The sequence below is a fragment of the Methylococcus sp. S1M genome (assembly GCF_051295855.1).
In the GTDB taxonomy this organism is placed as follows: domain Bacteria; phylum Pseudomonadota; class Gammaproteobacteria; order Methylococcales; family Methylococcaceae; genus Methylococcus; species Methylococcus capsulatus.
In genome coordinates this window covers 57,393-113,951 of record NZ_JBPDXO010000004.1, presented here as the reverse complement: position 1 = coordinate 113,951, position 56,559 = coordinate 57,393, and the positions used below count along the sequence as shown (strand labels likewise).

Sequence of the window (56,559 nt, the reverse complement as noted above, 5' to 3'; positions counted from 1 at the left end):
CGATCAGCTTCAATTTCGACCAGTCGCTGCCGTTCGACATCGACCTGGAATACAACCTGGGTGTGACGCGCACCCAGCAAACGCCGGGTCAGGACGAATGGGAATTCGTGTTCCAGTGGGCCTTGCAACGCGACCTCTTCGACAAGGATTTCGCCGTCTTCATCCATGGCTACTACAATGCCATGACCCTGCCGCGGCTCCCCAGCTCACAGGCCGCCGTGACCGACGACCAGACCCAGGATGCCGTGGGCGCCGGCCTGATCTGGACGGTCGACAGCCGTTTCGCGATGTGGGCACAGAGCGCCGCCGGCACCACCCGGAACTCCCCCTCCCTGATCAGCTCGGTGGGACTCGCCCTCGCCTTCTGACTCCTGAAGCCAGGCCGGGCAGCGCGGCCAGCTTCGACCGGACCCTGCCGGCCTGCCCAGCACGGTCGGTGTCGAAGTCGCATTCTGATGGCGGTCTGACATGCCCAGGGAGAACGGGGAAAACCTCGGTGATGGCGCAGGCTGGCTTTGATCGTCCCCCTCAGGCGACCTGACCCCTGAGCTGGTAGCCAAAGTCCCGGCCAACCGTGCCGCCCTTGCGCACCCGCACCGCGCAGTATTTGAGCTCGGCGATCTTGGCGTAAGGGTCCAGGGCCTGATTGGTGAGACGGTTGGCGGCGGCTTCGTAGTAACAGAAGGGAATGAACACGCTGCCCCGGGGGATGCCGTCGTCGGCCCGGGCGAACAGGGCGATCCGGCCGCGCCGCGATTCCACGGTCAGCACATCGCCGGCCTCGGCGCCGATACCCTCCAAGTCGAGCGGATGGACACTGACGGTGGGCACCGGCTCGATGGCATCCAACACCGAAGCGCGCCGCGTCATCGAGCCGGTATGCCAGTGTTCCAGCTGGCGGCCGGTGATGAGCACCAGAGGGTAGTCTGCGTCCGGCCGCTCATCGGCCGGGATGATGTCGGCCGGCACGATCCTGGCGCGTCCGGAAGGAGTGGGGAACCGTTCGGTGAAGATCACCGGCTGGCCCGGGTCCGTCTCGCTGGCACAGGGATAGGTGACATGGCCTTCCCGCTCCAGACGCTCCCAGCTGATGCCCGCAATCGACGGCATGGCCGAGCGCATCTCCTCGAACACCTCCCGGGGCCCCTGATAGTTCCAGTCCAGCCCCAGACGGCGGGCGATTTCCTGGATGATCCACAGATCCTGGCGGGCCTCGCCCGGCGGCGTCACGGCCTGACGGCCGATCTGCACGATGCGGTCGGTGTTGGTGAAGGTGCCGGTCTTTTCCGCATAGGCCGAGGCCGGCAGGATGACGTCGGCAAAATAGGCCGTCTCGGTCATGAACAGGTCCTGGACGATGAGGTGCTCGAGGCTCGCCAGACCCTCCCGGGCATGATTGCTGTTGGGATCGGACATCGCCGGATTCTCGCCCTCGATGTACATGCCCTTGATCCGGCCGGCGCAGGCCGCGTCGATGATCTCCACCACCGTCAGGCCGGGCTGGCCGTCCAGGGGCACGCCCCACAGTCTTTCGAACTTGGCCCGCGCCGCCTCGTCGTCCACCCGCAAATAATCCGGGAAGCACATGGGGATGAGGCCGACGTCGGAAGCGCCCTGGACGTTGTTCTGGCCGCGCAGCGGATGCAGTCCGGTGCCACGCCGGCCGATCTGGCCGGTGACCATGGCCAGGGCAATCAGGCAGCGCACGTTGTCGGTGCCATGGACATGCTGGGAAACCCCCATGCCCCAGAGGATCATGGAGGCCCTGGATCGGGCGTAGAGACGGGCCACCTCGCGCAGGGTCCGGGCATCGATGCCGCAGATGGGCGCCATGGCCTCCGGCGAATAGGCGAGGACGTTCTGCTTGAGCGCCTCATAGTTCTCGGTGCGCAATCGGACGAAGTCCTCGTCCACCAGACCTTCCGTGACGATGACGTGCAGCAGGGCATTGAGCATGGCCACGTCGCTGTCCGGCCGGAACGGCAGGTGATAGGCCGCATGGCGCGCCAGTTCGGTGCGGCGCGGGTCCATGAGGATCAGCTGGGTGGTGCCTTTCTTCACCGCGTTCTTGATGAAGGTCGCGGCCACCGGATGGTTGACGATGGGATTGGAGCCGATGACGACCACCACTTCGGCGTGCTGCACGTCCGCTACCGGATTGGACACCGCCCCCGATCCGACCCCTTCCAGCAGGGCGACCACCGAGGAGGCATGGCACAGCCGGGTGCAGTGATCGACGTTGTTGGTGCCGAAGCCGGTGCGGACCAGCTTCTGGAACAGATAGGCCTCCTCGTTGCTCCCCTTGGCCGAGCCGAAACCGGCCAGGGCATGTTTGCCGTGTTCGGCGATGATGCGCTTGAGGCCGTCGGCGGCGAAGTCCAGCGCCTCCTCCCAGCTCGCGGGACGGAATGCGGCCAGCGGGTCGGCCGGGTCCAGTTCGCCCCGGGGGTCCTTGGCGACACCCGGTTTGCGGATCAGGGGCTGGGTCAGGCGCTGGCGGTGGGCCGGATAATCGAAGCCGTAGCGCCCCTTGACGCACAGCCTTCCGTGATTGGCGGGGCCGTCGCGGCCGGTCACCTTGACGATCTTGCCGTCCTTGACGTGGTAGGTGAGCTGACAGCCGACGCCGCAGTAGGGACAGCCGGAATCCACCCGGCGGTCGGCCTCCAGCAGGGCGGCACCGTTGCCGGGGGCAAGCGCGCCGGTGGGGCACACCTGGACGCATTCGCCGCAGGAGACGCAGCTGGACAACCCCATGGGATCGCCCTGATCGAACACGATGCGGGCATGGCTGCCGCGGTAGGCGTAGCCGATGACGTCGTTGACCTGGGTCTCCCGGCAGGCGCGGACGCAGCGCGTGCACTGGATGCAGGCATCGAGCTGGACGGAGATGGCGGGATTGGAGCGGTCCGGCGGCGGCGCCTCCCGGCCGGGAAAGCGTGAGCCGGACACCCCCAGCCGCTCCGCCCACTGGCGCAATTCGTCGTCGCGGCTGCGGGAGATCTCGGGCTGGTCGGCGAGCAGCAGTTCCACCACCATTCTCTGCGCGGAACGGGCCCTGGGACTGTCGGACCGGACCTCCATGCCCTCGCCCGGCGTCCGGCAGCAGGAGGCGGCGAGCACCCGCTCGCCCTCGATCTCCACCACGCAGGCGCGGCAATTGCCGTCGGGGCGCAAACCGTCCCGGTGGCACAGGTGCGGGATCTCGACCCCATGACGACGCGCCGCCTGGAGGATAGCCTCTCCCGGCCGGGCGCCGATCGGCCGTCCATCGAGCTTGAAGACGATCTCGTCGCTGGGGTTCATCGAAATTCCTCCGGAAAATACTTCATGGCGCAGCGCAGCGGATTGGCCGCGGCCTGGCCCAGTCCACAGATGGACGCATCGCTCATGGCGCCGGCCAGCTCCTCCAGCAATGGCCGATCCCACTGGGGCTGGGCCATGAGCGCGGCGGCCTTGGCGGTGCCGACCCGGCAAGGGGTGCACTGGCCGCAGGATTCCTCGGCGAAGAACCGCATGGCATTGAGCGCCAGGTCGCGGGCCTTGTCCTGCGTGGAGAACACCACGACGGCGGCGGAACCGATGAAGCAGCCGTAAGCGTTGAGGGTATCGAAGTCGAGGGGCAGATCGCCCAGGCTGGCGGGCAGGATGCCCCCGGAGGCGCCGCCCGGAAAGTAGCCGTAGAATTCATGCCCCTCCGCCATGCCGCCGCAATACTCGGCGATCAGTTCGCGCACGCTGATGCCGGCCGGGGCCAGGTGTACGCCGGGTTTCCGCACCCGGCCGCTCACCGAGAACGAGCGCAAGCCCTTGCGATCGCGCCGGCCATGGCCGGTGAACCAGTCCGGCCCGCGTTCGACGATGTCCCGCACCCAGTACAGCGACTCCATGTTGTGTTCCAGGGTCGGCCGGCCGAACAGGCCGACCTGCGCCACGAAAGGGGGACGCAGCCGGGGCATGCCGCGCTTGCCTTCGATGGACTCGATCATGGCCGACTCCTCGCCGCAGATATAGGCTCCGGCGCCCCGCCGCAGCTGGATTTCCGGCAACGGCCCGGGCAAGGCCTCCCGCAGTTGCCGCAGTTCCTGCAGCAATATCTGCCGGCAGCCGGCGTATTCGTCCCGCAGATAGATGTAGATGGATTCGATGCCCACCGCCCAGGCGGCGATCAGCATGCCTTCCAGGAAGCGGTGGGGATCGCGTTCCAGATAGTGGCGATCCTTGAAGGTGCCGGGCTCGCCCTCGTCGATATTGACCGCCATGAGGCGCGGTGCGGGCTGGGCGCCGACGATGCGCCACTTGCGCCCCACCGGGAAACCGGCCCCGCCCAGACCGCGCAGGCCGGAGCTTTCCAGCAGGGCGATGACCTCTTCGGGACTGCGGTGACCGGAACGGCAGTCCTGGTACAGCCGGTAACCGCCATCGGCCCGATAGGCGGCGTAGCTGCGGTAGGCGGCGGGCGCGGGCAGGGTTTGCCCCTGCTCCACCGCGGCGCTCACCGCCGCAGGCGTGGCCCGGTCCACGGGGTTCTGGCCCACCACCGCCACCGGCGCGTGCTGGCAGCGCCCGACGCAGGGCACCGGCTGTATCCTCACGCCCTCCCCCAAGGCGTCTTTCAGCGCCGGCATCAGGGCGTGGGCGCCGGCCATGGCGCAACTCAGGGACTCGCACACCCGGACGGTGAACGGCGGGGGCGGCGATTCGCCTTCCGCGACCACATCGAAGTGATGGTAGAAGGTGGCGACCTCGTAGACCTCCGCCTGGGAGAGCTTCATCTCGAAGGCCAAGGCGGCGATGTGGCGGGCGGACACATGGCCGTAGTGGTCCTGGATCTTGTGCAGGTGTTCGATCAGCAGGTCGGCGCGGCGCGGTTCCGCCCCCAGCAATCGTTGTATCTCCTCAAGCACATGGGCGTCGACGGGACGCCCCTTCGGCTTTCCCAGCCTGCGCCTCTGCTCATCCGAGGAAACGGCCTGGTATTCGGGCATAGTTCTGTCTCCCAACAATGGTTCCTGGCGACCCCTGCCAGACGAGAACGCTCGATGAGCGTGACGGAGGGATCGAATTCATGAAGAGTCCTGCTGCCGGCCCGTGGCCCGATTCCGGCCAATCCGGATGGCAGCCTCGGCGCCAACGGCCGTTCCTTCAGCGCCGCTGGCTTGACCTGGCTCGCGGCACTTTGCCTCCGCCGTGTCGAGCGCACCCTCCCGCAGCCGCACAATGCAATCGCCAAAGATCGCCGCGTCAGCCGGATCGTGAGTGATCATCACCATCGGAATCCGAAGGCGCCGCTGCAGCCCGTCGAGTTCGTTCCGCATCGTGACCCGCAGATCGGGATCCAAAGCCGAAAAGGGTTCATCGAGCAGCAGCAGCCGCGGCCCGGCGATCAGCGCCCGCGCCAGGGCGACGCGCTGTCGCTGCCCGCCGGAGAGTTCGTTCGGATACTGGTGCGCCAGATGGCCGAGCTGGAAGGTCTCGAGCCAGTAGTCGACGGCTTCGCGGCGAAATGCCACGGCTGGGTTGAACCAGCCTCTCACCAGCGCGAAGCCGACGTTCTGGCGCACCGTCAAATGGGGAAACAGGGCGTAGTCTTGAAACACATAGGCTGCTTCGCGCCGCTGCGGCGGGCAATCGATGCCGGCGCTGGCATCGAACACGGTCCGGCCATCGAGGCGGATATACCCGGCGTCGGGACGCACCAATCCGGCCATCGCCTTCAAGGTGAGGCTCTTGCCGGAGCCCGATGGCCCGAGAATCACCGTTCGTTGGCAATTCGATTGCAGACGCACATCGAGATGGAACGCCCGCTTACCGGCACGCAATGTCTTTCTGATATCGCAATCGAAGTACATGAGGCAGATTTCCGAGGGAACCGGCTAATATCCCGATCGGCCGGCACCCAGACGGCCAGCCGACAACAGGACGGCGATGCTGACCGCCGAGATGACGAGTACCAAGCTGTCTGCGACGTGATCCTGGCCGGCCTGGACGGCCTCGTAGACTGCGACCGACAGGGTCTGGGTCTTGCCGGGAATGCTGCCGGCCACCATCAGCGTGGCGCCGAATTCGCCAAGCGCACGCGCGAAGGCCAGCAGCAGGCCAGCGAGGATGCCACGCCACGCCAGTGGCAACGTGACCCGGAAGAAGATGGCCGGCTCGCTGATACCCAGCACCCGGGCCGCCTGTTCCAACTGGGGGTCGACGGCTTCGAACGCGGCCCGCGCCGGTTTGAACACCAGGGGAAAGGCCACGATCGAGGCCGCGATCACCGCCGCCTGCCAGGTGAAGATCAGATCGATACCGAACTGGCCGTGCAGCCAGGCCCCGAATTCACTCCGCCGTCCGATCATGACCAGGAGGTAGTAGCCCAGGACCGTAGGCGGCAACACCATCGGCAAGGCAAGGGTGGTTTCGATGAGATCCCGGCCGGGAAAACGCCCGCGCGCCAGCAGAAAACCGACGGCGACACCGAATACGAGATCGATGGCCGTGGCCCAGCCGGCAACCTTCAGGGAGAGTGCGAGTGCCGCCCACATGGCCTCCATGAGAGACGTTCCCCGTCTTAAGGTTTCGGAAAACCATGACTGGCCAGGATGGCCTGCCCGTCCGCGGACAGCACGAAGCCGGTGAAGCGCCGTGCTTCCTCGGCATGCGCCGCATCGGCCAGCGGAGCGATGGGATAACGTATGGCCACATCCAGCGGCACCTCGAAGGCGATCCGGACCCTGTCTGCCGCCTCGCCGGCATCGGTGGCGTACACGAAGCCGGCATCCACCTCGCCGCGCGACACGTAATCCAGCGACTGGCGGACGTTCTGGGTAGTGATCGCCTTGGTCGCGACCGCTTCCCACAAACCGGCCTTTTCCAGTGCACGGCGGGCGTAGCGGCCCACCGGGACGCTGTCCGGGTTGCCGATGGCGATCCGGCGCACGGCGGCCTGCGTCAACTCGGACAGATGCCCGAGTGACACGGACTGCCCCTTCGGCACCACCAAGACGAGGGTGTTGGCAGCAAAGTCACGGCGTTCATTGGCGTGTGCCAGGCCAATTTTGACCGCTTCGTCCATCGTTTCCTGATCTGCGCAAGCGAACACGTCGACAGGCGCGCCTTTGGCGATCTGTTGCAACAGAACGCCAGAGGCGCCGAAATTCACAAACACCTTGGCGTCGGGATGCATCTCCTCATAGCGCCGGGCCATGTCCTTGAAAGCCTGGGTCAGGCTGGAGGCGGCAGAAACGGTCAATTCGACCGCACCCGGCTGGCCGGCCATGACCAAGCCGGCGACGGCAACGAGCAGCCGAATGATGTTGCGGTGTTCCATGTCGGGTCTCTCGATGTGAGGGTGACAGGAAATGGTTACGTAATATTTGACAGTATATATCGATGTCCGCACAATGACACCCCCTGCAGGCGGCCGGGCAGCTGGGCTGGCTCCGTCCGGATCAGCCGCCGTGCGCCCGGCCCCCGGGGGGGGCGATCAAGGCATTGGCCACCCGGGTGGGAAAGCAGGCGCCGCCTTCCCAAAGCACGTCCACTTGAGCTGCACAGCGACCGGCCCTGTCGGGCCGCGCCTTCCGAAGGGGAAGCAAAGCTCGAATCCAAGAAATCCTATATTTCGGGCGCCATCTTCATCAACAGGAAATTTCCATTAACTCATTGGTACAGTGTGTGAATTTCGCCGGCGCAGGCAAAACGTGAAATTGCGCTTACCGCGCAAATTCTTCCACCTGTACCTGGGGGAAGTTTGCTTTCGGTTCAACCACCGCCACGAAGACCTCAAACCCTTGCTGGTCAAGCTTCTTAAGACCACCCGCATGAATCTCGTCAATCCAAAACCGGTCCGGATTCGTTAAGGAATGACCTTACAAAAACGGGTTGTGTCCCCCTGGACTCGGGACGCCGGGCTCCCATTTGACACGGTGACTCCCTGGCGCCGCTTGCCACGCCTTGCCCCGACTCGGGTCGAAATGACAGAATAGCCAGCCTGATCGCGGCAAAGCGATGAACACCTCGCGCAGACCGGGACCGCCCCACGCCCTGCGCTTCCGTTGAGTCCCAAGGAAAACCATAACCATGAACGAATTCTGGATCGCCCCCTCGATTCTCTCCGCCGACTTCGCCCGTCTCGGCGAGGAAGTGGACGACGTCCTCAAGTCGGGCGCCGACATCGTCCATTTCGACGTGATGGACAACCACTACGTCCCGAACCTGACCATCGGCCCGCTGGTGTGCGAGGCATTGCGCAAGCACGGCGTGACCGCGCCGATCGACGTGCACCTGATGGTCAAGCCGGTCGACCGCATCATTCCCGATTTCGCCAAGGCCGGGGCCAGCTACATCACCTTCCATCCGGAGGCCTCCGAGCACATCGACCGCAGCCTGCAACTCGTCAAGGACTCCGGCTGCAAGACCGGGCTGGTGTTCAATCCGGCCACACCGCTCAACTATCTGGATCACGTCATGGACAAGCTCGACATGATCCTGCTGATGTCGGTCAACCCCGGCTTCGGCGGCCAATCCTTCATTCCCTACGTGCTGGACAAGGTCCGCGAGTGCCGCCGCCGCATCGACGCCAGCGGCCGCAACATCCGCCTGGAGATCGACGGCGGCGTCAACGCCAGGAACATCCGCGAGATCGCCGCCGCGGGCTGCGACACCTTCGTCGCCGGCTCGGCGGTGTTCGGCGCGGGCAAGGCCGAAGATCCGAACCGCTACGACTCCATCATCCGCGCCCTGCGCGACGAACTGGCCCAGGCCCGCGCATGATCGGATTCCGGCCCGAGCTGATCGCCTTCGACCTCGACGGCACGCTGGTCGACAGCGCGCCCGACCTGGCTTGGGCGGTGGACGCCATGCTCGAGTCGCTGGGCCGCGCCCCGGTCGGACTGGAGCGGGCGCGCGGCTGGATCGGCAACGGTGCGGACATGCTGATCAAGCGGGCCATGACGGGAGAGATGTGGCCGGAATCGGAACCCGAGGAATTCCAGGAAGGCATGCGCCTGTTCCTGGAATTCCACGAGGCGCATCTGTGCGAACGGGGCGGCCTGTTTCCCGGCGTGCTGGCAGGGCTCCAGGGCCTGAAGGCCGCAGGCTATGCCACGGCGGTCATCACCAACAAACTGGCCCGCTTCACCGAACCGCTGCTGGAACGGCTCGGCATCGCGGGGTATCTGGACTTCATCGGCTCGGGCGACCAGTTCGAGCGCATCAAACCGGACCCGCTGCCGTTGCTGAAGACGGCGGAGCGGTTCGGCGCCCGGCCCGAACGCTGCCTGATGGTGGGCGATTCCGGCAATGACGTGCGGGCCGCCCGCGCCGCCGGTTATGCGATACTGTGCGTTCCTTACGGCTACCGGGGGGAAGTCGCCACGCCGGAACAACTGGGTGCGGACGGCATCCTGGACTCCATCGGCGAGCTCCCCGCCCTTTTGAAACAACCGACATGACGGCCTTATTCCGATTCGATCCGCAGAAACGATGGCGCAGCGCGGCCTGAAGCACTGAAACCCCGACCGCTACGGCCCCAGGCCGTGCATCGTTTCGCATCGAACCTCCCGAGCTCTCATGACCCCCGAACGATTCCAGGCCTTCGCCGCCCAAGGCTACAACCGCGTCCCGCTGGCGCGGCGCGTCCTCGCCGACCTCGACACCCCTTTGAGCGCCTATCTCAAGCTCGCCGATGGGCCGTATTCCTACCTGTTCGAATCCGTCCACGGCGGCGAGCAGTGGGGCCGCTATTCCATCATCGGCCTGCCCTGCCGGACCTGCATCGAAGTCCGCGGCCATGAGGTCATCGTGCTGAGGGATGGCGCCCGCGCCGAGACCCTGACGGTCGAAAACCCGCTGGCATGGATCAAGGCTTTCGGCAGCCGTTTCAAGGTCCCGGACCTCGAAGGTCTGCCGCGCTTCACCGGGGGCCTGGTCGGCTATTTCGGCTACGAGACCATGGGCTACATCGAGCCGCGCCTGGCCAAGACCAAACCGGACCCGATCGGCTCGCCCGATATCCTGTTGATGGTGTCGGAAGAAGTGCTGGTGTTCGACAAACTCACCGGCAAGCTGCTGGTCGTCGTCCACGCCGATCCCAACGAAGCCGGCGCCTACGCCAAGGCCCAGACCCGGCTGGACGAGCTGGTGCGTGAACTGCGCAGCCGCCAGCTCCCGCCCGCGCCGCCGCGCTCACCGCGCACGGTGGACGAGGCCGATTTCATCTCCGGCTTCACGCGGGAAGGCTTCGAGGACGCGGTGCGGCGGGTCAAGGAGTACATCGTCGAGGGCGACGTGATGCAGGTGGTGCTGTCGCAGCGGCTGAGCATTCCCTACGCCGCCTCGCCCCTGGACCTCTACCGCGCCCTGCGCTGCCTCAACCCCTCGCCTTACATGTACCAGCTCAACCTGGGGGATTTCCACGTGGTCGGCTCGTCGCCGGAAATCCTGGTGCGGCTGGAGGACGGCACCGTGACGGTCCGCCCCATCGCCGGCACCCGCCGCCGCGGCCGCAGCCCCGAAGAGGATCAGGCGCTGGAGCGGGAGCTCCTGGCCGACCCCAAGGAACTCGCCGAGCATCTGATGCTGATCGACCTGGGCCGCAACGACACCGGCCGGATTTCCGAGACCGGCAGCGTGCGGCTCACCGAGAAGATGGTGGTGGAGCGCTATTCCCACGTCATGCACATCGTCTCCAACGTGACCGGCAAACTCCAGGCCGGCAAGGACGCCTACGACGTACTGGCGGCGACCTTCCCCGCCGGCACCGTCAGCGGGGCACCGAAGATCCGGGCCATGGAGATCATCGCCGAGCTGGAGCCGGTGAAACGTGGGGTCTATTCCGGCGCGGTGGGCTACATCGGCTGGTCCGGCAACATGGACACGGCGATCGCCATCCGCACCGCCGTCATCAAGGACGGGCGGCTCCACATCCAGGCCGGCGCCGGCGTCGTCTACGACTCGGTACCGCGCAGCGAGTGGGAGGAAACGATGAACAAGGCACGGGCCATTTTCCGGGCGGTCGCCCTGGCCGAAGCCGGCGTCGAAGGAGGCGAGAACGCATGAGCACCCGCGTCCTGATGATCGACAACTACGATTCGTTCACCTACAACCTGGTGCAGTATCTGGCCGAACTGGGCGCGGACGTCCAGGTGGTGCGGAACGACCAGATCGCGGCGGAAGAAATCGAGCGTCTCCATCCCGACAAGATCGTGATTTCGCCCGGCCCCTGCACGCCGAAGGAGGCCGGCATCTCGGTGGAGACGATCCACCGCTACGCCGGACGCTATCCCATCCTCGGGGTCTGCCTCGGCCACCAGAGCATCGGCCATGCCTTCGGCGGCAACATCGTCCATGCCAAGCGCATCATGCACGGCAAGGTGTCGATGGTGCGCCACCGCGACGTCGGCGTGTTCCACGGCCTGAGCAACCCGTTCCAGGCCACCCGCTACCATTCGCTGGTGATCGAGCAATCCACCCTGCCCGAGTGCCTGGAAGTCACCGCCTGGACCGAGGACGACAACGGTGGTATGGAGGAAATCATGGGCGTGCGCCACAAGACCCTGGACGTCGAAGGCGTCCAGTTCCACCCCGAATCGATCATGACCGAGCAGGGCCACGACCTGCTCCGCAACTTCCTGCACCGGTAGGCGCCCATGGAAATCCCCGAAGTCCTGGAAACCCTGCTGGCCGGCAAGGACCTGAGCCCCAGCGCGATGCGCGAGACGATGCGCAAGATCATGAGCGGCGGTGCGACCCCGGCCCAGATCGGGGCTTTCCTGATCGCACTCCGTTGCAAGGGCGAGACCGTCGAGGAGGTGGCCGCCGCGGCCCAGGTGCTGCGGGAAATGGCGACCAAGGTTCCGGTATCGGGCCCCCATCTGCTCGACACCTGCGGCACCGGCGGCGACGCCAGCAAGACCTTCAACATCTCCACCACCGCGGCCTTCGTGGTCGCGGCGGCGGGCGGACGGGTCGCCAAGCACGGCAGCCGCTCGGTGTCCGGCCGCTCGGGCAGTGCCGACGTGCTGGAGGCCGCCGGCATCAACATCGAGCTCACCCCGGACCAGGTCAAGACCTGCATCGAAACGCTCGGCGTCGGCTTTCTGTTCGCCCAGCGCCACCACGGTGCGATGAAATACGCCATCGGGCCACGCCGGGAACTCGGCGTCCGCACCCTGTTCAACCTCTTGGGCCCCCTGACCAACCCTGCCGGCGCGCCGAACCAGCTGGTCGGCGTGTACACCGACCCATGGGTGGAAGGCCTCGCGCGGGTGCTGCAGCAATTGGGCAGCTCACACGTCCTGGTCGTGCATGCCGAGGACGGGCTGGACGAAATCAGCATCGCCGCGCCCACCCATGTCGCCGAGCTGAAGAACGGCCTGATCACCAACTATTACGTACGGCCGGAGCAGTTCGGCTTCAGGCGCGCCGCCTTGAGCGAACTCGCCATCGACACCGTCGCCGCCAGCCTGAAGATGATGCGGGGCGTGCTGGACAACGTGCCGGGCCCCGCCCGCGACATCGTCGCCCTGAACGCCGGCGCCGCCATCTATGCCGCCGACCTGACCGACTCGCTGGAAGCCGGCATCCGCCGTGCCGAGGCCGTCATCGCCGACGGCTCGGCCCGCGCCAAGCTCGAAGCGCTGGCCGCCCTTTCCCGCCAATTCGCCGCGAGCTGAACGCCATGAGCGACACCCCCGACATCCTGAAAAAGATCCTGGCGCGCAAGGTCGAGGAGATCGCAGACCGAACGAAGGTGCTGCCGCTGTCCGGAATGCGCGCGAAGGCCGAACAGGCCGATCCGGTGCGCGGCTTCGTCCGCTCCCTTCGGGCCAAGATCGAAGCCGGACAGGCCGGGGTGATCGCCGAAATCAAGAAGGCCTCGCCCAGCAAGGGGGTGATCCGGGAGGATTTCCAGCCCGAAGCGATCGCCCGCAGCTACGCCGCGGGCGGCGCAGCCTGTTTGTCGGTGCTGACCGACCGGGACTTCTTCCAGGGCAGCGAGGGCTATCTACAGCAGGCCCGCGCCGCCTGCGCCCTGCCGGTGCTGCGTAAGGACTTCATCATCGACCCTTACCAGGTCTACGAGGCGCGGGCGATCGGCGCAGACTGCATCCTGCTCATCGCCGCCGCGCTGGACGACGCGCGTATGCGCGATCTGGCCCGGCTCGCCACCTCGCTCGGCATGGATGTGCTGGTGGAAGTGCACGACCGGAGCGAACTGGAACGCTCGCTGCCGCTGGAGCTGCCGCTCATCGGCATCAACAACCGGAACCTGCGCACCTTCGACGTCAGCCTCCAGACCACGCTGGACCTGCTGCCGCTGATTCCGGAAGGCCGCACGGTGGTCACCGAAAGCGGCATCCTGGCGCCGCCGGACGTCGCCCTGATGCGCAGTCACGGGGTCCACGCCTTCCTGGTCGGCGAGGCCTTCATGCGCGCGTCCGAGCCCGGCGTCGAGCTACAACGGCTATTCGCTTAGCCCCCCTCACCCCGAACTTTCCGGCCATCGAAGAGGGCTCGCCATGCATGTCACCGTTTCGGAAATCCTCGAACGCTTCCAGCCGGAAGGGCTGATCACGGACCACATCGGCCCTGACGCCGTGATTACCCGGGTCGCGCCGATCGAAGACTGCGCCCCCGGCGACCTGGTGTTCATCGACAAGCCCAAATACGTCGGCGACGTACTCCAGCGCAAACCGGCCGCCGTCCTCACCACCCCGGCCATCGCCGCCGAATTCGGCGAATCGCCGGCACTGGCCGTCCTGATCGCGCCCAACGTCCGCCTCGCCATTGCGCTGATCAAGCAAGCCTACGCCGACCGCGACGTGCGCGACACCGAATGGCCACGCATTCATCCTTCCGCCGTGATCCACGCCAGCGTGGAAGTGCCCGCCGATGCCATCATCGGCCCCGGCGTGGTCATCGGCGCCGATGTCGTGCTGGGCCGCGGCGTGGTGTTGATGGCCAACGTGGTGATCGAGCGCGGCGCCCGGATCGGCGCGGAAACCGTGCTGCATCCCGGCGTAACCGTCTGCATCGACTGCGAAATCGGCGCCGGCTGCATCCTCAAACCCGGCTGCGTGATCGGCTCGGAAGGCTTCGGGTTCGCCCAGGACGCCCAGCGCCGCAACTACCGCATTCCGCACACCGGCAAGGTCATCATCGAAGACCGCGTGGTGATCGGCGCCAATACCACCATCGACCGCGCCACCTACGGCGCGACCGTCGTCCGCAGCGGCACCATCATCGACGCGCTGGTGCACCTGGGCCATAACGTCGAGATCGGCGAGGACTGCATCCTTTGCGCCCATACCGGGCTGTCCGGCTCCACCCGCTTCGGCAAGCGCGTCATCGCCACCGGCCAGACCGGCACCATCGACCATATCACCGTCGCCGACGACAGCGTGCTGCTGCACCGCGCCGGCCTCAACACCAGCATCAAACAGCCCGGCATGTATGCCGGCGGCCCCGCCCAGCCCTTGCAGCAATACCTCAAGAACATGGCGGTGATGCCGCGCCTGCACGAAATCTGGACCCGGTTGAAGAAGCTGGAAAAAACCGTCGCCCAACTCGGTTCCGCCGAATAAAAAAATCCCCGCCGCAGAGGACGGGGATTGGCTCCGGAAGTTTTCCCCGCGGAACGGTCGACTGGCCGCTCCGAAGGATCACGCACATCAAGCCGGATTTACGGCTTGGAGATCGTGATGTTGACCCAGCAGCCCTTGGCCGGCACTTCCCAGACTTCGCCGGTGGTGGTGAGCTTGCCGTCCGCGTCGACGCTCCAGTCGTCCACTTCCAGGACGTTGGCGACGTACAGCATGTAATAGCCCGTCTTCGGCAGGGTGATGGACTTGGTGAACGCCCCGGCGGTGCCGTCGTTCAGGGCCAGCCCTTTGAACGCCGTGGGGTGCATGATGAGCTTCTTCGATGCCACGTACTTGTCGGCATCGTAGCCGGAGTCGACGTAGTACATGGTGTAGCTGTCCGGCTTCATGGGATAGAGCTCGGTATCCACGCCCGCGGGTGCGGTATGGTCGGCCTTGGGCGGCAAGCCCTGCAGGGTCCAGTCGGCGTGCTGAACGATCACGTGGCCGATAACGGTGTCGGAGTCGGCGGGCAGCGCGGTCTGGCCCTCGTCGAGATCCTGGGTGCCGGCCCAGAACAGCGGACCGCCCTCGGGCCGCCAGAACAGGATGAAGCCCGGATGGGCGCCTTTCAGGCTGGCTTCCTGCGCATCACGCTGTACGCTGAGGGTGATCTTGTCGCCGGCCTTGCCGTTGAAGAACGACCACTTGCCGGTATGGGTCCAGCCGCGCCAGATGTCCTGACCATCACTGACCGGCGTGATGGTGTCGTCGTTCCACTTGGTGCCGGTGGTCGGATCGTAGTACGAGGTCTTGCCGATCGCCAGCGAGTAGCTCTTGTTGTAACCGGAGAAATCACGCGGCGGCCCGTAGATGGGCGTTCCCGGCCCCGGCGGCGAAGCGATCTTGAAGTTGATGACCGGGCTGGAGTAGGTGCCCGGATTCTTGAAGGTCTCGACGACTTCCGCCACGCCGGAGTCGCGCCCGTCGCAGTTGGAATCCACGCCGTCCAGCGTCGCTTCGGCGGCGCCCGGATGGATGGTGGGCGCGAAGTCGTTGCAATCGACGTCGGCCGTGGAGCCGTCGCCGTCCCGGTCCAGCGTGTCCAGGCCCGCGGAGTTCGCTGTGCCTTTCAAGGCGATCTTGGACAGCATGGTGCCGTTCTTGGTCGTGGCCTTCGCCTGGCCGGTGACCGGAACGTTGAAGTAGCCGTGCAGACTGCCGATCGCGATGTCGACCGGGAATTGCGGCAGATTGATGCTGGTGTTCTGGTCCTTGTACAGCCGGGCCAAGGCCGGCTCGCCGGTCCATTTCAGCTTGAGCATGATGGCCTTGGCGTTCCAGGTGAATTTGAGCGTACCGCCGCCGGGCACGTTGATCACCGCCCTGCCGCCCTTGGCGCCGAACTTCTTCTTGGTGGCGTCGCCCAGGGTACCCGTTGCCAGGGTCTGGCCCTGCACGACGGCCGACCAGGTCGTGTCCGGGGTGATGTCACCCATGCCGACGTGTTCGTTGAATTCGAAGCGTCCGTCCAGCACCAGCAGCTCGGTGCCCACTTCCTGACCCTTCTTGAGCTTTTCCGAATAGGCTTCCGAATAGCTCAGGTGGGCGACCGCGGTGACGTCGTGAGTGCCTCCGTGGGCGGCTGCGAGTTGCGGCACGACGGCGATGAGGCCGGCGGCCAGTAAGGAGTAGCAATGCTTTTCGTTCATGGTGTCTCTCATATGGTGTTGCAACGATCCTCAAGATATCAAGGCGTACCCTCGGATCCCTCGATGCTTCCCTGCAGGGCCTGAATCGGCCCCAGCCCCTGGGCGGTGCGGCCTTTCCTGCCCACCGCCGGGATTTCCAGAAATTCGTCGTCGGCCAAGCCGTCCCCGTCGGCATCGCTGACGGACCGATGGTCGCCGGCGTGGCCGTTCGGCACCCGGAGCGCCGGATGGTCGAAAGGCGCCGCCTCGTCCCGCACCCGCTCGTCGGTGAGCGACTTGAGGAAGGCGACGATGTCGTCCTTCGGACCTTGCTCGTTGCCGATGATGTCGCTCAACGTGGGCATCTCGACCGCCTTGTCGCGGCTGGCGTAGTTGCCGACCCTGATATAGAAGTCGATGACCTGATTCAGGGTGAGAACGGAACCGTTGTGGAAATACGGCGCCGTCAGCTCCACGTTGCGCAGCGTGGGAATCTTGAACGTACCCTGGACACCCGCCCGCAGCAGGCTGCTGCTCCCGGCCTCGGCCTTGGCCACTTCCGCGGCGGCCGCCGCCGGGGTCGGGATCATGGCCAGCTTGGACAGAACACAGCCCTCGCTGCCCAGCGGATCGGGCTGCAGCTGGTCATCCGGGAAGCCGTACGGATCGGACTTCGATTTCTTCACGAATGGCACGGTGAACAGGCACGGCCGGACCTTGAGTTCGTCGAAAACGCCGCCGCCGTTCCCCACCAGCTCCGCCAGATACTGCTGGGCAAACGACAGCGGCTGCGAGGGATTGCTTGCGCTGTTGTTCCCCAGCCCCGGATCGAACGAATAATGGGTGACGCCGGTGTTGACGAAACCCACGTCCATCAGCCGCGTATTGCCCAGCGGATCGTTGGTGCGGTCTACCAGGGTATAGCCGTTCGGGTTGACCTTGACTGCCTTGCCATTCACCAGCCTCACGATCTCCGGGCTGACCGCCGTCGATGCCAGCGGTCCAGTGTGGCAGATGATGCAGTGGGCATTGATGAAATGCTGTAGGCCCCGGAGCTGGGCCGCGGTCATGGCCTGCGGGGCATCGATCAGATAGTCGGAATTGGGACAGCCCGTCACTGGCTGCAGTTCATGGCCGTCGAAACAGACCCGGACCTTGTCGGAATCCACGGGCGCCTGGTCGGAGATCAAGGTGCGCATGTAGGCCTGCACCGCGACGCCGAAATACAGGGCGAAATTGGCTTCCATCTGGGTATACGGCTCGGAGGACCCGGCCGGCGTGCCGAAGATCGCCCGGTTCTTGCGGGGCGCCTTGCCCGCCCAGTATTTGCTGCGGAAAGCCTTCTTGATCAGCTCGGCGTAGGTCTGCGTCAGACCTTGGCCTTGCGCGGAGCGGAATCCGGCGAGCACGCCGTCTTCGGCATGGACCTCCTGCCGCTCCAGTGCCCGGCGCTGCAGGAGTTTGCGGCCGACGTCCGGGAAGGTACGGCCGTTGCAGGACATTTCCTGGTTGTTGACAGGCGGCCCCACGGCCTGGGAGGCGAGCGAGGAGTTCTCCAGCCGGAACGGCTTTTTCTTCGGCTTGCCGTTCACCACGACCCAGACGCCGGCACCGGTATCGCGGAGCCCGTCGCCGTTGACGCCGTTGAACACGCTGTTGGCCCGGCCGTCCCAGAACTGGCGGTGAAACAATGCCGCATTGATGACGGTCGGCGTATTGCGCGGCTCGACCTGCCGGGTGCGAATGCCACCGACGTGATAGACGCCGTCGTGCCCGGCCCGGTCGCAGTCGTCCAGCGCATCCCCGGTCCTGTGCACGGCTCGGAATTCGCCCGCATAAGTGCCGGAAGACGACATGACGTTGTCGGTTTCCGCCGTGAAGCCGGAATCGTTGTCGTTGGGATCGGCGAAGCGGACGAAGGGAAAATCGTCGGCGGTAAGGTCGTAGTTCGGCCCGCCGGCGCCGCCGGAAGCCATAGGCTTGAACCCCGCAGCCAGCGTCGGATACAGGGGATTGCCGCCGGCATCGGTCAAATGCCGCTTGCCGCCCGGATTCAGCGCGTTTTTCGTCCGTACGTCCGCGCCTGCGTGGAAATGGCAGCTCGCACAGGCCATGCCGTCGCTGCCGACGTTCATGTCCCAGAACAGCGCCTTGCCGAGCACCAGCAGCGCCTTTTCGTTCTTCACGACCTTGCCGAGGCCCGGAATGGGCGGCGGCTGGACGTTCTTCAGGGAAAAGGGGAAAACCAGCGCCCCGTGCGCGGACGCGGCCGGGGGGTAGATGGCGGCAGCCAGGAGGAGGGTGAGCAGGGTTGCCGACCCGATGGCCAGAAGCCTCGAGGAAACGGAGCGCATGGGACGATGGCGGAAAAGTTTGAACATGCCTCGCTCTAAGGCAAATTCGATACCATCTCAAAAAAATATTCATAAACAGCACGTTAAATTGGATCGGCTAGAAAACGGAGGGACCGATTGCGGAATTTCACACAATTACCGCGTCATCTTGCTCAGCAGGCACTTGCCCCCGTGCCGAGCCGCCCCAGGCGGACCGGAGAAGGCACAGGATTCTCGGCATTCAAGGAGTGAGTCTCCGTCGTCCGGATTCACCGGCCCGGACACCCGCGCGGCCGCGGGCACCGCGCCGATGATCTGGCCTGTCCAACAAGGGATGACGTCCTTGCCGCCGCAACGCCCGCGCATCCCAACCCCCAGCGCGACTCGGCGGGATCGTAGTGCCCCCCCGGGATGTGGCCGCCAGCGGTAGGGATCGAAAAGAAGGTCCCGATCAGTCCGGCCTCGCTAGAGTCGTCCAAAGGCGATCCAGTGCCGGTCACTGATGACCGAGACCCGGCAGGAACCCAGCCCCGCGTGCTCCAGCTGCGCCTTCACTTCGTCCGGGCGGTAGGCTGCGAGCAGGGAATTGCGGAAATCCCGCTGCAATACGGACGGAGCATCGGCCGCATGGCGCCGTACGAGCTCGTCGAGGCGTGCCGGCGTATCGGGCCGCAACAGGTCCATCACGAACAAGGCCGCGCCCGGCCGCCCGTGGCGTTTCGCGGTCTCCCACAGAACCGCCGGCACCGCCAGATGATGCAACAGTGAATTGGAGATGACGGCGTCGTAGTCCCGGCCGGGCAGCTCGGCGCCGGGGAGGTAACCGTGAATCAGCCGGACACGGTCTTGCAGGTGTGCGGCGCCCACCGCGCGCTCCGCCAGCGCCAGCATCGCCGGGGCTCCGTCCACGCCGTCGAGCCGGCAGGCGGGGTGGGCCCTGGCGAACCGCACCAGCACGTCGGCTGGCCCGCAGCCGAGGTCGAGGCAAACGCCGGAACCCGGCTCGCCGGGAAAGCATTCGGTGAACAGGGCGACGAAACGGTCGTGCGCTTCGGAAAAATCCGCTTGCGCATAAGCCAATGCCTGCGCTTCGTCGTCCATCAGTTCGGGTTCCGGCTTTCGATCCATGAGGGCTCCTGTGCGTCTGGCCGCAGTTTGGACGATGTCTTATTCTTGCGCTCCCTGCTGAAGATTTACCATGTTGACCGAAACCTTCAAGCGCTTGGTGCCGGAGACTCCGGCCTTCGTCTACGACCAGACCGCCATCGACCGGACCCTCTCGACCTTTGAAGAAGCGGCCGCAGGGTCCGGCCCCCGTCTGCTTTATTCGGTCAAGTCGTTCCCATTCCTGCCGCTGTTGCGGCGGATCGCGCCACGCGTCGACGGCCTCTCGGCCAGCTCGCTGTTCGAGGCGAGGCTCTGCGCCGAGGCACTGGCGGGGCGGGGCGGTCTGCACATCACGACGCCGGGATTTCGGCCCGGCGAGATCGATGAAATCGGCAGGCTCTGCGATTTCGTGAGTTTCAACTCGCTGGAACAGTTCGACCGCTGGTCGGCCCGAATGGAAGGCACGGCCAGCGTGGGACTGCGTGTGAATCCCCAGCTGTCCTTCGCCCCCGATCCCCGTTATGACCCCTGCCGCCCGCATTCGAAACTCGGAGTTCCCCTCGACCGGCTGGTACCGGCCGAAGTCGGGCGGCTGGAACGGCTGGAAGGCATTCATTTCCATACCGTCTTCGACTGCGCAAGTTTCGAGCCCCTCGCCGAAATCCTGGCCAAGCTGGAAAACAAGCTGGGGGAACGTCTGAAACGGCTGCGGTGGCTGAACTTGGGCGGCGGTTACCGGCTGGAAGGAGACCTGGGACGGCTGGCCGGCTTTTCCACCCGGCTGCAGCGCGATTATGGCCTGGAGGTCTATTTCGAGCCGGGCAAAGCGGTGATCGGGTCCGCCGGCTATCTGGTCGCCAGCGTCATCGACGTGTTCAACAGCGGCGGAAAGACGGTGGCCGTCCTGGACAGCAGCATCAACCACCATCCGGAAGTGTTCGAATACCAGCGCAGCCCGCGCCTGGCCGAGGTCTGCGAGGAAGGGAGGGAAACGGCGATCCTGGCCGGCGGCACCTGCCTGGCCGGGGACCTGTTCGGCGAGTACGCCCTCCCGACGCGCCCCCGGATCGGGGACCGCCTGGTTTTCGAGGATGTCGGAGCCTACACCCTGGTCAAGGCCAACCGCTTCAACGGCCACAACCTCCCCTCGATCTACCGTTGGGACGGGGAAGCATTGCACCTCGAACAAAGCTACGGCTACGAAGACTACCGGAGGCAGTGGGGGGGCGAGCCCGCCGCTCAGTAAAAGTCCACCGGGTCGACGTCCAGCGACCAGCGCACGCGCCGCTCCGGCGTTTCCTGCAGCCGCGCCAGGGCATCGGTCAAAACGGCGTGCAGCTCCTCGCGCCGGGCGCTCTTGAGCCAGAGCTGGGCCCGGTAACGCCCCGCCTGACGCGGCATCGGCGCGGGCGCCGGCCCGAGCCAATGCACAGCGCCATTCTTTCCATCGGCCTCTTCGCGCAGGCGCGCGAGGAAGTCCATCGACAGCGCGAGCTCCTTCGACTCCGCCCGCCACAGGGCCTGATAGCCGAAGGGCGGCAGGCAGGCCGACTCGCGCTCGGCGAGTTCGGCGGCGGCGAAGCCGGGATAGCCGTCGCGCAGCAGCCGCTGAAGCAAGGGATGATCCGGATGCCGGGTCTGGAGCAGCACCGTGCCGGGCTTTCCGCCCCGCCCGGCACGTCCGGCCACCTGCACGATCAACTGGGCGGTATGCTCCGCCGCACGGAAATCGGTGCTGTAGAATCCGGCGTCCACGTCGAGTATCCCGACCAGGGTCACGCCAGGAAAGTGATGTCCCTTGGCCAGCATCTGGGTCCCCAGCAGGATCCCCACTTCGCCCTGCTGCACACGCTCCAGCATCCGCTCCAGACTGCGGCGACCGCGGGTGCTGTCGCGGTCGATCCGCGCCACGCCGACCTCGGGGAACAGCCGCCGTAAAGCCTCGTCGACCCTTTCGGTACCGACCCCCAAGGGCCGCAGGTCCTCCTGGCCGCAGGACGGACAGCACCCCGGCAGGCCATGCTCGGCGGCGCAGTGATGGCAGCGCAGCCGGCTTTCCCTGGCATGCAGCACCAGGTTGGCGTCGCAGCGCCTGCATCGCGCGACCCAGCCGCAGCCGTGACAAACCAATGCCGGAGCGAAACCGCGGCGGTTGAGGAACAGCAGTACCTGATCACCCGCCGCCAGGGTATCGCGCATCGCCGCGATCAGCCCTTCCGACAAGCCGTCCTGCAAACGGCGCGCGCGGATGTCGAGCACACGGTAGCGCGGAGCGACCGCGGCGCCGGCCCGCGCCGGCAAAACCAGCCGAACGTAGCGCCCTCGCTGAACATTGCGGATCGACTCCAGCGAAGGCGTAGCAGATCCCGCGACCAGAGGAATGTCCGCCATGCGGGCGCGCATCACGGCCACGTCCCGCGCCGAAAAACGGAATCCCTCCTGCTGCTTGAACGAGCGATCGTGTTCCTCGTCCAGGACGATGACTCCCGGCCACCGCATCGGGGCGAACACCGCGGAACGGGTGCCGAGCAGCACCCCGACCTCCCCCTTCTGAAAACCCAGCCAGGCGGCGGCGCGTTCGGTTTCGCTCAAGCCGGAATGGAACACGGCCAGCGGCGCCTCGATGCGCTCGCGCAACCTCCGCTCCAGCTGCGGCGTGAGGCTGATCTCGGGCACCAGGACCAGCGCCTGCTCGCCGCGAGTGATGACCCGCCGGATCACCTCGATATAGACCTCGGTCTTGCCGCTCCCGGTCACTCCCTCGAGCAGGAAGACGCCGTACCGGCCGAGATTCTGAGATATCTCGTCGACGGCGCCAAGCTGGGCCGGGTTGAGCTGCAGAGGCGGCCCGGCAACGGCGGGAATCCGGCGGTCCTGCAAATCCACCCACTCCGCCCAACCGCGCTCGACCAGACGCCGGGCGGCATCCCGCACCGTCCGGCCCGAACCCGCCAGTTCCGCCAGACGCGATGCCGGCAGCGGCCGTTCCCGACCACGCAAGACTTCGAACAGCCTGCGCTGAACCGGCGCGCGCCTGAACGTCGCCGGATCCAGGGCGGCGCCGGCCGGCGTGAGGACCAGTCCGCTCGGGCGGGCCAGCTCAGCGCCCCCCCCTTCCCGTAGATGCACCGGAAACGCCGACTGGATGACCTCGCCGAGCGGATGATGGTAGTAGCGCGCGGCCCATCGCAGCAGCTTCAGGTCGGTCTCGGACAGCAGCGGCGCTGCGTCCAGCACCGCCGCCGCCGGGCGCAGACGCTCGACCTCGCAACCGGGCGTTTCCACAACCGCGATGAGATAACCCACGCGGATGCGGTTGCCGAAGGGAACGCTCAACCGGACGCCAGGGAGCAAACTTTCGAGGGGGACGCCCGCCGGCGCGAGATAGTCGAAACAGCGGTAAGCCGGGATGGGAACGGCGACTCTGACGACTGTCTCCATACGCCCTTCCGTCATGATCCGCCGTTAGGCTTGCAACCGGCCATGGTTCACGACCGAAACGGACTTATCCACAAATCCTGTGGATAAGTCTGTGCAAGGGAGCCGGGATAAGCCCGCGAGCCCGCAATTTTTCTGGGGTGATGTCAACCTGTCGAGGTCTTGGCCAGCCGGGCACAGCCATCGCAAAAACAAAGGGTTGGATGAATCCCGAGCGAGCTTGCGCGGGCGATCGGCCAGGCGATTTCAACTTCACCGGGCATTTCTGTACACTGTGCATAAGTCGTTGCAGAAACACCCTGATCAGGACCCGATTTGTCAAGATTCATGAACAATTTTTGAAAGCACCAGAGTCGCAGGAGAAGCCATGCACCACCGCCACCTTCAGGTACTGCGCACGGACGCCTCGGGAATGCCTCTCGAATGGATAGGCTACCAGGAAGCCGCCAAGCTCTACTATCTGGAACAGGTCGCCTACGGCTGCGGCAGCATCCTCTTCCGGCTGCGCGGTGGCATCAACGCCAAGACGGGGCAGCGCAGCCGCATCGAGGTGAATTCGATCGTGGCGACCTTCGGCCATGCCAACAGCGGCTACAAGATCGACATGGGCTACGTGCCGCCGCTCAACAATGCCGCCCTGTTCCGGCGCGACGGCCACATCTGTCTCTATTGCGGCAATCTGTTCCGCCACAGCGAGCTGTCCCGCGACCACATCCAGCCCACCAGTCGCGGCGGTTCGGACACCTGGAACAACGTGGTGACCGCCTGCAAACGCTGCAACAACCACAAAGCGGGGAGAACGCCGGAGGAGGCGAAGATGCAGCTGCTCGCCATCCCCTTCACGCCGACCCATGCCGAATACATCTACCTGCAGGGCCGCCGGGTACTCGCCGACCAGATGGAGTTCCTCAAGGCGCATTTCCCCCGCAAGAGCCCGCTGCACCAACGGCTGAGCTGAAACCGCCCAAGACTCAAGGCGCGGCGGCGATGACGTCGCTGATGCGCGATATCTTCAAGGCGTTGGTGCCACCGGTGCGGCCGGTCAAATCACCTTTGGTCATGATGACCAGGTCGTCCATCTTCACCAGATTGCGTTTAAGGAATTCTTCGGCGATCGCCCGGTTCAGCACGTGGTGATCCGAGATGGCGCGCTCGTTGAAAAAAATCGGATAGACCCCCCGGAACAGCGTCACCCGCCGACACACCGCCTCATGCGGCGTGAGGGCGAAGATCGGGATGCCGGAACTGATGCGCGACATCCACAGGGGCGTCGACCCCGATTCCGTCAAGGCACCGATGGCCCGAACCGGCAGGTGGTTAGCGATATACATCGCCGACATGGCGATGGCCTCGTCGATGCGGTGGAATTTCTCGTCCATGCGGTGGCTCGATTGGCGCGTCCGCGGGTATTTTTCCGCTTCCTTGCAAACCCGCACCATCGCCGCCACGGTACGGTCCGGAAACTTCCCCGTGGCGGTTTCGGCGGACAGCATCACGGCATCGGTGCCGTCGATCACGGCGTTGGCCACGTCCGAGACCTCGGCCCGCGTCGGCAAAGGATTCTCGATCATCGACTCCATCATCTGGGTGGCCGTGATGACGACCTTGTTGCGGCTGCGTGCCAAGCGGATCAGCCTCTTCTGCTCATGCGGCAGACGGGCGTCGCCGATCTCCACGCCCAGGTCGCCGCGCGCCACCATGATGGCGTCGGAAGCGTCGATGATCCCTTCGATCACACCGTCCTTGATGGCTTCCGCACGCTCGACCTTGGCCACCAGCCCCATGTGACTGCCGGCCCGGTGCAACAGTTCGCGGGCTTCCAGCATGTCTTCCTTCGAACGCGGAAAGGAAATCGCCAGATAGTCGGCCCCGATCTCCACGGCAGTCTTCAGATCCGCCTTGTCCTTTTCGGTCAGGGCCGGCGCCGAGAGACCGCCGCCGAGCTTGTTGATGCCTTTGTGGTTGGACAGCACGCCGCCGACGGTGACGACGCATCTGACGCGGGTTCCTTCGACCGATTTGACCTTGAGCTCGATCAGACCGTCGTTGAGCAGCAAGGTGTCGCCCGCTTCGACGTCCGTCGGAAGCGCCTCATAGGCGCAGCCGACCTGGGTTTCATCGCCCTGATCCGGCGGAAAGGCGGTGTCCAGGTCGAAAGGCTGGCCTTCCTCCAGCACGACCTGGCGGTCGCCCTTGAAGCGGGCGATGCGGATCTTGGGCCCCTGCAGATCGGCCAGGATGGCCACATAACGCTGCATGCGCCGGCTGATTTCCCGCACCCGCTCGGCGCGGATGCGGTGTTCCTCCGCCGTACCATGGGAGAAATTCAGCCGGACCACGTCGGCCCCGGCTTTCAGGATTCTCTCGAGCATCTCCGGAGACTCGGAAGCCGGCCCCAGCGTGGCGATGATCTTGGTACGGCGAATTCCCCTCGTCATCGGGCGTTCATCAGGGCGACCGTGGTGTCCAGCATGCGGTTGCTGAAACCCCACTCGTTGTCGTACCAGCTCAGCACCTTCACCAGGTTGCCGACCACCTTGGTCTGGGTCGAGTCGAAATTGGAGGAAGTCGTCGTATGATTGAAATCGCTCGAGACCAGCGGCTGGTCGTTGTAGCCGAGGATACCCTTCAGCACGCTTTCGGAAGCGGCCTTGAGGATGGCGTTGATCTCGTCCTTGTCGGTTTCCCGGGCCGCGATGAAGGTCAGGTCCACGACCGATACATTGGCGGTCGGCACCCGGATGGCGAAACCGGACAGTTTGCCGTCCAGCTCCGGCAGCACCAGCCCCACGGCCTGCGCCGCGCCGGTCTTGGTCGGGATCATGTTCAGCGCCGCCGCCCGTGCCCGGTACAGATCCTTGTGATAAACGTCGGTGAGCACCTGGTCGTTGGTGTAGGAATGCACGGTGGTCATGAGGCCGGACACGATCCCGATTTTTCCCAGCAGCGGCTTGACCAGCGGCGCCAGGCAGTTGGTGGTGCAGGATGCATTCGAGATGACGGTGTGGGCGGCTTTCAGCGTATGCTCATTGACCCCGTAGACGATGGTCGCGTCGCACTCGTTCTTGTCGGCCGGGGCCGAAATGATCACCTTCTTGGCGCCGGCATCGAGATGCGGCTGGCATTTGGCCTTGGTGCGGAACACCCCGGTGCACTCATGCACGACGTCCACGCCCAAAGCCCCCCAGGGCAGCTTGGAAGGATCCTTCTCGGAAAAAACCCTGATGCGGTCGCCGTTGACGATGATTTCGCCCTCGCCGACCTCCACGGTCCCCCGGAACGGCCCGTGCACGGTGTCATGGCGGGTGAGATGGGCGTTGATCTGGGCATCCCCCAGGTCATTGATGGCGACGATCTCCACATCCTTGCGCCCGGTTTCGTAAATCGCCCGCAGGATGTTGCGGCCGATGCGCCCATATCCATTGATTGCAATCTTAATCGTCATTGCCCTGCTCCAGAAATGCTGAAATAAAGTGAGGATGGGGTCATGCGCGAGAGCCCTCGCACCCTTGGCGACCGGCGGAGTGGGGTGGGGAGAGCAGTCGAGGCCGTCCCGGCCGGACGCCTGCGGGCCTTCGGCGAGGGAGAATCGGGCATTCTCCGGGGAATCTGTCAATACAAAGCGCGGCCAATATAGCAAAGCGCCGCGCCGAGCGTCCAGTTCTTGCCCTTCGCGCACCAAGGCTGATAGCTTAAACCGGGAACCAGCAAGCGACGCCATCCACATGCAGGAAACCTTCCATCGTTCGCGCGAACTCCGACGCGAGGCACGCCTGCTCGGCGCCGCAACCTACAACCTCAGCCGGGTACTGCTCGGCCGCCGGCGCCCCGACCCACTGTTCGTCCCCATTCGCAACATGCTCTATCTGGCGGTGGCCGACGACCTCGAGATCGTGTTCGTCGACGGCGCCGGTCCCCGCCACATCCAGATGGCCTGGCAAGCGTTCCGTCCCGGCCGTCGGAGCAGCCTGGACGCTCCGGTGCCCTTCGAGGTGGTGTACTACACGGCCGAGTCGCTCCAAGTCCTCCCGCGCCTGCAGAGTGAATTCCAGCGCGCGCTGGCCCACCTGAAAAGCCGGGACGACCGGGGACGGCGGAGTGCGGAAGTCGTGCCCCTGGCCATCCACCGCTGATTTCCCCGGCCCGCTTCTTCCGCCGACCGCCATGTCCCGCCCCCCAGCCGCGCTGCCTGCCGCCGCCCTGAATACCGTCATTTCGCCGGACGACCTCCCCTTCGACTCGACCGCCGAACTGGAGCCGCTCGACCACATCCTGGGCCAGCAGCGGGCGCAGGAGGCCATCGACGTCGGCCTGGCCATGCGCCGCCCCGGCTACAATCTCTATGTCATGGGCGATCCAGGCACCGGCCGCCTGTCGCTGGTGAAACGGCTGCTGGAACGCCGGGCTGCCGGACAGCCCGCCCCCAATGACTGGCTGTACCTCAACCGGTTCGACAATCCGCGGGAACCGGTCGCCATTTCCCTTCCCGCCGGCATGGCTCGCCGCTTCGCCGCCGACGTCGAGACCTTCGTCGACAGTCTGCTGGCAACCTTTCCGGCAGCGTTCGACAACCCGGCCTACCAGCGCCGCCGGACGGCGATCGACCGGGAGTTTTCCCGACGCTTCGATGAAGCCGTGGAAGCGGTGGGCAGGAAGGCGGAGCAACGGGGCATCCTGCTGTTCCGCGACGGCGACGACATCTCCTTCGCGCCGAGGGGAGACGGTGCACCGCTCGACGAAGCGGCTTTCGCCGCCCTCCCGGAAGCAAAGAAGGCGCAGTTCCACGCCCAGGTACGGGAACTCGAGGACGACCTGCACGAAGCACTGCTGGAACTCCCCCAGTGGAAACGGGAGGCCTCTGAATCCCTGCGGGCGTTGAACCGGGAGACCATCGAGCAGGCGGCGGCGCCCTTGCTGGCGCGCCTGAGCGCGCCCTACGCCGGCTGCGCGGCCCTCCTCGCCCATATCTCCGTCCTGGGCGAGCACCTGGACCGCACCGTGACGGAATACCTGCTCGACGACCGCGGCCAGGATCCGCGTGAGGAGGCGATCCGCCGCAACCGGTTGCTGGACCGCTATGCCCCTTGCGTCCTCGTCAGCCACGACCCGGAGGGCGGAACGCCGGTGCTGTTCGCGCCCAACCCGAGCTATCCCAACCTGTTCGGCCGGATCGAACCGCCTGGCGAGCAGGACGCCTCACACGCCCACGCACGGCTGATTTTTCCCGGCCTCCTGCATCAGGCCAACGGTGGCTGTCTGATCGTGGAAGCCGAACAACTGGTCGGAGACGCGGAAGCCTGGCCGGCACTCAAGCGGGCGTTCAAGAGTGGCCAGCTCCGCATCGAACCGCGCCCGGCCGATGCGGCCGGCGGGACGCGGGCGCAGACCCTACTGCCAGCCCCGATTCCGCTCGAAGTCAAACTGGCCCTGGTGGGTACGCGGGATTTGTATTACCTGCTGGAAACGGCCGATCCCGATTTCAAGGAGCTGTTCCGGCTCCCCGTGGACTTCGACGATCACTTTCCCCTCACCCCGGCGTCGATGCTGGACTTCGCTCGTCTCATCAAGAGCCAGGCGGCGCAAGCTGGTCACGCGGACGTTTCCGCCTGCGGCATCGCCGCTTTGCTGGAATACGGCGCCCGTCTGGCCGAGCACCAGAACCGGCTGTCGGCGCGGATGGGTGACGTCTGCGAAGTCCTGGCCGAAGCCGATCTGGAGCGGCGCCGGGAAGCCGCCGTCACCGTCCGGGCCGAACATGTGCGTCGCGCTCTGGCGGCGCGTGAACGGCGTCTGGACCGGCTGAACCAGGAACTGCTCGATGACGTGATGGAAGGCGTCCTGCTCATCGCGACCGAGGGCGAGAAGGTCGGCTGCGTCAACGGGCTGACCGTACTGGAAGCGGGCGAAACCTGCTTCGCCACGCCGGCCCGCATCACCGCCACGGTCTCCCCCGGCGAACGCGGCGTGGTGGACATCGAACGCGAGGCCGAGCTGGGCCAGGCCATCCATTCCAAGGGCGTACTGATCCTCTCCGGCTGTCTCGCCTTCCGCTATGCGCGCGACTTCCCGCTCGCGCTCTCGGCTCATCTCGCCATCGAACAGTCTTACGGCTACATCGACGGCGACAGCGCATCATTGGGTGAGTTCTGCGCCCTGGTGTCGGCGCTGACGGGCATCCCGATCCGGCAGACCCTGGCGGTCACCGGCTCGATGAATCAGCACGGCGAAGTGCAGGCGGTGGGCGGCGTCAACGAGAAGATCGAGGGCTTTTTCCGGCTTTGCCGGGCGCGCGGCTTCACCGGCGACCAGGGCGTCATCATTCCGACCGCCAACGTCCGTAATCTGATGCTCAAGGCCGAGGTGGCCGACGCCGTGAGCGAAGGAAAGTTCGCGGTGTACGCGGTTCACACCGTGGACGAAGCCCTCGAACTGATGACCGGCAAGGCGGCGCGCACCGTGAACCGGCTGGCGGTTTCCCGCCTCAAAGCCTTTGCCGACTGTTCGGAAAAGAAAACCTGAAACATCGTCAGGCCGCCTGCCTCGCCTCGCCGATGTGGGCCAACGCGTCAGGCAGTACCACTTCCATCGATACCGGCAGATGGTCGGAGCAGGCGAAGTCGATCACTTCCAGCCGGTTGACGCGCAGCGAGGGCGTCACCAGGATGTGGTCGAGCATCTTGTGCGGCCGCCAGCTCGGAAAAGTCTTCAGACGGCAGACCGGGTCGTTCAGGTGGGTCGCATCCAGCAGCAGGTCGAGTTCCGGGGTATTCGGCTCGCAGTTGAGGTCACCCATCATCACCACGTAAGGCAGATGGCCGATGAGATCGCTGATGAAGCGCAACTGTTTGAGGCGCGCCCGGCGGCTCAAGGCCAGATGCGCCACGCAGACGTAGAGTGCATTGCGGGGATCACGGCCGAAACGGGCCAGCAGGGCACCGCGCCCCGGCATACCCGGCAGCGGGTAGTCGTGAACGAAGTCGGGACGGATCCGGCTGAGCAGGCCGTTGCTGTGCAGCGCCAGCCGGCCGATCCGGCGGTTGACCTGATTGTGCCAGTAGGCGAAACCCGCATGCTCGGCCAGGTACTGGGTCTGGACGATGTTGTGGCTGCGCATTCCGCCCCCGTCCACCTCCTGCAGGCCGGCGATGTCGAACGGCTCGAGAAGCTGGGCGATGCGGTTCAGGTTAGGGAGGCGCTTGGTCGATGGCCACACGTGCCTCCAGCCTCCCGTGATGTAATCGCGGTAGCTGGAAGTGGAAATTCCGGTCTGGATATTGAAGCTGGCCAGACGGAGCACGACCGGCGCCGTATCCGCGTTCGCCGGTCTGGGAAGCGCCTCCCCGACACGTTCCCGGACTGCCAGAGCCCCCCCCATGGACATCCCCCTTATTTCGCCGGCTTGCCGCTTTCTTTGGCGATCAGGTAGTTGGTGATGGCGATCATGTTGGGGTAGGACTTGGCAAGCGAACCGGACACGCGGTACTTGCCGTTCACCACCAGCGTCGGCGTGCCGCTGATGCCGTAACGCGCCCCCATGCCCTCGGCCTGGCGCATCTTGGCGTCCACTGCGAACGACTTGTAGGCCTTCTGGAATGCATCCTTGGTGACGCCGTGTTCGGTAAAGAATTTGGCCTGCTCGTCTTCGCTGGCCAGCGCCAGTTTCTTGACCTGAATGGCCTCATAGAACTGCGGATGCAGCTTGTCCAGGACGCCCAATGCTTCCGCCGTGTAGAACATCTTGGCGTGCGCCGCCCAGCGCTCGTTGAAAACCGCCGGCTGGCGGATGAATACCACGTTGTCCGGCTTGGTCTTCAGCCAGGCGTTCAAGTCCGGCTCGAAGTGATAGCAATGCGGACAACCGTACCAGAAGAATTCGAGGACTTCGACCTTGGAAGGATCCGTGGTCGGCTGCGGCGGATTGATCACCTCGTAGTCCTTGCCCGCGGTGTACTCTTGGGTTTCCGCGGGCGCGGGAGCCGCGGACAGCAGTGAGGAAAACAGCGCCAGAAACGCCACTCCCAGACCGGTGCGCAACATGTGGATGCCTGTATTCACGAATCCTCCTCTGAATCGGGCCGCCCCGCGGCCCGAAGCCCATACGATCGAAAAAGCCCGAAAAGGCCCGGCGATGCCGACCTTCGCTGTCATTTCAGAACCGAAACGAAATCCGAAACCGCGCCGATATCCTCATCGCTCAGTTTTCCCGCGATGTCGCGCATCATCTGGTTCCGATCGTTATGCCGCTCGCCGGTCTTGAACTCGCGCAAGGCCTTGGCGACATAGGCCGAGTACTGGCCGCGCACGGCGGGAAAACCGGCTTCTCCATTGCCCTCGCCATGCGGCCCATGGCACGCTGAACAGGCGGGAATGCCCTTCCCCAGGTCGCCGCTACGGTAGAGGCGTTCGCCGGCTGAATAGTCGCCCTCCTCCTCTTCGATGTGCACGGCGCCCTTGGCGAACCAGGCGCTGAGGTCGGCGATGTCCTCGTCGCTCAGCGGCTCGGCAATGGCCGCCATGGTCGATTCGCCCCGGCTCTGGGATCTGAACTCCTGCAACTGCTTGGTCAGATAGGCGGCATGCTGACCGGCAAGCTTGGGAAAAATCGGCGCATTGCTGTTGCCGTCCTCGCCGTGGCAGCCCGAACAGGTCTCGGCCTTCTTCCTGCCCGCGGCGGGATTTCCCTCCGCGTGCGCCCAGGATCCCGCCCCCAGCGCCAGCACGCCGAAACCGAACGCCAGCGCCTTGATCGTCATTGTTTTCATCAGCGAATTATCTCAAAAAATGGCGGGCCATGATCGGCCGGCCGCACTCATGACAAAACAGGCGCATCAAATAGGGATCGCCCCGAAAAGTCAACACCGTGCCCCATCATGGCAACCGCAGTGTAGAATGGCCCGATTACGATCGTCCTCTCCCTCGTGAAAATCCCTCCCGTATCCATACGCTACCTGCGCAGCATCCTCGAATTGAAGGACGCCCCGCCGGATCAGGGCTGCGAAGTCGCGTTCGCGGGCCGATCCAACGCCGGCAAGTCCAGTGCAATCAACACCCTGGCCAATGTCGGCGGGCTGGCCCGGGTCAGCAAGACGCCGGGACGAACCCGGATGATCAACTTCTTCTCCATCGACGACGGGCGGCGGCTGGTCGATCTGCCCGGTTACGGCTACGCCAAGGTGCCCGGCGAAATCCACCGGCGCTGGGAAGCGGCGCTGGAGCAGTATCTGCGCTACCGGCAGTCGCTGCGTGGCGTGTTCCTGCTGATGGACGTCCGCCACCCGTTCACCGAGATGGACGAAGTCATGATCGAATGGTGCGCCCACCGGGGCATCGCCCTGCACGTCGCGCTGACCAAGAGCGACAAACTGAGCCGGGGCGCGGCGATGAATGCCCGGCTCATGGCGAAAACCCGCCTTGCGGGCTACGGTTCGCCGGATTTCAGCGTTCAGCTTTTTTCCTCGCTCAAGAAGAGCGGCACCGAGGAGGCATGGGAAGTGTTGGGTCGATGGCTCGACCTGCCGAGGGAGGACCAAGAAAAAACCCCCGGAGCTTAAGAGGGGGGACACTCCGGAGGGCGTGATGACCCGGCCAGGGGGAGCCGGGGTTGCATAGGCTACTCACAAGGGAGACGATGAGTAGAGTTCGCGTCGAATCCAGACGACTTGCTTGTATTGATCACGGCGAAGCGAAAAAGTTCACTCCGTTCCAGTCACCAGGACCCGCCCCATGCCGGGAGCGAGTTCGAACTCGAACTGCACCGGAACGTAATCCAGCCGCCACTCCGGTGAAAGGTCGCGCAACGGTGTCCTTCCCTGAACGTACTGGTAAATGTCGTCGACACGAAAGCACTGACGGTTCCAGGGATCCTTGTTGAACACCAGCAACGCCTCCTCCCCAGGCTTCCGCCCGGCCTTCCACATCAGCAGGATCGCCGGATTCGGGTACGGCAGGGGCTGCGTGACGCTGTCCTCCTGGAACACCGGACAGCGGGCCTTGACCTCATTGACCGCCCGGATGAAACCGGTGAGATCGCAGGCCGGCGGCTCCCAGTCCTCGGGCCGGGTTGCGACCACGTGCAGCGGCCGCCGGAATCCGAATTCGTAGCCGACCGGCATCATCACCCCGCCGGAGAACAGAGCGGTGAACAGGTATCGCTGCTTCAAGACGTCCACGTTGCCGTGCGCCTCCTCCATGAGCCTGGGCGTGTCGTGGCTCTCGGGAAAACCGATCGAAAGCGCGACCTCACGGGTGAGCTGGTACTGTTCCAGCAGCCAGGGACTGGAGAAATCCCACCACTTGGAGCTGTTGAAAATGGCATCGAAACCGGCCTGGGCGGTCCGCCGCGTCTGGTCCGGGGAGCACCCCAGGGTCTCGGCGACGAACACGGTATCCGGCCATTCCCGCTTGATCTCCCGGATCAGGTACTCCCAGACTTCCGGCGGCAATTGGTAAGCCGCATCGCAACGGAACCCGTTGAAGCCCAGCCGGCACAGGAAGCGCACGATTTCGAGGCAATAGGCCACCAACGCCTCACGCTCGGCCCCCGCCCGAAAATCGAACTGGGCCAAATCCTCCCACACCACCCGGTGGCCGTCCTGGTTGCAGGAGGGATGGGCGATTCGTCCGTTCTCCCTGACGAACCACTCCGGGTGGGCGCCGAGCAGGGGCGAGTCGTAGGCGCAGTGATTGATGACCAGGTCCACCATCACCCTCATGCCGAGCCCGTTCGCGGCCCGGACCATTGCCTGCACCTGCTGTTCCCCGGAAGGCTGCGCCTCGAGAAAAGCCGGATCGATGCCGAAATAGTCCTTGATCGAATACAGGCTGCCCGAACGGCCGGTCTGCTGGATCGGGTTGATGAATATCCAGTCGAAACCCATGGCCGCGGCCCGTTCGAAATGCGGCGTCCATCGGCTGAAGCGACCCGCCAGCCGGGGAAAGAGATTGTAAATCCTCATGGCCGGCTATTTGTCCCGGATATAGTGGTAAATGTTGAGATAGTCCTGCCCCGGATGGTTCCAGGAATAGTCGTAGCGCATGGCATTCTTCATCAGCTCGCGGAAGTGGTCCGGATACTGATAGTAGCAGGCGATCGCCCGGCCCAGCGCCGATTCCAGTCCGCGCTCATCGTAATCGCGGAATACGTAACCGTTGCGCTCATGCAACGGGCGGTGCGAGAAATCCTTGTCGATCACGGTATCCGCCAGACCGCCGATTTCGCGCACCACCGGAATGGTGCCATAGCGCATGGCGATCAGCTGGGTCAGTCCGCAGGGCTCAAAGCGACTGGGCACCACCATCACGTCCGAGCCAGCATAGACCAGATGCGCCAGCTCTTCGTTGTAGCCGATTTCCAGGTGGCAGTCCGGATTGTCGTTGAACTGCCGCTTCAGGCTCCAGAAATAGCCGTTGATCGCCCCGTCGGGACTGGAGCCGAGCAGGACGAACTGGCCGCCTTGCCCTAGCGTATAGAACAAGGCGTGGCGGATCAGCTCGATGCCCTTCTGCGGGTCGAGCCGGCCGACGAAGGACACGATGGGTTTCTCGTTGTCGGCGAGCAGCAGCCGGTCGCGCAGCGCCTTCTTGTCGGCATATTTGCCTTCGATCGTGTCCACACTGAAGTGCACGGGGATGTGCGGGTCGATCTCCGGATTCCAGACGTCGTAGTCGATGCCATTCACCACCCCGCCGTACTTCATGTGATGGATGTGCAGGGTCGGCTCGAGTCCGAAACCCTGGCCCTGATCCTTGGCCTCCATCGCATAGCGCGGCGAAACCGTGGTCACGAAATTGGCATAGACGATGCCGCCCTTCATCAGATTGATGGCGTGGGGATTATGGTTGTCGCGAAGGCGGTCATAGTGGAAATAGTATTCCGGCCGGTCGAGTCCGGAGGCGTGCAGCACCTGCGCCCCGGTGACGCCCTGATGCTTGAAATTGTGGATGGTGAAGCAGACCCGGGGATGCCTCATCCCCATCGGCTGATAGATTTCGTACAGATAGACCGGCACCAGTGCCGTCTGCCAATCATGGCAATGAATGATGTCGGGGTTCTTGCCGGCCTTCCAGAGGAACTCCATCGCCGCCCGCGAAAAGAACGCGAAACGGAAAATGTCGTCATGGAAGCCGTACACCGCACCGCGGTTGAAGAAATTGTCCTGGGAGTGCGGCTCGATGAAAAAGCACTTGCGCCCGTGGACGAAGCCGAAATAGACAGAGCAGTGGATGGCTCCGCCGTACCAGGGCACCCACAGGTCATCGAAGGTGCGCTGCAGACCCCAGATTTGGTCGTAGCGCATGCAGTCGTACTTGGGCAAAATGATTTCGACGTGATTGCCGCGGATCTCCAGCTCCCGCCCGAGCCCGAACACCACATCCGCCAGCCCGCCGACCTTCGCCACCGGCGCCAATTCCGGCGTGACATGGACCACGAACAGGGCGGGCCGGTGCTGGATGTGAGGCGGGGGCGACGGCTCCGGCGCAACCTCGGCCCGGCTTTCCGGCATCTCCGCGGCAACCGGAGGCGACCATTCGGGCGCATGGGGGAGTTCGGGCGAATCGTCGCCGGCCGCATCCGCCTCACTCGGGGGAAGCGGGATTCCGGTTTCCACGACAGGGGGTTCGAGAGGGCCGTCCGCGACCGTTCCCGTCGCTTCCGATACCTCCGCCGCCTCCGGGACCGTTTCCTCGGGCGCCGGTGTACCGGCTCCTGCCGGCGGCGGTGATGGAACGGTGGCGGCGCCGCCTTCCGGCGAAGCGCCCCCGCTGCCGGCATCTGCCTTGTCGCCCGCCGCGGCATCGGTAGCGGCGGCCCGCGGCTCCGGCTCGGCCGGTCGCTCCGGCACCGGCGGCGGACCCGGGACCGGCCTGCCTACCTGTGGGGGTGCTTTCGTCGCCCCGGACTGGGGGGCTCCTGGCGCTTTGGGTTTGCGAGCCATGTGGTCCTCCGGATGGCCTCTGTAGAATTCACTCGGGCAGACGTGGGTCCAGTACCGCCGACACCTACCTCGACCGCTGGTCGACTGTGCATAATACGCTGCCCTCCGCCGAACCTTCACCGGGTTCCTGGAGTACCCGGGCGAATGGACAGTCAACCAAGGAAACACACCATGCCCTCTCGCAAGCTCACCGTCGTCCTGACTTGGTCCGCCGTCGCGCTGCTCGGCGCCTCCGCACTGGGAGGAATCGCGCTAAACCGCGGTGAGTCGGTCAACAGCCTCTGGTTCGTGACCGCGGCGGTCTGCGTCTACGCCCTGGGTTATAGATTCTACAGTGCCTTTGTTGCAACCCGCGTGCTGCTGCTGGACGCCGGCCGCGCCACACCCGCCGAACGCTTCAACGACGGCCGCGACTTCGTACCCACCCACCGGTGGGTCGTGTTCGGCCACCACTTCGCCGCGATCGCCGGCCCCGGGCCGCTGATCGGCCCGACCCTGGCGGCCCAGTTCGGCTATCTGCCCGGCACGCTTTGGATACTGATCGGCGCTGTGTTCGGCGGCTGCGTGCAGGACTTCGTGGTGCTGGTGTGCTCTATCCGCCGCGACGGCCGTTCGCTCGGCCAGATGGCCCGCGACGAGTTGGGCCCCATCGGCGGCTCGGCGGCGCTCGTCGGTGTGATGGCGATCATGATCATCCTGATCGCGGTGCTCGGCCTGGTCGTGGTCAACGCCATGAAGCACAGCCCCTGGGCGACTTCGACGGTGGCGGCGACGATTCCCATCGCGGTGCTGATCGGCCTGTACATGCGCGAGATCCGCCCCGGCCGGGTGATCGAGGCGACGCTGATCGGCGTCACCCTGCTGATCATCTCGGTCGCCGGCGGCGGCTGGATCGACCACCATCCGGCCCTGCGCACCTGGTTCGACTACGACGCCCCCACCCTGGCGCTGATGATCATCGCCTACGGTTTCGCCGCTGCCGTATTGCCGGTGTGGCTGCTGCTGGCGCCGCGCGACTACCTCTCTACCTTCATGAAACTGGGCACCATCACGGCCCTGGCCGTCGCCATCCTGATCCTGCATCCCGACATCAGGATGCCGGCGCTCACCGCCTTCATCGACGGCACCGGGCCGATCTTCGGCGGCAAGCTGTTTCCGTTCGTGTTCATCACCATCGCCTGCGGCGCGATCTCCGGTTTCCACGCCCTGATCTCCTCCGGCACCACGCCCAAGCTGCTGGCCAACGAGGCCGACGCCCGCTTCATCGGCTATGGGGCGATGATGATGGAATCCTCCGTGGCCATCATGGCCATGATCGCGGCGACCGTGCTCGACCCCGGCGTCTATTTCGCCATCAACAGCCCGGTCGGCGTGGTCGGCAAGGAAGCCGCCGACGCGGTGGCGACGATCTCGTCCTGGGGTTTCCCGGTCGACGTCGGGCAAATGGCGGCCCTGGCACGGGAGATGGGCGAGGCGAGCCTGTTCGCCCGCACCGGCGGCGCTCCCTCGCTGGCCGTGGGCATGGCATCCTTGTTCGCCAGCGCGTTCGGCGACGGCCTGCTGGCGCTGTGGTACCACTTCGCCATCATGTTCGAGGCACTGTTCATCCTGACGACGCTGGACGCCGGCACCCGCGTCGCCCGCTTCATGCTGCAGGATATGCTGGGCAACTGGCATCCCGTGCTGGGACGGACCGGCTGGTATCCCGGCGTACTGTTCTCCTCGGCGCTGGTCGTCGCCGGCTGGGGCTATTTCCTGTACATGGGCACCATCGACCCGCTGGGCGGCATCAACAGCCTGTGGCCGCTGTTCGGCATCGCCAACCAGATGCTGGCCGCCATCGCCCTGTGCGTCGCCACCACCATCCTGGTCAAGACCGGCAAGGCTTCCTACGCCTGGATCACCGCCCTGCCGCTGTCCTGGCTGATCGTGGTCACCAGCAGCGCGGCCTGGGAAAAACTGTTCAGCCCCGAACTGCGCGTGGGCTTCCTGGCGCATGCCCGCGACCTGGGCGACAAGCTGGCGGCCGGCCTGCTTTCGGCGGACCAAGCCGCCAAGGCGCCGCAGCTGATCTTCAACGACTATCTGGATGCCACCCTGACCGCGGTTTTCATGGGGCTGAGCTGGATCCTGGCGGCGGACACGATGAGGGTCTGCTACTGCGTGCTCGCCGGGCGCCCGCATCCGCCCAGCAGCGAGTCGCCCCGCATCCCGAGCCGGCTGACGGAAAACTGGGTCAGAGACTGACCGGGCACGGTACGTGCTTGGCGCCCAGCATGGGATATGCAAGCTCACGGTAACGATGACTCGAATCCGCTCGAATAAATTCCGCCTCGTCTTTTCCCTGTTTCTGCTGATGGCCGCGGTGTTCGCCTCCGCCTCTGCCCAGGAACCGGCGGGCGAGAAGCCGCTGGCCGCCCAGGTCAAGGACTGGCAGGCGTTGCTCGACCGCTACGAGAAAACCCTCGCCAAAGGTGAGGTGGATGACGACCGGCTGGTCGAAATCCGGGCCGAACTGGCTTCCCTACGCCTGGAAGTCCGTTCAGCCGCCGATCTGGCCCGGCCCCTCGTGCAATCCGCCCGAGACGAGCTGGCGGCGCTCGGACCGCCGCCAGGCGAGGGGGAACCACCGGAGGCTGCGGGCATCGCCGCCAAGCGCAAAGCCATTGCCGAACGCCTGGCGAACATGGAAGGCAGCCTGAAAGAAGCCGACCTGGTCATTACCCGCGCCGAAGGCATGACCCAACGGCTCCAAGCCCTGCGACGCACGCGCTTCACCGAACGGGTGCTGAGCCGCGGTCCCTCACCGCTCTCCCCCGCCGTATGGCGCAAGGGAATTCAGGAAATGGCGGAAGGCGCCGCGTCGCTGCGCCAGGACTTCGCAGCATGGCTGACCGGCGAAGGCGCAGCCGCCCAACTCGGCCAAATGCGCTGGCGATTGCCTCTGGCGGTCCTGACGGCCGTGGTCATCGCCTGGCCGCTGCGACTCTGGTTCGTCCGGCGCTTCGGCTACGTCGAGCTTACCGCCGAACCGAGCTATGGTCAGCGGCTCCGCACCGCCCTGGTCACCGGCGTCATCCGCACACTGATCCCCTCGGTGGCCGTCCTGGCGCTCTATCTGGGATTCACTGCCGGCGATCTGGTGTCGGACCGCGTTCAGCGCATCATCGAACCGTTGGCGGCGATGCTGGTGACGTTCTTCTTCGTCGTGGCTTTCTGCCGGGCGGCACTGGCGCCCGGCGAACCGCTGTGGCGGCTGGTCGCACTCGGTGACCCCGGCGCCAAGGTCATCGCCCGCATCGTTACGGCCATGACGGCGGTATTCGCCATCGATGCCGTCGTCAACGTCTGGGGCGAGCGGTTCGAGTGGTCCGTGGAACTCATGGCCTTGCACAACTTCGTGACCGGCCTGTCGATCGCACTGCTGCTGCTGGTGCTCCTGCGGCGGCGGATTTGGGAATCCGAACTCGGCACCGCGCGCTGGCCAGGTCTGCGCTACGCGCTGACTCTGCTCGTCTATGCCATTCCGATCGCCGCTTTGCCGGGTTACGTGGTGCTGTCGCGCCTGCTCGCCATCCAGCTCGTGCTGTCGATCGGGCTCTACGTGTTGGTCACCGTGCTGACCAAGATCGGCGACGAGTTCGTCAACCATACGCTGAGCGAACACGCCGTCGTCGGCAGGCATCTGCGCAGCAATCTGGAAGTCTCGCCCGAAGGCATCGATGCCCTGAATTTGTGGCTCACCGGGCTGGTCCGGCTGGGCATCGGCCTGGCTGGCATCTTGGCGCTGTTGGTTTTGTGGGGGGCAGGCGGCAGCGACCTCAGCAGCTGGCTGTACGAAGCGGTATTCGGTTTCAAGATCGGGAACATCACCGTGTCCCTGGCCGACCTGGCATTCGGCCTGCTCCTGTTCGGGGGAACGCTGATTCTGACCCGCTTTGTCCAGCGGACCCTGGAACACCGCATCCTGCCCCGCACCCGCATCGATCCGGGCGTGCAGCACAGCATCCGCACTGCCGTCGGCTACCTGGGATTCACCCTGGCCCTGATCACTCTGGTCTCGGCAGCCGGCTTCGATCTGTCGCAGCTTGCCATCATTGCCGGCGCGCTGTCGGTCGGCATCGGCCTGGGCCTTCAGAACGTGGTCAACAATTTCGTGTCCGGCCTGATCCTGCTAGCCGAGCGGCCGGTCAAGGTGGGCGACTGGATCGTGGTGGGGGAGATTCAGGGCTATGTGAAGAAGATCAGCGTACGCGCCACCGAAGTGCTCACCTTCGACAGCGCCTCGGTATTCATCCCCAACTCCGAGCTCATCGCCCACCCGGTCACGAACCGTACCTATGCCGACAAGGTAGGGCGGATCGTGGTCCCGGTGAGCTTCACCTACGGCACCGACGCGCGGAAGGTCTGCGAAACCTTGATGCGGGTCGCCGCGGCCCACCCCAAAGTGCTGCGTCAACCCGGTCCTTCCGTGTTCTTCAAGGAGTTCGGGTCGAGTTCCATGAACTTCGAAGTCGTCGCCTTCGTCGCCGACGTCGATACCATGAAGTCGGTGACCAGTGAACTCTGCATCGAGATCGACGCCGCCTGCCGCCGCGAGGGCCTGTCCATGCCCTATCCGCAGCGCGACGTGCACCTGGACTTCGACCCGGAGCAATTGTCCTGGCTGCTGGCCAGGCTGGGTGCGCCGCCGCTCAGCCCGGACGCCCCCGGAGCGCCTCGGTCAAATGGGGTCTGATGGCTTCCAGCATGCACTCATGCAGACGCGGACTGGCGGTCAGTACATTGCCGCTCTCCATGTAGCCGTCGCCGCCGGCGAGATCGGTGACGATCCCGCCGGCTTCCTTGATCAGCAGGACGCCGGCCGCGATATCCCATTTCTGCAGTCCCAGTTCCCAGAAACCGTCGAGACGGCCAGCCGCCACGTAGGCGAGATCCAGCGCCGCCGAACCGGCCCGGCGGATGCCAGCGGTGTCACGGATCAACGCCTTCAGCATGCCCAGATAGGCGTCGAGATGGGTCTGATCCTTGAAAGGAATGCCCGTGCCGAGCAAGGCGCCGGTCAGACCGTTCAACTTGGTCACCCGGATGCGCCGGTTGTTCAGGGTGGCGCCGCCGCCACGTTTGGCGGTGAAGAGATCCTGCCGCATGGGATCGTAAATCACCCCGGCTTCAGGAACGCCGCGGTACAGCAAAGCGATGGAGACGGCGAACTGGGGGAAGCCATGCAGGAAGTTGGTGGTACCGTCGAGCGGATCGATGACCCAGACGTATTCGTTGCCCACGCCGCCCTGCCAGCCGCCTTCCTCGCCCAGGAAGACATGGCCGGGATAGGCTTTGCGCAGAATCTGCAGGATTTCCTGCTCGGCCTGGCGGTCCACTTCGCTGACGAAATCGTTCCGGCTCTTGGGCGAGATCTTCAGCGTATCGACCCGGTCGACGTAGCGGACGATCAAATCGCCGGCGGCGCGCGCCGCGCGAATGGCGATGTTCAGCATGGGATCCATAGCGAGCTGCCCTAGTTCTGTCGAAAAGCCCGATAGCCTACCAAAATTCTGATACCATTTTCCGTTCTCCCAGGCAGCCCGAGCGCAAAAACTCGACCGTGCTCTCCGATATCCGCATCGTACTGGTCGAAACCACCCATCCCGGCAACATCGGCGGCGTCGCCCGCGCCATGAAAAACATGGGCCTGAGCGATCTGGCCCTGGTTTCGCCGAAAATCTTCCCCAGCGAACAGGCCACCGCCCGCGCCTCCGGTGCCGACGACCTGCTGGCGGCCGCTCGGCTGTTCGGTTCGCTGAAAGACGCCATCGCAGACTGCCAGCTCGTCATCGGCGCCAGCGCACGCCTCAGAACCATCGCCTGGCCGGAACTCGACCCCAGAACGGCCGCGGCGGAGATCGCCGGCCTGCCGGAGGGAACCCGCAGCGCCATCGTGTTCGGGCGCGAGCATTCGGGGCTCACCAACGGGGAACTGGAGCAGTGCCACTTCCTCCTGCACATCGCTTCCAACCCGGAATTCAGTTCGCTCAATCTCGCCTGTGCGGTCCAGGTCGTCGCCTACGAGCTCTACCTCGCCGCCGGCCAGGGCGGTTCCGGCCGTCGCAGCCCCCCCCTTGCGGACGGCGAACAGATGGCCTCGTTCTTCGACCATCTGGAACGGACACTGTATGACATAAGATTCCTGCACGCGCGCAGGTCATCCCCCTCCATCATGCGCAGGCTGCGCCGCATCTTCAACAGTGCGCGGATCGAAGCCCAGGAGATCCATTTGCTGCGCGGCATCCTGACCGCCGCCCAGCTCAGCGCCGCCGGCGCCGGAACCCCCCATGCTAAAGAAAATTAGAGAAGAGTTCGGTTGCATATTCGCCCGGGACCCCGCGGCCCAGTCGTTTTTCGAGATACTGACCGTCTATCCCGGCGTCCACGCCGTGCTGATCCACCGCTTCAGCCACTGGCTCTGGAACCACGGCCTGCACTGGCCCGCGAGGGTTCTGTCCTATCTCGCGCGCTGGGCGACCGGCATCGAGATCCACCCCGGAGCGACGCTGGGCCGGAGGCTGTTCATCGACCATGGCATGGGCGTCGTCATCGGAGAGACCGCGGTAATCGGGGACGATTGCACGCTATACCACGGCGTGACCCTGGGCGGCACCAGCTGGCAGAAGGGCAAACGCCATCCGACGCTGGGCAACGGCGTGGTGGTCGGCGCCGGCGCCAAGGTACTCGGCCCCATCACGGTGGGCGACGGCGCCCGCATCGGCTCCAATTCGGTCGTACTGCGCACCGTCCCCGCGGGCGCCACGGTGGTCGGCATTCCGGGCCACATCATCAATCCGGACCGCAGGGCCCAGGAAGCGCAGCGCCTGGCCATCGCCAGCAGACTCGGCTTCGACGCCTACGGCATGACGCCGGACATGCCGGACCCGGTCGCCCACGCCATCAATCACATGCTCGACCATATCCAGGCATTGGACCAGCAAGTCGCGAAGCTCAAGGAAGCGCTGCGGGAACGAGGAATCGACCTGGAAGAAGCCCCTCTGCCCGATCTGGACGACTGCCAACTCGACCCCGGCGAGCCGCAGGTGACCGTCAACAGTTCCCGCACGGGCTGAGCTTGTGCCCCTCGGCGCTCCAGACCTGCAAGCCCTTCTCCAGATGGTAGACACGCTCGTAGCCCAGCTCCTGCGTGAGCATCTTCCCGACCATGGCGGTGCGGTTGCCTGAACGGCAGACCAGCACCACCGGCCGGGCGACATCGGGAGCGATGGCCTTGAACCGCCGCAACCAGTCGGCCGCATCGTAAGCCCCTTTGGAATCGAAGAACGTCAACGGCTTGCTTCCTTCGATCAGGCCTGTCTTGCGCCACTCCTCGGGCGTCCGGACATCCACCACCGGCACGCCTTGGACTTTCAGCGTCTCCAATTCATCGGGGGTGATACCGATGAGCTCACCGCCGAGAACCGGGGCGGCCGGTAACGTTAGCGCCAAGATTGCGGCTCGCAGCCATTTGCTCATGTTTGCCTCTAGGGTTTTCAAGGGTCTCTGGCCGAATCAGTTCGGCAGAAGCGAATCACGAATTCCTGTTCTTCCAAGCTGTGGACAAAATGCATTTTTGCGGACCGGCCGGGCGAACGACCCGTTGAGGCCGGCACCCGCCACACGCCAGGAAACGATGCCTATGATCGCCCACAACCATGCGCCAGGAAAACACATCATGCTGTTCCAAAGGGATTTTCTGCTCGATCGATGCCGGTCCATACCCGCCCGACGCCAGGAAATCAAGGTCTTGACGGGCACAGAAGCCGATGCCGACCCAGCCTATGATATCCACAGAATCTGTGGATAACCTTGTGAGCCATTTGTCGGTGACCAACTGCAGCGCGGACTGTTCAACCCGTCCGGCGATTTGCGAAAATCTCGATCAAGCCTCTGTCACACAGCCTTGTCTGAACCCTTTCGATGTCCGACTCCCCTTTTGATTTCGACCGCGACGTCATCGAGACCAGCTTCACCATCCCGGTGCTGGTGGATTTCTGGGCGCCCTGGTGCGCGCCCTGCCGCGCCCTCACACCCGTGCTGGAAGCCGTCGCCGGGCGGCTGGCCGGCCGCTTCGAACTGGTCAAGGTGAACACCGAGGAACACCCCGAGATCGCCCGGCGGTACGGCGTGCGCGGGATTCCGAACGTCAAGCTTTTCGTCGACGGTACCGTGGCCGACGAATTCACCGGCACCTTGCCCGAATCGGCCTTGGAAGACTGGCTGCAGCGCGCATTGCCCAATCCTTACCAGGCTCGGTTGGAACAGGCCGAGGCACTGATCAGCGCCGGCCGGGCGGCAGAAGCCGAACCGGTGCTGCGCCAGATCCTTGCGGCCGAGCCGGCCTATGACCCGGCCGCCGTGCTGCTGGCCCGAGCGCTCCTCGACACCGACCCGGACCAGGCACTGGAAACGCTCAAGCCCATCGGACCGGACTCCGATCAGAGTGAAGCCGCCGAAGCCCTGCGCACCCTGGCCCGGCTGTTCGGCCTGCTGGAACACCCGGAACGGCTGGCCGAAGCCCCGGCCAAATCGGCCTACCTGGACGCGATCCGGAAGATTCGGGAAGAACGTTACGAGCCGGCACTGGCTCAGTTGATCGAACTCGTGCGCAAGGCCCGTGACTACGACGAAGGGGGTGCCCGCAAAGCCTGTGTCGCCATTTTCCGGCTGCTGGGCAATGGTCATGAACTCACCCGCCGCTACCGGGGCCAGCTTTCCAACGCCCTCTATGTCTAGGTTCGGGACCGGATTCATGACCACCGTGATGCTGATGAGTGCCGCGGTCACGGCAGCCCCGTTGCAGCCCCCCGTGGAAACCGGTCCGTTCCGGCCGCCGGAACTGGTAGAGGTCACGCGGCTCGATCCCACGATCCAGCTGGACGTGCGGTATGCCACCTCCAACAACTTCGTCCACAAGCCGGTTTACACCGAACCCCGGGTCTTCCTGCAACGGCCGGCGGCCGAAGCCGTGGTCAGAGTCAACGCCCGGCTAAAACCGCTGGGCTATGGCTTGATCCTGTTTGATGGCTATCGCCCCTGGTCGGTGACACGGACATTCTGGGAGTCGACCAGCGGCAGCCAGCGGATGTTCGTGGCCGACCCCCGCGAAGGCTCGCGTCACAATCGCGGCTGTGCCGTCGACTTGAGCCTCTACGATCTGGAAACCGGGCAGGCGGTGAACATGCCGTCCGATTACGACGAGATGACCGAGCGCGCGTACCCCACCTATGAAGGCGGTGCGGCGGCAGCCCGCGAACACCGCGACCGGCTGCGTGCCGCCATGGAAGCCGAAGGCTTCAGCGTTCATCCGCGGGAATGGTGGCATTATGACTATGCCTTGTGGCGGGAATATGCCATCCTCGACGTACCGTTTTCCGCCCTCGGGCACTGAACATTCCTAGCGCCCTGCCGCCCGAGCCCAGCGGGGGACCGAACCCGATGCGGCCGCGGCCGGGCGCCGACCATCACTCGAACCGACCCAGGGGACAGCCATGTTTCCGTTGCGTGACATCAACCCGGCCCTGCACCGCCCCATCGCCGTCATGCTGATCCTGCTGGTCAACGCCGGCGCCTGGACACTGGTGCAGGGATTCGGACAGGATCTGCCGCTGGCTCGATCGCTTTGCGAGTACGCGCTCATTCCCGGAGAATTGCTCGGGCTGGCGCCGGTCGGCACCGTGATCCCGGTCAGCCCGAATTTCGCCTGTCAGCTCGAAGGCGATGCATCGGCTTGGACCCTGGTCACCCATATGTTCCTGCACGGCGGCTGGTTCCACATCATCGGCAACATGTGGTTTCTGTGGGTGTTCGGCGACAACGTGGAAGACGCGATGGGACCGCTGCGCTTCGTCGCCTTTTATGTGCTGTGTGGCCTGGCGGCGGCGGCAGCGCAGATCGCCTCCGACCCGGGCGCCGCCGTGCCGATGGTTGGCGCTTCCGGCGCCATCGGCGGCGTCATGGGCGCCTACGCCCGCCTCTACCCCCGCACCCAGGTCATCACGCTGATCTTCCTGGGCTTCTACTGGACTACCGTCGCCATCCCGGCCTTCGCCATGCTCGGCTACTGGTTTTTCATCCAGCTCATCAGCGGCCTGCCCGCCCTCGGTAGCACCAGCGGCGGGGTGGCGTTCTGGGCCCATGTCGGCGGTTTCCTGGCCGGCGTCCTTCTAATCGGACCCATGCACCGACCGGATTATCTCATCCGGCGGGCTCAGCAGATGGAACGCAGATTTTTCGACTCAAGGCATTTCTGAAACCCTTGGGAGCGCGCCGAAGCGCCCCCTGGTGAACGCAGGGCAGAACCCGGTTTCAGATACCCATATTGCTCAGTGTCACCATCAGGTCGTTGAGTATGCCGGTCAGCCGCGGATGCTCGACTTCGAAGTGCGCGATCGCCTCTTTGAGCTCCGCCACCAGAGGGCCATGGTGCGCTTCGCTACCCTCCCCTTGCAGCCGCTGCTCCAGCGTTCCGATCAACGACTCCAGACGCGCTTTGGAAGATCCGTCGGCCTCCAGCGCCGCCACCTGCGCCCGCAACTGCTCCAAGGTCTCCAAGAGGTCTTTCTCGCTCATTTCCGTCTCCAGCTCCATGATGAGGTGCACGATGCCAGGCTAGTTTACGGGTGCCATGTCCCTTCCGCCAAGGGGACGAAACCCCGTTCGGGCATTGGCGGCTGTATTTACAACAGACGGAGGTGTTGGGTATTCTGAAACACGCTCTTTGGCAGCAAACAGCCGGGATTTTTTCCCTAGGCAGAACTGCCGGCGGACTGTCATCCTATCCGCTGCCGTCCCTGCCAAGGCAGACGATGAAACTTCCCGGTCAATACCCGAAAACAGATAACAGAGAAACGCAATGGATCACAAGAAGACGTCTATCCGGACAACCGCTCTGGCCGCACTGGTGCTCGGTGCCGTGGCCGCTCCCGCCTTCTCGGCTCCCGTCGACCAGGCCACCTACAATGGCTTCAAGATCTACAAGCAGCAGCGTTGCGAAACCTGCCACGGCGCCACCGGCGAAGGCAGCGCGGCATTCCCCAACCTGCTGAACAGCCTCAAGAACCTGAGCAAGGATCAGTTCAAGGAAGTGGTTCTGAAAGGCCGCAACGCCATGCCGCCGTTCGAAGCCAACAAGAAGGTGGCAGAGGGCATCGATGACCTGTACACCTACATCAAAGGCCGCTCGGACGGCACCGTGCCGGCAGGCGAACTCGAGAAACCGCAGTAAGACCGCTCCTTCATCGCCTGCTCCACCCAGCTGCGCCCCGCACGTCGGGGCGCAGCCCGTTCAGACGTCGCTCCCCCCGTCTGCGTCAACGCCTGAACTTGACCGAAGTCCGCGAAGATCGGAGGCGCGCCGGGAGCGATTTCGCCTCGACCGGCTTGCGTTTGGCGTGCGTGGACATCCCCTTCTGCGTCCCAGGGGAAGGGCGCGCAGCCACGACTCTGGCACGATGTCCGTTCGTCTTGCCGGCGGCCGCCCGCCGGGCTTTCTTCGGAACGGCGGAAATCCGGCTCTCTCCTGGACGTATCAGCAAACGGGGCACGTATCCCTGGTCGAAACCGGCGAACCGCACGCTGGATTCCCGCCCTTCGATCTGGGCGAACCCGTCGTCGAGAATGTCGCGCATGTGGGCATCCCGGCGGAATGACGAATTGCCGCCGAACACCACGCCCACCAGCCGGACGCCGTTACGGCGGGCCGATGCCACCAGGTTGAAGCCCGAGGCATTGACGAACCCGGTCTTGATGCCGTCCGCGCCGTAGTAGTTCTCGAGCAGATGATTGTGATTGTGGAAACTCCGCCCCCGATACTGGAAGCGCGAAGTGGAGAAATACGGATAGTACTGGGGAAAATGCTTCAGCAGCGCCTTTCCGAGTCGGTACATGTCGCGCGCCGTCGTGACCTGTTCGGGATCCGGCAGCCCCGAGGCGTTGCGGAACACGGTCTGACTCATGCCCAGCTCGCGCGCTTTTCGCGTCATCATCGCGGCAAACGCAGGCTCCGAGCCGGCCAGTCCTTCGCCCAGCGTGGCGGCGGCGTCATTGGCGGAGCAGGTGACCAGGGCCAGGATGCCTTCTTCCACCGTCAGCGGATCACCCGGCCTGAGTCCGATACGGGATGGGGACCGGGATGCGGCGTAGCTGGAGGCATAGAAGGTGTCATACAAGGAAATTCTGCCCTGTACAAGCGCCTCGAACACCAGGTAGAGGGTCATCATCTTAGTCAGGGAAGCGGGATGCCTGATCTCGTCAGCGTTCCGCTCGTACAGCACCCGATCCGATTCGACCTCCATGACCAGCGCCGAATAGGGAGCGGCGACGGCTTCGCCGGCGACCCACCCCACTGCAACAGCCACTACGACTATCCCTACGAAACGACAAAGACGGCGCGACATCACTCGAGATTTCCAATAAACTGACAAAACGATCCTTTTTCCATTGTCTCCCCTGCCAAGAAAAGGGCAAGACCCGAACGGGAGGGTCAACCCCGCCGCATGACCCTCTGTTTCTCCCGCTCCCAGTCGCGCTCCTTCTCGGCAGCACGCTTGTCATGTTGTTTCTTTCCGCGCGCCAGGCCGATTTCCAGCTTCGCGCGGCCCTGTTTCCAGTACAGCGACAACGGCACGAGGGTATAACCCTTGCGCTCCACCTGTCCGATCAGACGGCTGAGTTCCTCTGCATGCAAGAGCAGCTTACGGCTGCGGGTGGGATCGGGCTGGACGTGGGTGGAAGCCGATGGCAAGGGAGAGAAATGCGCGCCGAACAGCCATGCTTCGCCGTTCTTCAGTATTACAAAGCTTTCCTTGAGTTGCGCCTTGCCCGCCCGCAGACTCTTGACTTCCCAGCCCTCCAGCACCAAACCCGCTTCGAGGCGCTCCTCGATGAAATATTCATGGGTGGCCTGGCGGTTCTGGGCGATGTTGGCGCTTCCTGGGGCGCTTTTCTTGCTGCTCATGACGGTGGGATTCTTCGGTTCGATTCGGTTTGCTATCCTGTGAGGATTTTACCCCACCGGCGCCCATGCTCCGACCCCGAACGAGCGTGTTTCCGCCCGGCCGAGCACTACCAGCAGGAGGATAACCATGACCGATCAACGATTCGTGCACGTGCAATGGTCTTCGCGACTGGCTTTCGTCCTGGCTGCGAGCGGTTCGGCCATCGGCCTGGGCAACATCTGGAAATTTCCCTATCTCACCGGCGAACACGGCGGCGGTGCCTTCGTGCTGGTGTATCTGCTGTGCGTCGCCGCCATCGGCATCCCGATCATGATCGCCGAAACCCTGCTCGGACGGCGAGGGCGGCAGAGCCCGATCAATGCCATGCGGAGCCTGGCCGAGACAGCCAAGGTCAGCCCGGCCTGGCAGTATGCGGGCTGGCTCGGCGTGATATCGGGTTTCCTGATTCTGTCCTATTACAGCGTCATCGCCGGCTGGGCATTGGCTTACGTCTTCAAGATGAACAGTGCGCTGTTCAGCCATGTCACCCCCGAAACCGCGGCACGCTATTTCGACGAATTCCGCACCGATCCGCAGATACAGGTGATCTGGCATACCCTGTTCATGGTAGCCACCGTGGCCATCGTGAGTCGGGGCGTGAACGGCGGCCTGGAGAAAGGCACGCGCTACCTGATGCCGGCGTTGGCGGTCATGCTGGTCGTCCTGGTCCTCTATGCCGTCGGTACCGAAGGACTGGGCCGGGCCGTCGCCTTCCTGTTCCTGCCCGATTTCTCCCGGCTGAGCGGAGAAAGCGTGCTGACCGCCATGGGACAGGCCTTCTTCTCGCTGGGACTGGGCATGGGCTCGATCATGGTCTACGGTTCCTACCTCCCCAGCCACGTTTCCATCGCCCGCTCGACGATCGTGGTAGCAGCCGCCGATACCGCGGTCGCGCTGTTTGCGGGCCTGGCTATCTTCCCCATCGTGTTCAGCAATCACCTGGAACCCGGCATGGGACCGGGCCTGATTTTCCAGACCCTGCCGATCGCATTCGGCGCCATGCCGGGAGGCTCTTTCTTCGGTGCCCTGTTCTTCGTCCTCGTGTTTTTTGCCGCCTTGACTTCATCCATCGCCATGATCGAACCGGCGGTCGCCTGGCTGACCGAAAATCGGGGGCTGAGCCGGGAAGCCGCGAGCGCCTGGAGCGGCTTGGCCTGCTGGGGGCTGGGCCTGGGCACCCTGCTGTCTTTCAGTTCCTGGTCGGACGTCCGGTTGTTCGGCAGGAACCTGTTCGAACTGCTCGATTTCCTGACCGCCGACGTCATGCTTCCAATCGGTGGCTTCCTGGTCGCGGTGTTCGCCGGCTGGGTGCTGAGCCGCCGGGATACCGAAGAGGAACTCGAAATGGCCGATTCCCGCGCCTACGAGGTCTGGCGGTTCCTGGTGCGCTACGTCGCCCCCAGCGGGATGGGTATCATTTTCCTCAAGGCGATGGAGCTGATCTGATGACCGACACGCGCCGGCCGATCCGAGTGGAAGTGGCTTATGCCCGACCCGACGTTCAGGTCATCATACCGGTCAAGGTCGCAGAGGGCGTCTCCGCGGCGGCGGCCATCCAGACCTCCCGAGTGCTGGAGAAATTCCCGGAAATCGATCTGGCGGTCAACAAGATCGGCATCTTCGGCAAGGTCTGCGGACTCGACCAGATTTTGCGGCCGGGCGACCGGGTGGAAATCTACCGCCCCTTGATCGCCGACCCCAAAGAATCGCGCCGCCAGCGGGCAGCCAGGAAGGACGAAGGAAAAGCCTAGCCGCTGCCGAACCAGCTCTTGATGTGTCCCCACAAACTCTGGTCGCGCTCGATCTTGGGGATGTCGACGTTGACGTCCTTGCTGGCATCCAGGGATGGCAGTTCACCCGGCTTGAAATCCCCCTGCAGCCCGACCAGCTCGTCGTGATCAAACAGAAGCGATATCCGGCGCTGCACGCGCTCCTCTCCACCCGGCTGGTTGGAATAGACGTAGTCCCAGCGGTCATCACGGAACGGGCTCACCGTGAGTGGCGACCCCATGATGAAGGTCACCTGGCGCCTGTTCATACCCGGCTTTAGCTGGTCTACCATTTCCTGCGAGACGATGTTCCCCTGATGAATGTCCAGGTGGTAAAGGAAGGGGATCCGGTCGACATAGGTGCAGGCGGCCAGCGGGAGAGTGGCGATCAGGGAGAGTATGGTACGATGTGGGGGCATGACGGAATGAAATCGCAGCCGGGTTCGAGCGGCACCGTGCCGCATCATACCCGATCGAGGATTTTGAAGACATAGCGCGCTCGAACCCCATGGAAACGCAAGACATACGCAACGCCGGCCTCAAGGTCACCCTCCCCCGGATCAAGATCCTGGAAATGCTCGAGGAGCAATCCGACCAGGATCGGCATCTGACCGCGGAGGACGTGTACAAGCGGCTGATCCAGCAGGGCGAGGAAATCGGGCTGGCGACGGTGTACCGGGTGCTGACCCAGTTCGAGGCTGCCGGCCTCGTCAAGCGCCATCATTTCGAAGGCGGCAATTCGATCTTCGAGTTCAACCGCGGCGAGCACCACGACCACATCGTCTGCGTCAAATGCGGGCGGGTCGAGGAGTTCAGTGACGAGGTGATCGAAAGCCGGCAAAAGGAAATCGCGAAAAATCTCGACTTTTCCCTGACCGACCATTCGCTCTGCCTCTACGGCATCTGCGCGCATTGCCGCACGGCCGCCACCTCTCCCTGACCTTTCCCAAGTTCCCCCCTCCGTGTTCAAGCCGCTCGTCCTCTACATCGGCCTGCGCTATACGCGCGCGAAACGGCGCACCCGTTTCATTTCCTTCATCACGCTGACCTCGGTACTGGGCATCGCGCTGGGGGTCACGGCACTGATCACCGTGCTTTCGGTCATGAACGGTTTCGAGGCGGAATTACGCGAACGCATCCTCGGCATGACCTCGCATGCGTCCATTTCCGGCCCGGGCGGTACGCTGGGCGACTGGCGGGTCTTGGAACCTGCACTTTCGGAAGACAAGCGCATCCTGGGATGGGCGCCCTACATCGAGGGGCAGGCCATGCTGAGCTCCGAACGGCGCGCCAGCGGCGCGATGCTGCGGGGCATACTGCCGGAGTACGAGCCGCGGGTCTCGGACGTGGCGAACCACATGCAGCTCGGCAAACTCGGCGACCTGGCGCCCGGCCAGTTCGGCATCATCCTGGGCGCCGAGCTGGCGGCCTATCTCGGTGTATCCAGCGGAGACAAGGTCACGGTCATCACGCCCCAGGTCACCGCGACACCGGCGGGCATCCTCCCTCGGCTCAAGCGCTTCACGGTCATCGGCACGTTCCAGGTCGGCATGTTCGAGTACGACCGGAACCTCGCCCTGATCCAGCTCGAAGACGCGGCCCGCCTGCTGCACATGGAGGGCGAGATCAGCGGCCTGCGGCTCAAGCTCGACGACCTGTTCAACGCCCACCGCATCGCCCGCGATCTCGGGCCGAAGCTGCCGGGCGACTACTACGTCACCGACTGGACCCAGGCCCATACCAACTTCTTCCGCGCCATCAAGACGGAGAAGCGGGTGATGTTCATGATCCTCCTGCTGATCGTCGCCGTGGCGGCGTTCAACATCGTTTCGACCCTGGTCATGGTGGTGACGGACAAGCGTGCCGACATCGCCATTCTCCGCACCCAGGGCATGACGCCCGCCAGCGTGATGGGCATCTTCATGGTGCTCGGCACCGTGATCGGCGCCGTCGGCACCGTGATCGGCGGCCTCGGCGGCGTGCTCCTGGCCCTGAACGTCTCCGAGATCGTGCACTGGATCGAAAGCCAGCTCAGTATGAAATTCCTGTCCGCCGACGTGTACTACATCAGCGACCTGCCGTCCAAGCTGAACTGGACGGACGTGTTCCAGATTACCGGCATGGCCTTCCTGCTGTCCTTGCTGGCCACGATCTATCCGGCCTGGCAGGCCTCGCGGGTGCGTCCGGCAGAGGAACTGCGGTATGAATGAACCGGTCCTGGAATGCCGCGCCCTGCACAAGCGCTTCGTCCAGGGCATCCTCGACGTCGAGGTCCTGCACGGGGTGGACCTGCGCATACGGCGGGGCCAGCGCTTGGCCATCATGGGTGCCTCCGGCTCCGGCAAGAGCACACTCCTGCATCTCTTGGGCGGCCTGGACACTCCCACCAGCGGGAAGGTTCTGATGGACGGGATCGATCTGGCCGCTCTGAATGAACGCCGCCGGGCGGAGCTGCGCAACAAGACCTTGGGCTTTGTCTACCAATTCCATCACCTGCTGGGTGAATTCACGGTGCTGGAGAACGTCGCCATGCCGCTCTTGATAGGCGGCGCCTCCGTCGCCAGGGCAAGGGACGCCGCCGCGGCGCTGCTGCGCCGGGTGGGTTTGGGAAAACGCATCGAACACAAGCCGGGGGAGCTTTCCGGCGGCGAGCGGCAGCGGGCGGCGATCGCCCGGGCGCTGGTGACGCGTCCGAAATGCGTCCTGGCGGACGAACCTACCGGCAACCTGGACAGCAAGACGGCGGAGCAGGTCTATCAGCTCATGCTGGAGCTCAATCAGGAATTCGGTGTGAGCTTCCTCATCGTTACCCACGACGCGTCATTGGCCCACAAGATGGATGAGGTCCTCCACATGGAGGATGGGCGGCTGGTCTAACCCCGGGCGGGCTTAGAGCTTGTCGGCGTGATGGAGGTGCAACAGCTTCCAGTAGGCGCGGCAGCTCAGGTTCACCAGATAATGGCTGTTCAGCGGCTTGGACCGCAGTTTGCGGAACTCCCAATGCTGCCGCACCGAGCGTCGCCAAAGCCAGCGAATGGAAAAATAGCCCAGTACGGCCCCCAGATTCATGAGCGTGAAACAACCGACCAGCAGCGGCGCCCCCAGGCTCCAGGCGGTTTCGATGCTGAAGAACGCAGAAAACTCGGTGAAGGTGAATGAATCCAGCCCCAGCACCCAGGTCCCGACCAAGTAGGCGAAATAGTACATCGGCACCCAGGTGAGGGGATTGGTGATCCATACCAGCGCCACTGCGACTGGTACATTGGCGTCGAAATAGATGGACAGGATCGCGGCGATGACCATCTGCCAGGGCAGCGGCGGGGTGTACATCGCCCACAGCCCCACGGCGAAAGCCCGCGACACCGAACGCCGGTTCAAATGCCAAAGATTCGGGGCATGCAGTCTTTCCCCGAGGAACTCGAGACTTTTGATCTCCCTGATCCGTTGCCGGTCCGGCATGTAACGCTTGAGAATCTTCTTGGGCATGAGGCGTCTGGTACTGATGAGGTTGTCGGCCGGGGCGGCTATTGTACGTGCTCCGTTGGCAAAGATGAACGCGGGCCGCGGCGGCATGGCGGCGCTGCTGGGCTTCGTCAGTGGCGTGATCGCCGTGCAGACGCTGCCGGAACTGCCGTCGCCGATGCTGCTGGCCGGCTTCGCCATCGCCGCAGCGATCCTCTTCTTCTGCCGCTGGTTTCTCGGTTGCGCGCTGCTGCTGGGCTTTGTCTGGGCCTCGGCGTTCGCCCTACTCCGCCTGCATGACGACCTGCCCCACGAGCTCGAAGGCCGGGACATCCACATCGAAGGCACCGTCGCCAGCCTGCCGGAGCCGAATGAACGGAGCGTGCGCTTCGAATTCGACGTCGACCGGATCCTCGGTCCGGAAGACTCCCGAGTTCCCAGGCATCTCCGTCTGACCTGGTACGACGCCGGCCGCACCATCCACGCGGGCGAGCACTGGCGTCTGACCGTCCGGCTCAAACGGCCACACGGCATGCTCAATCCCGGAGGGATGGACTACGAACTCTGGCTGTTCTCCCGGAACATCCGCGCCCTCGGCTATGTGCGCGAGTCCACCGGCAACGTGCTGCTGAAGCCGGCGAACCCATGGCTGCCGGGCGCGTGGCGCCAGTTCTTGTCGGATCGCATCCATGATACCCAGGCCGGAAGCCCTTTTGACGGCGTGATCCGTGCGTTGGTCTTGGGCGCGGAAGACGCCATCGCCCCGCCCCAGTGGGAGGTGCTGCGGCGCACCGGCACCGCCCATCTGATCGCGATTTCCGGCTCCCATATCGGCCTGATCGCCTTCCTGGCTTACGCCGTCACGGCAAGAGCCACCACCCTGCTGCACGTGATGCGCTGCCCACCGCCGGCCCTGGCGGCCAGCGCGGCCATCACCGCGGCAGCCGCCTATTCCGCCCTCACCGGCTTCGCGATACCGACACGGCGGGCGCTGCTCATGATCGCGATCGCCATGGGCGGCATCATCGCACAGCGCCACCTGCGCCCCGCCCGTACCCTTGCACTGGCGCTCGCCGCCGTCGTCCTGCTCGACCCGCTGGCCGTGACCTCGCCGGGGTTCTGGCTGTCCTTCCTGGCAGTCGCATTCATCCTCTATCTGCTGACCGGCCGCCTGCATCGCCCCGGTCTCGTCGGCGGGCTGGCCTGGACCAACTGGGCTACCAGCCTCGGCCTCGCGCCGGCGCTGTTGTTCTTCTTCGGCCAGATCTCCTTGGTCTCGCCCTTGGCGAACCTGTTCGCCGTACCGGTGCTGGGCCTGGCGATCACACCTCTGGCGCTGTTCAGCGCCCTGGTGCTCCTGGTCTGGCCCGCAGTGGGGGAGGTCTTGATGGGATTCACGGCAACGCTCGTCGCCTGGAGCTGGAAAGCGCTCGAATGGCTCTCCGCCCTATCCTGGGCTCAATGGCAGCATGCCGCCCCGCCGTTTCCGATGGCGCTACTCGCGGCCTTAGGCGTAGCGGTGCTGATGGTCCCGCGCGGCATTCCGGGACGCTGGCTGGGCCTGTTCCTGCTGCTGCCGGCCGCGACCCATGCCCCCGCTCCACCTCCGGAGGGCAGCTACCGGCTCACCGTGCTGGACGTCGGCCAGGCACTGGCCAGCGTCGTGGAAACCCATGCCCATACCCTTGTGTTCGACACCGGCGCACGGCTGAGCGACAGCTTCGACACGGGCACGGCAGTACTGGAGCCTTATCTTCGCAGCCGCGACATCTCGGCCATCGATACCCTGGTGGTCAGTCATGGCGACAACGACCACATCGGAGGAGCCGCCGCCCTGCTACGGCGCTTCCCGGTCACCGTGGCCCTGAGCAGCGCACCGGACAAACTTTTCCATCCCGGCGCAAGAGCCTGCCACGCGGGGCAAAACTGGGAATGGGACGGAGTGCGGTTCGAGATGCTGTGGCCGCCCGCCCCGGGGAGCGCCGAGGGAGCAAACCCGGGCGGCAAGGAAAACGACATCTCCTGCGTGATGAAGATCAGCGCCGCCCAGGGCAGCGCCCTGTTGACCGGCGACATCGAGCGCGACGCCGAATCCGCTCTGGTGAGGCGCCACGGCACCGCGCTGGCGAGCGAGGTACTGCTCGCGCCGCATCACGGCAGCAAGACCTCGTCCAGCCCGGAATTCCTGAGCGAAGTACGGCCATC

At 64.8% G+C, this 56,559-nt stretch carries 50 protein-coding genes (2 of these 50 running past the window's edge); 27 read left to right on the top strand and 23 right to left on the bottom strand.

What is annotated here, in order from left to right:
* A protein-coding gene (locus ACSHWJ_RS08960; RefSeq protein WP_256996541.1) for a transporter crosses the window boundary here: on the top strand, positions 1 to 368 show its 3' end. 820 nt of this gene lie to the left of the window's left edge; 368 of the gene's 1,188 nt are visible here — the last part of the coding sequence; the start codon falls outside the window, past its left edge; its stop codon occupies positions 366 to 368.
* Positions 369 to 528: 160 nt separating this feature from the next.
* On the opposite strand, the gene fdhF is transcribed toward ACSHWJ_RS08960, so the two are convergent.
* The 5 genes from fdhF to modA all read right to left on the bottom strand — a co-directional run bounded on the left by fdhF (position 529) and on the right by modA (position 7,270).
* Complete coding sequence (gene fdhF / locus ACSHWJ_RS08955) at positions 529 to 3,306, bottom strand: formate dehydrogenase subunit alpha (RefSeq protein WP_432539697.1); 2,778 nt, start codon at positions 3,304 to 3,306, stop codon at positions 529 to 531.
* Positions 3,303 to 4,988, bottom strand: a complete 1,686-nt coding sequence (locus ACSHWJ_RS08950) for an NAD(P)H-dependent oxidoreductase subunit E (protein WP_432539698.1) — start codon at positions 4,986 to 4,988, stop codon at positions 3,303 to 3,305. Before ACSHWJ_RS08950 ends, fdhF begins: the two co-directional genes overlap by 4 nt.
* 78 nt (positions 4,989 to 5,066) lie before the next feature.
* Positions 5,067 to 5,852 carry an ABC transporter ATP-binding protein gene (locus tag ACSHWJ_RS08945; RefSeq protein WP_218798261.1) on the bottom strand — a complete coding sequence of 262 codons (786 nt, stop codon included), beginning with the start codon at positions 5,850 to 5,852 and terminating at the stop codon, positions 5,067 to 5,069.
* Between the two features lie 24 nt (positions 5,853 to 5,876).
* A complete protein-coding gene (modB, locus tag ACSHWJ_RS08940) occupies positions 5,877 to 6,545 on the bottom strand; it encodes a molybdate ABC transporter permease subunit (RefSeq protein ID WP_218798262.1) in 669 nt (222 codons plus the stop codon).
* Positions 6,546 to 6,562: 17 nt separating this feature from the next.
* Entirely contained in the window at positions 6,563 to 7,270 is a 708-nt protein-coding gene (modA, locus tag ACSHWJ_RS08935) for a molybdate ABC transporter substrate-binding protein (protein ID WP_432539699.1), read from the bottom strand.
* A gap of 803 nt (positions 7,271 to 8,073) precedes the next feature.
* Here modA and rpe point away from each other — a divergent pair.
* From rpe to lpxD, 7 genes are all read left to right on the top strand, one after another.
* Positions 8,074 to 8,766 carry a ribulose-phosphate 3-epimerase gene (gene rpe, locus ACSHWJ_RS08930; RefSeq protein ID WP_017366231.1) on the top strand — a complete coding sequence of 231 codons (693 nt, stop codon included), beginning with the start codon at positions 8,074 to 8,076 and terminating at the stop codon, positions 8,764 to 8,766.
* A complete protein-coding gene (locus ACSHWJ_RS08925; RefSeq protein WP_218798264.1) occupies positions 8,763 to 9,446 on the top strand; it encodes a phosphoglycolate phosphatase in 684 nt (227 codons plus the stop codon). Before rpe ends, ACSHWJ_RS08925 begins: the two co-directional genes overlap by 4 nt.
* Positions 9,447 to 9,564: 118 nt before the next feature.
* Positions 9,565 to 11,052: an anthranilate synthase component I gene (gene trpE, locus ACSHWJ_RS08920; protein ID WP_218798265.1), complete on the top strand. Its 1,488-nt coding sequence runs from the start codon at positions 9,565 to 9,567 to the stop codon at positions 11,050 to 11,052.
* Positions 11,049 to 11,636, top strand: a complete 588-nt coding sequence (locus tag ACSHWJ_RS08915; RefSeq protein ID WP_010961800.1) for an anthranilate synthase component II — start codon at positions 11,049 to 11,051, stop codon at positions 11,634 to 11,636. Before trpE ends, ACSHWJ_RS08915 begins: the two co-directional genes overlap by 4 nt.
* A gap of 6 nt (positions 11,637 to 11,642) precedes the next feature.
* Positions 11,643 to 12,668, top strand: a complete 1,026-nt coding sequence (trpD, locus tag ACSHWJ_RS08910) for an anthranilate phosphoribosyltransferase (protein ID WP_017366233.1) — start codon at positions 11,643 to 11,645, stop codon at positions 12,666 to 12,668.
* Between the two features lie 5 nt (positions 12,669 to 12,673).
* The gene (gene trpC / locus ACSHWJ_RS08905; protein ID WP_432539700.1) at positions 12,674 to 13,471 is read left to right on the top strand and encodes an indole-3-glycerol phosphate synthase TrpC; all 798 of its coding nucleotides are present in this window, start codon (positions 12,674 to 12,676) and stop codon (positions 13,469 to 13,471) included.
* 43 nt (positions 13,472 to 13,514) lie between these two features.
* Positions 13,515 to 14,579 (top strand): UDP-3-O-(3-hydroxymyristoyl)glucosamine N-acyltransferase, encoded by a 1,065-nt coding sequence (lpxD, locus tag ACSHWJ_RS08900; RefSeq protein ID WP_432539701.1) that lies wholly within the window; start codon positions 13,515 to 13,517, stop codon positions 14,577 to 14,579.
* A gap of 98 nt (positions 14,580 to 14,677) precedes the next feature.
* On the opposite strand, the gene mopE is transcribed toward lpxD, so the two are convergent.
* From mopE to ACSHWJ_RS08885, 3 genes are all read right to left on the bottom strand, one after another.
* On the bottom strand, positions 14,678 to 16,288 hold the full coding sequence (gene mopE, locus ACSHWJ_RS08895; RefSeq protein ID WP_256996543.1) for a copper-binding surface/secreted protein MopE: 1,611 nt from the start codon (positions 16,286 to 16,288) through the stop codon (positions 14,678 to 14,680).
* A 38-nt stretch (positions 16,289 to 16,326) separates the two neighbouring features.
* Complete coding sequence (locus tag ACSHWJ_RS08890; RefSeq protein ID WP_432539702.1) at positions 16,327 to 18,648, bottom strand: cytochrome-c peroxidase; 2,322 nt, start codon at positions 18,646 to 18,648, stop codon at positions 16,327 to 16,329.
* 417 nt (positions 18,649 to 19,065) lie between these two features.
* On the bottom strand, positions 19,066 to 19,728 hold the full coding sequence (locus ACSHWJ_RS08885) for a class I SAM-dependent methyltransferase (protein ID WP_432539703.1): 663 nt from the start codon (positions 19,726 to 19,728) through the stop codon (positions 19,066 to 19,068).
* 70 nt (positions 19,729 to 19,798) lie between these two features.
* Between ACSHWJ_RS08885 and ACSHWJ_RS08880 the strand changes: the two genes are divergently transcribed.
* Positions 19,799 to 20,953, top strand: a complete 1,155-nt coding sequence (locus ACSHWJ_RS08880) for a carboxynorspermidine decarboxylase (RefSeq protein ID WP_041361323.1) — start codon at positions 19,799 to 19,801, stop codon at positions 20,951 to 20,953.
* On the opposite strand, the gene ACSHWJ_RS08875 is transcribed toward ACSHWJ_RS08880, so the two are convergent.
* On the bottom strand, positions 20,947 to 23,148 hold the full coding sequence (locus tag ACSHWJ_RS08875) for a primosomal protein N' (RefSeq protein WP_010961809.1): 2,202 nt from the start codon (positions 23,146 to 23,148) through the stop codon (positions 20,947 to 20,949). The genes ACSHWJ_RS08880 and ACSHWJ_RS08875 overlap by 7 nt on opposite strands.
* Before the next feature lie 364 nt (positions 23,149 to 23,512).
* On the opposite strand from ACSHWJ_RS08875, the gene ACSHWJ_RS08870 reads away from it, so the two are divergent.
* Positions 23,513 to 24,103: an HNH endonuclease gene (locus tag ACSHWJ_RS08870; protein ID WP_218800564.1), complete on the top strand. Its 591-nt coding sequence runs from the start codon at positions 23,513 to 23,515 to the stop codon at positions 24,101 to 24,103.
* 13 nt (positions 24,104 to 24,116) lie between these two features.
* On the opposite strand, the gene pyk is transcribed toward ACSHWJ_RS08870, so the two are convergent.
* Both pyk and gap read right to left on the bottom strand, forming a co-directional pair.
* Positions 24,117 to 25,583 carry a pyruvate kinase gene (gene pyk, locus ACSHWJ_RS08865; RefSeq protein ID WP_010961811.1) on the bottom strand — a complete coding sequence of 489 codons (1,467 nt, stop codon included), beginning with the start codon at positions 25,581 to 25,583 and terminating at the stop codon, positions 24,117 to 24,119.
* Positions 25,580 to 26,590 (bottom strand): type I glyceraldehyde-3-phosphate dehydrogenase, encoded by a 1,011-nt coding sequence (gap, locus tag ACSHWJ_RS08860; RefSeq protein WP_218798274.1) that lies wholly within the window; start codon positions 26,588 to 26,590, stop codon positions 25,580 to 25,582. The genes pyk and gap overlap by 4 nt, the downstream gene beginning before the upstream one ends.
* A 280-nt stretch (positions 26,591 to 26,870) precedes the next feature.
* Between gap and ACSHWJ_RS08855 the strand changes: the two genes are divergently transcribed.
* On the top strand, positions 26,871 to 27,278 hold the full coding sequence (locus ACSHWJ_RS08855; protein WP_218798275.1) for a hypothetical protein: 408 nt from the start codon (positions 26,871 to 26,873) through the stop codon (positions 27,276 to 27,278).
* A 31-nt stretch (positions 27,279 to 27,309) separates the two neighbouring features.
* Complete coding sequence (locus ACSHWJ_RS08850) at positions 27,310 to 29,664, top strand: Lon protease family protein (RefSeq protein ID WP_010961814.1); 2,355 nt, start codon at positions 27,310 to 27,312, stop codon at positions 29,662 to 29,664.
* Positions 29,665 to 29,671: 7 nt separating this feature from the next.
* Here ACSHWJ_RS08850 and ACSHWJ_RS08845 read toward each other — a convergent pair whose 3' ends face one another.
* From ACSHWJ_RS08845 to ACSHWJ_RS08835, 3 genes are all read right to left on the bottom strand, one after another.
* On the bottom strand, positions 29,672 to 30,520 hold the full coding sequence (locus ACSHWJ_RS08845; RefSeq protein WP_010961815.1) for an endonuclease/exonuclease/phosphatase family protein: 849 nt from the start codon (positions 30,518 to 30,520) through the stop codon (positions 29,672 to 29,674).
* A gap of 11 nt (positions 30,521 to 30,531) precedes the next feature.
* On the bottom strand, positions 30,532 to 31,200 hold the full coding sequence (locus ACSHWJ_RS08840) for a thiol:disulfide interchange protein DsbA/DsbL (RefSeq protein WP_228370204.1): 669 nt from the start codon (positions 31,198 to 31,200) through the stop codon (positions 30,532 to 30,534).
* Between the two features lie 89 nt (positions 31,201 to 31,289).
* A complete protein-coding gene (locus tag ACSHWJ_RS08835; RefSeq protein WP_228370205.1) occupies positions 31,290 to 31,907 on the bottom strand; it encodes a c-type cytochrome in 618 nt (205 codons plus the stop codon).
* A 156-nt stretch (positions 31,908 to 32,063) separates the two neighbouring features.
* Here ACSHWJ_RS08835 and yihA point away from each other — a divergent pair, with 156 nt between their 5' ends.
* Complete coding sequence (gene yihA, locus ACSHWJ_RS08830) at positions 32,064 to 32,696, top strand: ribosome biogenesis GTP-binding protein YihA/YsxC (RefSeq protein WP_218798276.1); 633 nt, start codon at positions 32,064 to 32,066, stop codon at positions 32,694 to 32,696.
* A gap of 141 nt (positions 32,697 to 32,837) precedes the next feature.
* Here yihA and ACSHWJ_RS08825 read toward each other — a convergent pair whose 3' ends face one another.
* Both ACSHWJ_RS08825 and glgA read right to left on the bottom strand, forming a co-directional pair.
* Positions 32,838 to 34,100: an alpha-amylase family glycosyl hydrolase gene (locus ACSHWJ_RS08825; protein WP_017366246.1), complete on the bottom strand. Its 1,263-nt coding sequence runs from the start codon at positions 34,098 to 34,100 to the stop codon at positions 32,838 to 32,840.
* A 6-nt stretch (positions 34,101 to 34,106) separates the two neighbouring features.
* Positions 34,107 to 36,080 (bottom strand): glycogen synthase GlgA, encoded by a 1,974-nt coding sequence (gene glgA / locus ACSHWJ_RS08820; protein WP_256996544.1) that lies wholly within the window; start codon positions 36,078 to 36,080, stop codon positions 34,107 to 34,109.
* 171 nt (positions 36,081 to 36,251) lie between these two features.
* On the opposite strand from glgA, the gene ACSHWJ_RS08815 reads away from it, so the two are divergent.
* Entirely contained in the window at positions 36,252 to 38,327 is a 2,076-nt protein-coding gene (locus ACSHWJ_RS08815) for a carbon starvation CstA family protein (RefSeq protein ID WP_218798278.1), read from the top strand.
* Positions 38,328 to 38,382: 55 nt separating this feature from the next.
* Positions 38,383 to 40,818 (top strand): DUF3772 domain-containing protein, encoded by a 2,436-nt coding sequence (locus ACSHWJ_RS08810; RefSeq protein ID WP_256996545.1) that lies wholly within the window; start codon positions 38,383 to 38,385, stop codon positions 40,816 to 40,818.
* Here the strand turns inward: ACSHWJ_RS08810 and ACSHWJ_RS08805 are convergent.
* On the bottom strand, positions 40,775 to 41,587 hold the full coding sequence (locus ACSHWJ_RS08805) for an inositol monophosphatase family protein (protein ID WP_017364249.1): 813 nt from the start codon (positions 41,585 to 41,587) through the stop codon (positions 40,775 to 40,777). The two genes, ACSHWJ_RS08810 and ACSHWJ_RS08805, sit on opposite strands and share 44 nt — an antisense overlap.
* Positions 41,588 to 41,685: 98 nt before the next feature.
* Here ACSHWJ_RS08805 and ACSHWJ_RS08800 point away from each other — a divergent pair, with 98 nt between their 5' ends.
* Complete coding sequence (locus ACSHWJ_RS08800; RefSeq protein ID WP_218798279.1) at positions 41,686 to 42,429, top strand: RNA methyltransferase; 744 nt, start codon at positions 41,686 to 41,688, stop codon at positions 42,427 to 42,429.
* A complete protein-coding gene (gene cysE / locus ACSHWJ_RS08795) occupies positions 42,413 to 43,198 on the top strand; it encodes a serine O-acetyltransferase (RefSeq protein ID WP_218798280.1) in 786 nt (261 codons plus the stop codon). The genes ACSHWJ_RS08800 and cysE overlap by 17 nt, the downstream gene beginning before the upstream one ends.
* On the opposite strand, the gene ACSHWJ_RS08790 is transcribed toward cysE, so the two are convergent.
* Positions 43,176 to 43,601, bottom strand: a complete 426-nt coding sequence (locus ACSHWJ_RS08790; RefSeq protein ID WP_010961826.1) for a rhodanese-like domain-containing protein — start codon at positions 43,599 to 43,601, stop codon at positions 43,176 to 43,178. The genes cysE and ACSHWJ_RS08790 overlap by 23 nt on opposite strands.
* Before the next feature lie 444 nt (positions 43,602 to 44,045).
* On the opposite strand from ACSHWJ_RS08790, the gene ACSHWJ_RS08785 reads away from it, so the two are divergent.
* The 3 genes from ACSHWJ_RS08785 (at position 44,046) to ACSHWJ_RS08775 (ending at position 46,378) form a co-directional block, all read left to right on the top strand.
* Positions 44,046 to 44,861, top strand: a complete 816-nt coding sequence (locus tag ACSHWJ_RS08785; RefSeq protein ID WP_282213200.1) for a tetratricopeptide repeat protein — start codon at positions 44,046 to 44,048, stop codon at positions 44,859 to 44,861.
* Positions 44,862 to 44,877: 16 nt separating this feature from the next.
* A complete protein-coding gene (locus tag ACSHWJ_RS08780; RefSeq protein ID WP_218800572.1) occupies positions 44,878 to 45,516 on the top strand; it encodes a M15 family metallopeptidase in 639 nt (212 codons plus the stop codon).
* Between the two features lie 100 nt (positions 45,517 to 45,616).
* Positions 45,617 to 46,378 (top strand): rhomboid family intramembrane serine protease, encoded by a 762-nt coding sequence (locus ACSHWJ_RS08775; RefSeq protein ID WP_282213199.1) that lies wholly within the window; start codon positions 45,617 to 45,619, stop codon positions 46,376 to 46,378.
* A gap of 55 nt (positions 46,379 to 46,433) precedes the next feature.
* On the opposite strand, the gene ACSHWJ_RS08770 is transcribed toward ACSHWJ_RS08775, so the two are convergent.
* Positions 46,434 to 46,697, bottom strand: coding sequence for a DUF4404 family protein (locus ACSHWJ_RS08770; protein ID WP_228370208.1), 264 nt, complete (start codon positions 46,695 to 46,697; stop codon positions 46,434 to 46,436).
* Positions 46,698 to 46,980: 283 nt separating this feature from the next.
* Between ACSHWJ_RS08770 and ACSHWJ_RS08765 the strand changes: the two genes are divergently transcribed.
* Positions 46,981 to 47,352 carry a c-type cytochrome gene (locus ACSHWJ_RS08765; RefSeq protein WP_010961831.1) on the top strand — a complete coding sequence of 124 codons (372 nt, stop codon included), beginning with the start codon at positions 46,981 to 46,983 and terminating at the stop codon, positions 47,350 to 47,352.
* Positions 47,353 to 47,437: 85 nt separating this feature from the next.
* Here the strand turns inward: ACSHWJ_RS08765 and ACSHWJ_RS08760 are convergent, their stop codons facing one another.
* Both ACSHWJ_RS08760 and smpB read right to left on the bottom strand, forming a co-directional pair.
* Complete coding sequence (locus ACSHWJ_RS08760; RefSeq protein ID WP_432539705.1) at positions 47,438 to 48,484, bottom strand: D-alanyl-D-alanine carboxypeptidase family protein; 1,047 nt, start codon at positions 48,482 to 48,484, stop codon at positions 47,438 to 47,440.
* Between the two features lie 125 nt (positions 48,485 to 48,609).
* Positions 48,610 to 49,083 carry an SsrA-binding protein SmpB gene (gene smpB / locus ACSHWJ_RS08755; protein WP_017364255.1) on the bottom strand — a complete coding sequence of 158 codons (474 nt, stop codon included), beginning with the start codon at positions 49,081 to 49,083 and terminating at the stop codon, positions 48,610 to 48,612.
* A gap of 127 nt (positions 49,084 to 49,210) precedes the next feature.
* Here smpB and ACSHWJ_RS08750 point away from each other — a divergent pair, with 127 nt between their 5' ends.
* Entirely contained in the window at positions 49,211 to 50,569 is a 1,359-nt protein-coding gene (locus ACSHWJ_RS08750) for a sodium-dependent transporter (RefSeq protein WP_432539706.1), read from the top strand.
* A complete protein-coding gene (locus ACSHWJ_RS08745; protein WP_041361326.1) occupies positions 50,569 to 50,874 on the top strand; it encodes an RnfH family protein in 306 nt (101 codons plus the stop codon). Before ACSHWJ_RS08750 ends, ACSHWJ_RS08745 begins: the two co-directional genes overlap by 1 nt.
* On the opposite strand, the gene ACSHWJ_RS08740 is transcribed toward ACSHWJ_RS08745, so the two are convergent.
* Complete coding sequence (locus ACSHWJ_RS08740; protein WP_256996547.1) at positions 50,871 to 51,311, bottom strand: outer membrane protein assembly factor BamE; 441 nt, start codon at positions 51,309 to 51,311, stop codon at positions 50,871 to 50,873. The two genes, ACSHWJ_RS08745 and ACSHWJ_RS08740, sit on opposite strands and share 4 nt — an antisense overlap.
* Positions 51,312 to 51,400: 89 nt before the next feature.
* Between ACSHWJ_RS08740 and fur the strand changes: the two genes are divergently transcribed.
* The 3 genes from fur to lolD are packed head-to-tail and all read left to right on the top strand — an operon-like array spanning position 51,401 to position 53,769.
* On the top strand, positions 51,401 to 51,832 hold the full coding sequence (gene fur / locus ACSHWJ_RS08735) for a ferric iron uptake transcriptional regulator (protein ID WP_010961836.1): 432 nt from the start codon (positions 51,401 to 51,403) through the stop codon (positions 51,830 to 51,832).
* A gap of 22 nt (positions 51,833 to 51,854) precedes the next feature.
* Entirely contained in the window at positions 51,855 to 53,102 is a 1,248-nt protein-coding gene (locus ACSHWJ_RS08730; RefSeq protein ID WP_010961837.1) for a lipoprotein-releasing ABC transporter permease subunit, read from the top strand.
* On the top strand, positions 53,095 to 53,769 hold the full coding sequence (lolD, locus tag ACSHWJ_RS08725; RefSeq protein WP_010961838.1) for a lipoprotein-releasing ABC transporter ATP-binding protein LolD: 675 nt from the start codon (positions 53,095 to 53,097) through the stop codon (positions 53,767 to 53,769). The genes ACSHWJ_RS08730 and lolD overlap by 8 nt, the downstream gene beginning before the upstream one ends.
* 12 nt (positions 53,770 to 53,781) lie before the next feature.
* Here lolD and ACSHWJ_RS08720 read toward each other — a convergent pair whose 3' ends face one another.
* Positions 53,782 to 54,378, bottom strand: a complete 597-nt coding sequence (locus ACSHWJ_RS08720; RefSeq protein ID WP_010961839.1) for a DUF2062 domain-containing protein — start codon at positions 54,376 to 54,378, stop codon at positions 53,782 to 53,784.
* A 64-nt stretch (positions 54,379 to 54,442) separates the two neighbouring features.
* Here ACSHWJ_RS08720 and ACSHWJ_RS08715 point away from each other — a divergent pair, with 64 nt between their 5' ends.
* Positions 54,443 to 56,559 carry the 5' portion of a DNA internalization-related competence protein ComEC/Rec2 gene (locus tag ACSHWJ_RS08715; RefSeq protein WP_256996548.1) on the top strand. Its footprint extends 241 nt past the window's final position, so 2,117 of the gene's 2,358 nt are visible here — the first part of the coding sequence; its start codon is at positions 54,443 to 54,445; its stop codon lies beyond the right edge, outside the window.

Coding starts and splice junctions, on each gene's coding strand:
- fdhF (WP_432539697.1), bottom strand. CDS start 3,306: ATGAACCCCAGCGACGAGATCGTCTTCAAGCTCGATGGACGGCCGATC.
- ACSHWJ_RS08950 (WP_432539698.1), bottom strand. CDS start 4,988: ATGCCCGAATACCAGGCCGTTTCCTCGGATGAGCAGAGGCGCAGGCTG.
- ACSHWJ_RS08945 (WP_218798261.1), bottom strand. CDS start 5,852: ATGTACTTCGATTGCGATATCAGAAAGACATTGCGTGCCGGTAAGCGG.
- modB (WP_218798262.1), bottom strand. CDS start 6,545: ATGGAGGCCATGTGGGCGGCACTCGCACTCTCCCTGAAGGTTGCCGGC.
- modA (WP_432539699.1), bottom strand. CDS start 7,270: ATGGCCGGCCAGCCGGGTGCGGTCGAATTGACCGTTTCTGCCGCCTCC.
- rpe (WP_017366231.1), top strand. CDS start 8,074: ATGAACGAATTCTGGATCGCCCCCTCGATTCTCTCCGCCGACTTCGCC.
- ACSHWJ_RS08925 (WP_218798264.1), top strand. CDS start 8,763: ATGATCGGATTCCGGCCCGAGCTGATCGCCTTCGACCTCGACGGCACG.
- trpE (WP_218798265.1), top strand. CDS start 9,565: ATGACCCCCGAACGATTCCAGGCCTTCGCCGCCCAAGGCTACAACCGC.
- ACSHWJ_RS08915 (WP_010961800.1), top strand. CDS start 11,049: ATGAGCACCCGCGTCCTGATGATCGACAACTACGATTCGTTCACCTAC.
- trpD (WP_017366233.1), top strand. CDS start 11,643: ATGGAAATCCCCGAAGTCCTGGAAACCCTGCTGGCCGGCAAGGACCTG.
- trpC (WP_432539700.1), top strand. CDS start 12,674: ATGAGCGACACCCCCGACATCCTGAAAAAGATCCTGGCGCGCAAGGTC.
- lpxD (WP_432539701.1), top strand. CDS start 13,515: ATGCATGTCACCGTTTCGGAAATCCTCGAACGCTTCCAGCCGGAAGGG.
- mopE (WP_256996543.1), bottom strand. CDS start 16,288: ATGAACGAAAAGCATTGCTACTCCTTACTGGCCGCCGGCCTCATCGCC.
- ACSHWJ_RS08890 (WP_432539702.1), bottom strand. CDS start 18,648: ATGTTCAAACTTTTCCGCCATCGTCCCATGCGCTCCGTTTCCTCGAGG.
- ACSHWJ_RS08885 (WP_432539703.1), bottom strand. CDS start 19,728: ATGGATCGAAAGCCGGAACCCGAACTGATGGACGACGAAGCGCAGGCA.
- ACSHWJ_RS08880 (WP_041361323.1), top strand. CDS start 19,799: ATGTTGACCGAAACCTTCAAGCGCTTGGTGCCGGAGACTCCGGCCTTC.
- ACSHWJ_RS08875 (WP_010961809.1), bottom strand. CDS start 23,148: ATGGAGACAGTCGTCAGAGTCGCCGTTCCCATCCCGGCTTACCGCTGT.
- ACSHWJ_RS08870 (WP_218800564.1), top strand. CDS start 23,513: ATGCACCACCGCCACCTTCAGGTACTGCGCACGGACGCCTCGGGAATG.
- pyk (WP_010961811.1), bottom strand. CDS start 25,583: ATGACGAGGGGAATTCGCCGTACCAAGATCATCGCCACGCTGGGGCCG.
- gap (WP_218798274.1), bottom strand. CDS start 26,590: ATGACGATTAAGATTGCAATCAATGGATATGGGCGCATCGGCCGCAAC.
- ACSHWJ_RS08855 (WP_218798275.1), top strand. CDS start 26,871: ATGCAGGAAACCTTCCATCGTTCGCGCGAACTCCGACGCGAGGCACGC.
- ACSHWJ_RS08850 (WP_010961814.1), top strand. CDS start 27,310: ATGTCCCGCCCCCCAGCCGCGCTGCCTGCCGCCGCCCTGAATACCGTC.
- ACSHWJ_RS08845 (WP_010961815.1), bottom strand. CDS start 30,520: ATGGGGGGGGCTCTGGCAGTCCGGGAACGTGTCGGGGAGGCGCTTCCC.
- ACSHWJ_RS08835 (WP_228370205.1), bottom strand. CDS start 31,907: ATGAAAACAATGACGATCAAGGCGCTGGCGTTCGGTTTCGGCGTGCTG.
- ACSHWJ_RS08825 (WP_017366246.1), bottom strand. CDS start 34,100: ATGAGGATTTACAATCTCTTTCCCCGGCTGGCGGGTCGCTTCAGCCGA.
- glgA (WP_256996544.1), bottom strand. CDS start 36,080: ATGGCTCGCAAACCCAAAGCGCCAGGAGCCCCCCAGTCCGGGGCGACG.
- ACSHWJ_RS08815 (WP_218798278.1), top strand. CDS start 36,252: ATGCCCTCTCGCAAGCTCACCGTCGTCCTGACTTGGTCCGCCGTCGCG.
- ACSHWJ_RS08810 (WP_256996545.1), top strand. CDS start 38,383: ATGACTCGAATCCGCTCGAATAAATTCCGCCTCGTCTTTTCCCTGTTT.
- ACSHWJ_RS08805 (WP_017364249.1), bottom strand. CDS start 41,587: ATGGATCCCATGCTGAACATCGCCATTCGCGCGGCGCGCGCCGCCGGC.
- cysE (WP_218798280.1), top strand. CDS start 42,413: ATGCTAAAGAAAATTAGAGAAGAGTTCGGTTGCATATTCGCCCGGGAC.
- ACSHWJ_RS08790 (WP_010961826.1), bottom strand. CDS start 43,601: ATGAGCAAATGGCTGCGAGCCGCAATCTTGGCGCTAACGTTACCGGCC.
- ACSHWJ_RS08785 (WP_282213200.1), top strand. CDS start 44,046: ATGTCCGACTCCCCTTTTGATTTCGACCGCGACGTCATCGAGACCAGC.
- ACSHWJ_RS08780 (WP_218800572.1), top strand. CDS start 44,878: ATGACCACCGTGATGCTGATGAGTGCCGCGGTCACGGCAGCCCCGTTG.
- ACSHWJ_RS08775 (WP_282213199.1), top strand. CDS start 45,617: ATGTTTCCGTTGCGTGACATCAACCCGGCCCTGCACCGCCCCATCGCC.
- ACSHWJ_RS08770 (WP_228370208.1), bottom strand. CDS start 46,697: ATGAGCGAGAAAGACCTCTTGGAGACCTTGGAGCAGTTGCGGGCGCAG.
- ACSHWJ_RS08765 (WP_010961831.1), top strand. CDS start 46,981: ATGGATCACAAGAAGACGTCTATCCGGACAACCGCTCTGGCCGCACTG.
- smpB (WP_017364255.1), bottom strand. CDS start 49,083: ATGAGCAGCAAGAAAAGCGCCCCAGGAAGCGCCAACATCGCCCAGAAC.
- ACSHWJ_RS08750 (WP_432539706.1), top strand. CDS start 49,211: ATGACCGATCAACGATTCGTGCACGTGCAATGGTCTTCGCGACTGGCT.
- ACSHWJ_RS08745 (WP_041361326.1), top strand. CDS start 50,569: ATGACCGACACGCGCCGGCCGATCCGAGTGGAAGTGGCTTATGCCCGA.
- ACSHWJ_RS08740 (WP_256996547.1), bottom strand. CDS start 51,311: ATGCCCCCACATCGTACCATACTCTCCCTGATCGCCACTCTCCCGCTG.
- fur (WP_010961836.1), top strand. CDS start 51,401: ATGGAAACGCAAGACATACGCAACGCCGGCCTCAAGGTCACCCTCCCC.
- lolD (WP_010961838.1), top strand. CDS start 53,095: ATGAATGAACCGGTCCTGGAATGCCGCGCCCTGCACAAGCGCTTCGTC.
- ACSHWJ_RS08720 (WP_010961839.1), bottom strand. CDS start 54,378: ATGCCCAAGAAGATTCTCAAGCGTTACATGCCGGACCGGCAACGGATC.